A 57671-nucleotide genomic window follows, 5' to 3' on the forward strand; every position below is an offset into this window, starting at 1 on the left:
ACAATGCAACAACTCCACCTTAAATTTGGTGAGAGAATGAAAGCCTTCGGCGGCTCTAAATAGATATAGGTCCGAAGGGGACCTATATCTATTTAGAGCTCAATGACACAGTTTGCTTTACACTTCCCAACGCCTTCCACAATTGTTTTTCGAAGCAAATGCTATCTTCGATCTCGGCATATTGACCATAGTTAGGAATAATTTCAAAACCATTTCTTTTGTACAAAGCAATAGCCTCAGTCATTTGTTCGCCTGTTTCGAGTATACATTTTAGGTAGCCAAGTTCTTTAGCCCACGTTGTTAAAGCCATTAAAATAGCTTTTGATAAACCTTTACCTCGATGGTTTGGATGTACATACATTCGCTTTATTTCAATAATAGTTGTGTCGTATTCTTTTAGTGCGCCACATCCTACTGGGTCTTCATCGATATAAGCTACCAACATGATTTAATTCATCCGATTTGTTGTATTGCGCGAAGAATACGTTTTTCTCACCATTTTTTATGGCTAAATCCTGATCGAGTTCACATGCTAACTTTTGAAAATCCGCATCTGAAGATGATGTTTTTTTGACTGTGAACATATTGATAAAGTGTTTAAGGCTGATAAAATAATTACAATTCTAAATTTAATTATATTTTTGAAATATTATCATTGATATATCATTGGATATCAAAAGGATTTAAAGAGCTTTTCTAGCCAACACAATCCAATCTCTTTCATCTTTTCCTTCTTTAAAATTTTCCCATGTTTTAATTAATTCCATGCCTGCTTTATGTATCAATTGTAAAACCTTATTCTTTTCAAGGCTACTGTAATAAAAATTTTCTCCAAACATAGGATTGGTGTGTTCAATGTCGATTGTGCCGTGTGTAAACATAAAATAACCATTTGGTTTAAGAAGATCAGCTATTTTGTCGTACACATCCAATTGAGCCTCTTTTGGTAGATGAAAAAGCGAATCCCAAGCAATTATACCATCGAATTTTTTAGGTGTTTCAAAATGTTGAAAATCAATGTTTATGAATTCAGAGTTATCCAGATGAAATTCCAGAGCTTTTTCGATCATCTTTTCGGCAACATCAATTCCTGTAACATAGAATTCTTTTGAGGCTAAAAATGCGGCTATAGGTTTTCCCGTTCCGCATCCTATATCCAATACTTGAGAATGATGAGGTAATTTTTTTGCAAACTCAAGTATAGGTGTATTGATCTCGGCAGTATCTCTAACTTCCTGCCATTGCTCAACTATTTTATTATAGGAATTTTTATTCATTGTACACTTTGGATGGATTCACAAGATGGCTATTTTGTATTTCAGCATTAATTTTTATCCTATTTTCCACATCATTTTGAGCACCCGCTCAAATATCTGTTCTCCGAAAAAGCGTTTAAAAAATACTGATGAGGTTTGTGAAAGTTTACCGACTGTATATCTCACGTTTAATTTCTTCTTGTAAAGTAGTGAAGAAATCAAATCTGCTATTATTTGAGGGTCTGCACCATTATTTTCTTCAGTAGCGTAAATTTTTATAAAGTGTTCATATTGTTTTAGATAAGCAGGATCAATTTGAGAAGTTGTTTTTCTATTGGCTGTTATATTCGTTCTAAAATCTCCAGGATTAATATTGCAAACTTGAATATTAAAAGGGGCTAGTTCCAAACGTAGTGCTTCGGTAAAACCTTCTATGGCATATTTGCTCGCAGAATAATGTGCCTGGAAAGGCATACCTATTTGTCCTGCCAAAGAACAGATATTTATAATTTTACCAATGTTATTTGCTCTGAAGTGGGGTAGGAACTGTTGAGTCACACGAACAAGTCCGAAATAATTGGTGTCTAATTGCTGCTTCGCTTCTTCAATCGTAATATTCTCAATAGGTCCAGCGATCACGTAACCAGCATTGTTTATAAGGACATCTATTTGGGAGAGTCTCTCCAAAATTTGGTCACCAAATTTTTCAACAGAAGCATCATCTGTAACATCGAGTTTTAACAAATGAAAATTTTCAAATGCCCCTTCTTTGTAACGACTTGTTCCTACAACTTGATGGCCAAGATGAGCAAGATGTTTTGCTATGGTTAGTCCTATTCCAGATGATGCGCCTGTGATGACAATATTCATAATTGTTAGCGGTTGATTTACTTAAATTTAATCAAACAATGGTATAATATCGGATTAAATTTTGTTAGCTTTTAAAATATAATCCGCTAAATCTTTTTCAGTTTGCGAATCGCTATTTTCTAACTGATGTACTATTCTACCAATTTCCTCTTGAGATTTATTTTGACTAAGTTTTTGTTGACCTTGCACTTCTGTGACTTCCAGTTCAAATGCAACAATTCCTTTCAACATTCCTTGAATATATTTATCGGAGAGGTTTTTCCATTGTTTATAATATTCCTTTTCGTAAAAATGAATCATGTCTTCTAAAGCTTGCATCTTCTCTTCTGTCTTGTGTAAGATTCTAGCTTTCCCATAGGCATGTACCGCAATATAATCCCAAGTAGGGACACTTTCAGATTTATCGTAATGTGCGGGTGAAATATAGGCGTGTGGCTCAGAAAAGATAACTAAAGAAATGTTGTGTTCTATAATATTTACTTGCTCATTAGCTAATGCAAAATGTCCAGACAAAATAACTTTGTCCTCTTTTTGTTTAATAACGAAGGGCAATTGTGTAACAATAGGAATATTATCTTTTGTAGTGATAATGGTGGCAAAACTATATCTTTTCATAAATGACACAATTTCGTTGTTGTTTGTGAACTTAAATCTAGAAGGAATGTACATGTATTTAGTGAAATTTCAGGTTCTTAATTATGTGAGTATTTCTGTTTTCTAAATTTAAGATTTTTGTATGTTAATGTTGTACTTTAAAGAGTTGAGACTTTTGGTTATTCCGTATTTTAATTAAGCGTATACAAGCAATAAAAGTAGAACGGAAATATATTATACAAGGTTTCTTTATGGTTATATTTAATATTGCTAATAAATGCTACTTCATTATATAAAGCTCGCCACTTAGGACAAAGGATTTATTTGAAAATCTTTGTTCAAGTTCTTCAAGCCATTTTACACGTTTGTTATGACTTACTCTTTTCACGGATGTAAAACTTATCCAGCGTACATTTTTGTACCCCATTGATTTAAAGATGCTTTTAATCATTACTTTGCTAATTAAATTTCCTATGAGAAGGGAATACATTATTTTGGGTTTATTCATTGTAGTGATAACTGTAATTGTTTTTAGATTTTTTAATAACGGAATTAATCCATAAACCTCGTGGATGGTGGTCATATGCAAGAACAGGTGATAATACTCGGTCAACAAAACCTTTAGTTGCAGCAGGCATAATATCCCACCAAATGGGAAAAATGAATACCAGATGTTCGGCTTTTTTTAATCTTGCGTGATAGTCGAGGACTAATGGGTCAACCGCTTTATGTTCCACGAAAGCCTTTAAATCTTCAGATGTCATTCTTGGATTAAAATTGTTCTGGTCAAGATGTATTAGGTCTATTTCTTGACCGGATTTTTGAAGCTCTTTTGTTATGGATTCCAAAATAGCGTTGCAGTAGCTTTCTGGATAAGGGTGATTAAATACGATTACTGTTCTCATGTTTACTGTTTAAATTACAGTACAAAAATCAGAAGCGGTTCATCTATTACACGATAACAATTGTTAATAAATACACTTATTTTCTATTTCTTATGCGACTTAAAGACACAGAAGTCATTCCCAAATAAGAGGCAATGTAATGTTGGGGAACACGTTGTACAATATGAGGATAGGTGGTTATCAGTTCTTCGTAACGTTGTTGTGGAGAATTTTTAAGGTAAGAAAAAAACAATTGTTGAGATTGAAAAAGACGTTTAAATAAATGTTCTTCAAACTGCTTTTTAATTTCGGGCGATTGCTCAATAATGGTTTGAAATTCTTGTTGTGTTATCGTTTGTACAATAGCAGGTTCAATCGTTTCAATACTATACAAACTTGGTTGATTGGTTCTGAAGCTCTCAATAGACGATACGCTATCGTCTTCAAAGAAAAATTGTGTAGTGATTTCTTTGCCATCACTGTTTATCCAAGTACGTATGCAACCTTTCTCTATAAAGAACATTTTCCTTGAAATCTCTCCTTCACGCAAAAGAACTTGTCGAGCTGGAACTTCAATCTGTTTGAAGTAGGGCTTAAATATTTCCCAATTGTTTGTTTTTTGAGATTTCTGTTCCATTTGATGAAGTTTCAAGAATTAGCGATAAAGTTTTGGGGCTACAAGCAAGCAGGGATTTTACCACTGAACTACTTGCGAAAAACTGAATTTCAAATATAGCAATTTTTTGTCCTGCGAAGCACGAAACCTTTTGCTTGCCTGTAGGTTATGTTAACTGTTAGGCCTGCCTTCGGTCTTTTGTGTATTTCGATTTATTAATAAGTAAATGTTTGACAAAGCAACCACTAAAAAGAATAGCGGAATATACGGCGGTTTAATTTTAAGTGGCAATACATCAGCGGGTACGTTTGGATGTAGGTGTACAAAAACGCCTGTGAGCATCATTATGATGATTGTCAAGAAGGAAATAGTTGTCAAAAAAATATACAATTTCTTTGAAATTCTCTGTCCATTGATTAAGCAGAAAAATAGTGCTACACCTACCGCAATTTCTCCCATTATACCCATTGAATAAGATATTTGTCCTAAACCACTATTTACAATCTGAACAGTGTACCAACCTTTGAATGGATTTACAAATTTCAGAATGCCAAACATAAACATAGCTATAGCTAAAAACCAAGTTGTAATTTTTGTGTATTTCATATTTTAATTGTTTAGAATTTCTGTAATTGGCAAATGGTCTTCTATATTTGTTCCGTAATGCACGGCTTTTATTTTTCCATTTTCATCTATAATAAAATCGGCAGGCAATCTTGTTAAACTCCCATCTCGTTTGATTTTTCTTTGGAATAATTTATTCCCTTTTTTCATTGCTTCCTTTGGTTGTTTTTTTTAAGCAGATCTAAGTATTTTCCAAAAAGGTTTTTCGACTGCATACTTTTTATAAAGGGCAAATTTAGGATCGCCTATTACTAGAAATAGTATTGGAGTTTCAATGAGATAATCTTTTAAAACTTTGTTGTCCGATTCAAAAACAGCAATTATGTTGTATCCCTTGGATTGAATTTTATCATAATTTTCGATAAGCTCGTGAACCCTATAATTGCACACAGGACAACCTGCATACCTGAAATAAGCAATCAATACTTTTTTTCCTTTATAGTTGCTTAGATTTATGTATTCTCCATTTGTGTATCAATGGCTTCAAAATCGGCTGCTTTATCTGCAATATTTAGTCGCTGACCGTACGCCATATTATGGAATAATAACTGGGAAATGGCAAAGGCTAGGCATCTCATTGTGTACATATTTTGTCTTTTTAATCAAGGCAAAATTGCGGCTATTCGAGAAAGATGAATTGGTTAAAAAGTCCAAAAAATAGAAAAGAAGTTCCTTTGGTTATTTTAAAACTTGACACTTTCGGAAATTGGAAGGTGTTGAATTGTATCTCCATTTAAATAATTTGGTAAAATGAGAGGTATCGCTAAATCCGACTGCATAGCATATTTCCCTAACAGAAAAATCAGTCGATGCTAATAATTCATTTGCCTTTAAAAGTTTTTGGTTTTTCAGATAATTGGCAGGAGTGTCGTTAAAATAGCTTTCAAAATCTCTTTTAAAAGTAGATAAACTTCGGCCAGAAAGAATGGCCAATTCGGGTATCGTGATGTTTGAAAATAAATGGGCTTGAATGATTTCCTTAAAGTTTGCCTGTCGGGGTGTGAATAGGTGAGAAAACAAACTGATAATGTTGTCCGCATTGTTTGTTTGAAGTAGTAAAAGTAGGAGTTCTTTGATTTTAAGTTTCAATAATTCATCGTTCACCAAAACTGGATTTTGAAAGTAAAATTCCAGACTTGTAATAAAGTGATCGATTATGTTTTGTTTTTCAATTTTTTGAACGAAAGGATTGTTTCCATTAGATTTAATAAAACTTGGCACTTCGTCTTTGTATAACTCTTGTAGAATGTCCTTATGAAGATGTATTACGAAAATTTCACAATTTTTATGTTTAGATTTTTGCATAAGGTCTGCAAAATAGTTGCCACATTTCAGCAGCACACTTTCTGAAACATTTAAGTTTAAGTTTTCAATCGGCGAATTTAGTGTGCTTTCACCATCTTTAATATATAAAAAGCAGGCTTCATTTTGAAAAACCGCACCATATCGAAAAGGTGTTTTGATGTGTAATTTTTCAATGACACATTTGTTTTTTAAGTTAAAGTGTTTTCTGTCTATTATCATCAGTTAGATTCAAGTTTGGGTGGCGTAATAGGTTTACAGCTTACGTTTTTAGCTTGGCGAAGTGACGAATTAGAAAGTCGAAACATTCAATTTTGCACTAACCTAAGCAACAGCTTTTTATTATTTTTTAAATTTAAAAGAAAATATAAAAGGCATTTGCAAAATCGAGGATAGAGGTAGTTATCAGTTATATGATAATCACTGAAATTTACCTTTTTCATTCGGAATAATTGCCGACTAATTATTAAATATACGCAATTGACTCTAAAATTAAACTTATACCCTTATACGGTAAATTTTGGAATATTGTCTGTTAATTGGTTTTTTAAAGCGCATTTTGTATTGTAAATATCCTAATCATAGAAAATAATATTCAAAATGCGCAATAGTATTCTTATTTATTAAAGTACTTGTTTAGTACATGTTTAAGGTCATCGGGAGTATCGATTGCATCATTGGAGTGCGAAGATATAGCTGTTTGAATTTTATAGCCATTATCTATCCAGCGTAACTGCTCTAGTGCCTCCATTGTTTCTAAGTCGGATAGAGGAAGAGCGGTCAATTGTTGTAAGATATCGATTCGATACCCATAAATGCCGATATGATTGTAATACGGTCTGTGGGCTAACCATTCGTTCTGTTTTACACCGCGCAAAAATGGAACAGCTTGTCTCGAAAAGTAAACGGCTTCACCTTTTCTGTTTAATACCACTTTTGGCTTGTTCTCATTGAAAAGTTCATCCTCTGATTCTACACGGCGTATTAGAGTAGCAATTTCGGTGTCTGCTTTACCAAAGCAAGAAGCTAGAAGGTCAATCTGTTGTGGATCGATAAAAGGTTCATCTCCTTGAATATTAATAGCTACATCAAAACCAACTAGACTAGCTGCTACCTCCGCACAACGATCAGTACCCGATTGGTGATCTTTGTTGGTCATCATCACATTGCCTGCAAAACTCTTTACATGATCATATATACGTTGGTCATCTGTGGCTACAATCACTTCCGATAGGGAAGTAGCATGTTTAGCCTGTTGATACACGCGTTGTATCATGCTTTGTCCAGCAATATCTATAAGAGGTTTTCCAGGAAATCGACTCGAATCGTATCGAGCAGGAATAATACCGATAATTTTCATATCGGAAATTTAGGGATTAATATTGAAAACAAAAAAAGTAGCCTGCATTTTTGCGGGCTACTTCGATTTGAATTATATTAAGGTTGATTAGCTACTAGTGAATGAATAATAACTCACGTAATTTTGGTAAAGGCCATTTCGCATCGTCAATGATTTTTTCCAATTTGTTGACGTGGTAACGGATTTCATCAAAATAAGGTTTTACTACTTCATCATAAGCGATAGATTTCTCACGAACATCTTCGATGTTGTTAGCTTTTTTACGCTCTTGACGCATAGCTTCAGCTTTCTCTAGGATAATGTTTGTATGTTTAGAGATACGCTCTACTAAGTTCAATTGAGAAGAGTAAGCTTCTTTGCTCAAACCTAAATCTTGAAGACCTTTAACGTTTTGGATCAACTCATTTTGGTAAGTGAATGCAGCCGGAGCGATTTGGCTGTTTACTACTTCACCGATCACACGCGCTTCGATTTGAAGTTTTTTGTAGAAGTTTTCTAACAAGATCTCGTGACGAGCTTCTGATTCGCGTTTAGAGTAGATGCCTAATCTTTCGAATAACTCTAAAGACTCTTCTTTTACATATACGTCTAATGCTCTAGGTGTAGATTTGATGTTAGACAAGCCTCTAGCTTCAGCTTCAGCAGCCCACTCATCGCTATAACCATTACCTTCGAAACGGATAGCTTTAGAATCTTTGATGTATTTGCGAACTACGTTCAAGATAGCAAGATCTTTTTTCGTTCCTTTTTTGATTTGTTTGTCAACTTCAGCTTTGAATTCGATCAATTGAGCCGCTACGATAGCGTTCAAAATAGTCATTGGCAATGCTGAGTTAGCTGAAGAACCTACTGCACGGAATTCGAATTTGTTACCAGTGAATGCGAAAGGTGAAGTACGGTTACGGTCAGTAGTATCCAATCTCAATTCAGGGATTTTAGGGATACCATGCCACAAGTTAGTTTCCGCTTTTACTTTCTTCGCTACGCGTGCTGATTCCACTTCTTCTAAGATTTCGTCTAATTGAGAACCTAAGAAGATAGAGATGATAGCAGGAGGAGCTTCGTTAGCACCTAGACGGTGGTCATTTGAGTGGCTCGCGATAGAAGCACGTAATAAGTCTGCATACTCATAAACAGCTTTGATTGTGTTTACGAAGAATGTCAAGAACATCAAGTTGTTTTTAGGAGTTTTTCCTGGAGACAACAAGTTTACGCCTGTATTTGTGATTAATGACCAGTTGTTGTGTTTACCTGAACCATTAACACCTGAGTAAGGTTTTTCGTGTAATAACACTTTGAAGTTGTGACGGATAGCCACTTGCTCCATTAAGTTCATCAACAATTGGTTATGATCGATAGCCAAGTTGATTTCTTCGTACATAGGTGCACACTCAAATTGAGAAGGAGCAACCTCGTTGTGACGAGTTTTCAATGGAATACCTAATTTCAAAGCTTCGTTTTCTAAATCTACCATGAATGCTAATACGCGCTCAGGGATAGCTCCGAAATAGTGGTCTTCTAATTGTTGACCTTTAGCAGACATGTGACCGAATAACGTACGACCAGTCAATTGTAAGTCTGGACGTGCGTGGTACAATGCTAAGTCTACTAAGAAATATTCTTGTTCAATACCTAAAGAGGCATTTACTTTAGTTACTTGTTTGTCAAAATATTGCGCTACGTCAGTTGCTGCTTTATCTACTGCCGCTACAGCTTTCAATAAAGGCGCTTTGTAGTCTAATGATTCACCAGTATAAGAAACGAATACTGTAGGGATACATAATGTTTTACCTGCAGGAGTTTCGTAGATGAATGCTGGAGAAGTAGGATCCCAAGCTGTATAACCACGCGCTTCGAATGTGTTACGGATACCACCGTTAGGGAATGAAGAAGCATCCGGTTCTTGTTGTACTAATGCATCACCAGTGAATTTCTCGATAGCATTTCCATTGTCATCAGGTTCGAAGAAAGCATCGTGTTTCTCAGCAGTGCTACCAGTCAATGGCTGGAACCAGTGTGTATAGTGAGAAGCGCCATTTTCGATAGCCCAAGTTTTCATAGCTTGTGAGATCACATCAGCTAATTCACGTGAGATAGGAGAACCTTCTTCGATAGCTTTGCTTAATTCTTTGAAAGTAGTTTTTGGCAAGTAAGCTTGCATTTTAGCTGCAGTGAAAACATTCTTTCCATAAATGTTAATTGCTCTTTTAGTGCTTACTTTTTCTTCTGGTAACGCTGTTCTAGAGGCAGCAGCGTTTACGGTTTCGAATCTGAAGTTTGACATCTTATGTTTGTTTGGTTGTATTTTTATTATCTATTTCGATTAATGATGACCAAAAATACACTTTGGTTTTAGATTTTTATAATTTTTTTTGAAAAATTTTGAAAAAAATCATCAAAAAGTATGTTTTTGTAGATTTTTGTATTAAAAAATCATGATTTTTTGAGTAAAATTTGATTTTTGAATGCTAAATTTTGTGAAATATTGATTTTTGAGTGCTCACTTACTAAAAATGGTAATTAAAAAATTTATTATGTAAACATATTAATATTGGTGGATTGTGTAGGAGAAAATGTTGATTTCTAATTTCAAGGATAAAGTCTGAGGTAAGATAGGGTAGGTTTAGGGTAAAAAATAAAAAGGTTCAGAATAATCTGAACCTTTTTAAGCTGTAAAAAGTGATTTTTATTCCGTCACTTCGAGACCCCATTCTATTCCTTTATCAATGGCTTTAACACCATTTTTGATCCAGTCAGCTGCTGGTTTTCCCTTCAAGAAGTGATCAAAGAATTGAGCCTGACGTATTTGAATGTCTTTACGATTTTGACGTTGCATCAAATTATGCTCATCGCCATTATAGTTTAATAACCAAACAGGTTTTTGTAAACGACGTAATGCCGTAAACATTTCAATACCTTGATACCATGGCACAGCACCGTCATTGTCGTTGTGCATAATGGCAACTGGGGTTTTCACTCTATCCAAGAAGAATAATGGTGAATTCTCAATATATAAATCTCGGTTTTCCCACAATGTAGCGCCTAAGCGGCTTTGTGTTTTTTCGTATTGGAATTGTCTAGACATACCGGATTGCCAACGAATACCGCCATAAGCAGAAGTCATATTCACTACAGGGGCACCTGTCCATGCTGCAGCATACATATCTGTACGGGTAATGAGATGTGCTACTTGATAACCGCCCCAGCTTTGTCCTTGAATCGCCATTTTAGATTCATCTACCCAAGGATTCTGCGCTAAGAATTTCATGCCTGAGTTTACGTATTCTTCCGCATCTTTACCTGGCTGCCCCGTTTTATAGCGTATATCTGGAGAAAATACCAAATATCCATTACTTACAAAATAAGAAATCATTAAACGTGAAGGTGTAGGAGCAGGCTCGTGGTAGCTGTACAATCCTTCAGTATGTGTTTCGTAAAAATAAGCGATGATTGGATACTTCTTATTTGAATCGAAGTTTTCTGGTTTATACAAGATACCTTCCGCAGCATATCCATTTGGTGTAGTCCATTGGACCAATTCTGCTGTCCCCCAATTGTAGTTTTTCTGTTGTGGATTGATATCTGTAAGCTTGGTGAGGTTTACAAAGTCTTTTGTCAAATATAAATCTGGATATTCTGCATAATTTTCTTTAGATAGAGCATAAACTGTTTGGTCCTCGTTAGAAATTAATCTTTTGTAGACGTTTTTAGATTGAATAACTTCTTTTAACCCATTTTTCTTTGTTAAATCCAATTTAAAGAATCCATTTTCTTTTGATTTTTCATTGAAAGAAGTTAGCAATAGTTGTTTCTTAGGATTAATTACATTAGAAGGTTTGCGCGGATCATTATTTCTAAATATTTGAGCGCGTAAAACCACTTTATGTTGACGACCATAATTATTCGTAATATTTGTTTTTGTCTTACCATCAAAACTCAAATACCAAATGTCGTATCGGTCATTGATATAAATACCTTTGCCATCTTCAGACCAACCTGCATAGCCATAGGAACCTGCATATGCGGGCATATCGTTCGTTTCGTCGGCAAATGAAACGGTTAAACCTCCGGATAGGCTTGTTTCTTGCTGTGTAGCGATGTCGTATACAGACCAAGTGGATTTTTCCATATCATAGAAAACCACATGAGTAGCATTGGGTGACAAATAAGACTGACCTACATGGTTTTCTTTAATTACGCGTTTGCTTCCATTATTTGTGGAAACCAAAATAATATCTTGCGGCGTAGACATAGACCATTGCGTAGCAATTTTATTTTCTTTTGAAGTTCGAGAGGTAATCGCCCATTCTTCAGTGCCGTTGCTAGTGAAGAAGACTCTGCTGAAATTGTCATCTACTAACGGAATCAGTTTTTGAGTTTCTAAATTATAAATCGCGTCAAAGTTTTTGGTACGTTCACGCCCCACATTGACTAATTGTTGCGTCATGAGATAGTCGTCTTGCCAGTGCCAAATGTCTACTTTAGCGTGTTCAAAGTCTACTAATGTTGTGTCTTTAACTTTTGGAATAGGAGCGAGTCCTAACAAAAGCTTTTTGCCGTCAGCACTAAAAGACAGATTTCCGTCTCCTGATACATACCAATTTGCTGGAATTCCTGCACTTTGTTTGTCTATTAGAACGGTGGCGGTATCAGTCTGACCATTGTAATTGTAAACTTTAAAGTCTTTAATCAACGCTTTTTCATTAGACTTATCAGCTAAGAAAACCAAACGTTGGGAAAGGTCGTCGAAACTAATATTTTTGTAATTGCCTTTTCCATTGCTGATTTTCTTTTGCGATTTTTTCGCTAAATCATATAAGTATAATCCTGCTACGCCTGTAGTATCTTTATCCGCTCCCTTTTTAGAGAAGACTAAATATTTTTCATTATCATCGAAATAATAGCTATCCGCTTTCCAGATTTGCACCGTGTCTTTGGATTCCAGATTGTACAACACCAATACGGTTTCTTTTTTTGCGGGAGCTTTTTTCGCTGGGCTTTTCGTCGCTGAAGAATCTGTTTTTACTTGTTTTGAAACCGTATCTTGTTTAGATGGAACTTCTAATTCTTGCTGATAGGCGATGTAAGATTTGGTCAGCCGAGGAGATTTCCAGTTTTTTATAGCACCTAAGTTTAAGGATTCTTTCGTCAGTATATTAAATATTGCTAGCGAATCCTTCGGCATTTCATCCTGTTTTTTCTTTTTAATCTTGGCTTCGCGCGTTTCCTTATAATATGGTTTAATACTACTTATAAAGAACTTTTCATCTTCCGTGATTTTGGGAGAAGTACCTCTTTCCAAACGAAACAATAAGTTATTTTTTGTATCTTTTAGTTCGGTTACGGCGTCTCCTTCTTGAGGTGAAATAGTATAGTAAATGAATTTCCCTGATTTCGAAAAATTTTGTGCAGAAATATTTTTCCAAGAATCAAATACGGAATGATCAATAGGCGGCTTTTGTTGTGCAAATCCATATAAAGTTGTACTAACTAAAAGGGCACAAGTCAGTGTTGTTGTTTTCATTTGGGCTATTAAAGTTTGTAACAATAAAAATATGGATTATATACTTAGGATTTTGCAACAATTTTGGCACGTTAATTATATTTAATACGTTATATACTTAAAATGTTAAAATAATTATGAAATCTACAACCGTAATCGTCAGTATTATTGCTGCTATAGCGATAATTGGTGCAGCTTGTGTATTGGGAAGTGCCTATAAATACAAATACAAAGTCAATAATACGATCAATGTAACGGGAAATGCGAAGAAAGATTTTGAATCGGACATTGTTAAATGGTCGGCTTCATATAGTCGCAAATCCATGAATTTGAGCGAAGCTTCAGAACAGTTGAAACAGGATCGTGATTTGGTCAAAAACTTTTTGATTCAAAAAGGTATCAAAGAAAATGAAATTGTGTTTGATGCGGTGAGTATCATCCGTGATTTTAGTTATCACACCGACGAAAGAGGAAACAGCTACAATACATTCACGGGCTATAGCCTCAATCAAACTGTAAGTGTAGAATCTCGTGACTTGGATAAAGTGGATAATGCTTCACGTGAGATATCGGCTTTAATTTCTCAAGGTGTGGAATTGGCTTCTAATGCGCCGAACTATTATTATTCGAAATTGGAAGATTTGAAATTAGCATTAATAGCTGAAGCTTCCCAAAATGCAAAAGTTCGTGCAGAAAATATTGCCAAAGAATCAGGGAGTAGTTTAGGTTCTTTGTTGAAAGCAGATTTGGGCGTATTCCAAATTACAGGACAAAACAACAATGAAGACTTTTCTTACGGTGGTGTATTCAATACTACTTCACGTGCTAAAACAGCAAATATCACCGTTAAAGTGAGCTATGGTCAATAAAAATTAAATCTTTTATTAAAAAATTCATTTGATATTCAGTTTATTACTGTTTGAGTGCGGTTTTTACGGTGGAAATATTTGGAATATTGGAATCATCTTTAGATATTTGCACACGTTCTGAAACAGTAAGCCTCTTTAGCTCAGCTGGTAGAGCAACTGACTTGTAATCAGTAGGTCATTGGTTCGATTCCGATAAGAGGCTCAGAATAAAATACTAAGGTCGCCTCCTTAGCTCAGCTGGTAGAGCAACTGACTTGTAATCAGTAGGTCATTGGTTCGATTCCGATAGGAGGCTCTAAATGTGAGAAATCACAGGTCTGGAGGGGTTCCAGAGCGGTCAAATGGGACGGACTGTAAATCCGTTGCTTCGGCTTCGAAGGTTCGAATCCTTCTCCCTCCACTCCAAAAGGCCTCTTTAGCTCAGCTGGTAGAGCAACTGACTTGTAATCAGTAGGTCATTGGTTCGATCCCGATAAGAGGCTCTAATAAAGCTCAAATTCATTGAAGTTGAGCTTTTTGTTTTCTACTAACGTTGTAAGAATCTCGGGATCATACTAAGGTTTTGAGCGAAGATAATTAAGTATACAATTTTTTCCACTCTTCACCTCTAAAAAATAAAAAAGTCCAACTACTGTTGAACTTTTCTATAATAATTTGAAACTTATTATTACGCCTTTTGAAGAATTTCGGTGTTAACTTCAGTAGAAGACTCTTTAGATTCTACTTTGATGTAAAATATATACGTCAATATGGCACCTATACTTGCCATTACCACGCCTACAAGGGAAGGGTAGTTGTATGTAAAACCGTAAATAATTGGGATTGCTCCTAAATACGCACCTATGGAATTTCCGATATTAAATGCGGCTTGACCAGCGGATGCGGCAAAAGTTTCTGCGCCCTTAGCATTATTAATAAGCATCATCTGTAGCGAAGGGGCAATACTAAAAGCGATCATACCTGTGATAAATGCCATGGGATAAGCTAATACGGTGATGTGCGCAATGAAGAATAATACTAATAAACAAGTTGCCATTGCTAAGAAACAAGAAATGGCAGCTTTGGTCGGCGAAAGGGTGTCCGCTACTTTTCCGCCTAAAAGATTACCCACACACATACCTGCACCAATCAATATCATAATAATAGAAACGCTGTCTTCGGATAAACCCGAAACCGTAGTTACTAATTTGGAGATATAGCTAATCCAAGCGAATAAACCCCCCGTACCAATAGAGATTATCGCTATCATCAACCAGGCATCCCAACGTTTGAAATAACCTATTTGCTTCACTATATTGTTGCTTTTATCTGCAGGAAAAACAGGCATCCATAAGTAAATCGTTAAGAAGGTTAATAAACCCAATAAGCTAATAACGCCATAGGTAATTCTCCAATCAAAATGATGACCAATATAGGTACCTAAAGGTACACCTGCCAAATTTGCGATGGTCATACCTGTAAACATCAAGGATATGGCCTGTGCTTCTTTACCAGGCTTTGCTAATTTGGAAGCGACCACCGAACCAATTCCGAAGAATGCGCCGTGAGGAAGTCCCGAGATAAAACGCGATGTAAATAAGCTCCAAGGATTCGGAGCAAAAGTAAATACAGCGTTAAAAACGAAGAAAAGTAACATCAAAAACAGAAGTACTTTTTTCGCAGGATATTTGGATGTGGCTGCTACTAGTATGGGGGCACCTACAACAACGCCTAAGGCGTATAGTCCTATTAAATTACTTGCTGTAGGGATATCAATATTCACATCTTTAGCGATATCTGGTAGAATTCCCATCATCGTAAATTCAGTCATTCCAATTGCTAATCCTCCGAACGCTAGTGAGATCAGACCTTTTTTATTCGACATATAAACTATTTTAGACCTTGCAAAGGTAGCTAAATAAACTGAAAATACTGTGCCAGAATGCTTTACTTATTGTAAAAAGTACACTACTTGTTTTTATCGATTTATACTAATTCAAGAATGTTTATCTATAAGATTCCATGGCTATGTTCAAATTGATATATACTTTAACCATTCCTGATTTTAAACTGCAATTTACCCCAACAATTAAAAATAATTTTGAATTGTAAATAGAATTACTATTTTTGTTAAACCGCTTTAGTTCCTTTGCTAACTCGGTTTAATAGATAACCATATAACATTATAAACTCTATACTATGATACCAAAGTCATTTTTATTTATTTGTGCTTTGCCGTTACTCTTAGGTGAGATTCCAATTGTTAAGGCCGATTATTTTGGTTCACATACAATAAAATGGAAACAACAACCTGTTAGAGGTAAAGTGACAAATGAGCAAGGTCAACCCATATCAGGAGCCTCGGTCTCTGTGCAAGGTCAAAGCATGGTTACTTCTACTGATGCGGATGGGAATTTTACTATTAATGCATTAATCGGTCAAAAACTACTCATAAGGCATATAGGTTTTCAAGACCAGATAGTAGATGTAAGAGGAGCCAATCTTAAAGTGCAGTTATCTCCTGAAAATACTGAATTAGAAGAAGTAATTGTAGTAGGATATGGAACTACTAATAGACGTTCGGTCGTGGGAGCTGTAGATCAGATTAGCTCTAAAGCCATTGAGAATCGACCTGTCGCAAATGCAACTCAGGCATTGCAGGGGGCATCACCAAGTTTGAATATTCAACAGCGCAGTATGAATCCGAATGATAATACGATGAATATTAACATTCGTGGTATTTCGACGATGAATAGTAATGGGCCTTTGCTTGTAATTGATGGCCTAGTGTCTGAAATGGGGGCTTTAAATAAATTGAATCCTAGTGATATTGAGAGTGTATCTGTTTTAAAGGATGCTGGTACAGCAGCAATTTATGGATCACGGTCTGCCAATGGTGTGATTTTGGTTACCACTAAAGGAGGTAAGCGTAACCAAAGACCAAGTGCCAGTATTTCATCTTTGGTAGGTATTCAAGATGCACAGATACTTTATGCTCCGGTGAAAGGGTATCAAAATGCAACTTTGAAAAATATGGCATTAACCAATGTAAATCAAAGTCCAGAATTCACGCCAGATCAAATTATGGATTTGTACAACAATCAAGGGAAAGAAGTTTGGAATTATAATGAAATTATTCAATCTGCGTTACAACAAAATCACAATATCACAATAAATGGAGGAGGAGAAAATTCAACCTATTTATTCTCTGCAGGTCATCTCGATCAGAGAAGTAATTTTGTGGGTAACAAAGACTATGGGATAAAACGCTATAATCTTCGTTCAAATTTGAGTGTTGAATATGGTATCTTTAAATTATCATCTATATTATCCTATTCAAGAAATAATGGATTAAATACGACTGCTAGTAATGCCATTATTAACTCTTCTCGTATTCCGCCGTATTACTATTATGCTATGCAAGCTGAAAATGGTCGATATTTAGTTAATAATGCCTTGACAGATCAAAATCCTTTAGCAGAGTTGCGTGATGGTGGGGCTATAAAACATGCTAATGATTATATGAATGCAAATTTGGCGTTGGATGTGAAATTAGCAAAAGGCTTAAAATTGCGTGGGGTATTTGGGGCTGATATCAATGCTGATCATCGATTCATACGAAGAATACAAGTGCCATTGTATACGAGTCCGGATGCAGAAAAACCATTGGTGTATGTGAATTCTACGCGTACGACGGAAGATTTTAATGAAAAACTATCTCTACTCAATTATCAATTGTTATTAGATTATGATCGCACATTTGGGAATCACTCCATAAAAGGATTATTTGGGGCTACAAACGAGTCTTATACCAGGAGACAGAATGAGATAAAATTAAGATTTACAGATCCTATTTTAGGAACACCTACCACAGGAACAGAAATAGATCCTACGAGTCGGACTACTCCAAATGGTACTATGGAAACTAGTATTAACTCATTAATCGGAAGACTCAATTATTCGTATTTAGATCGTTATTTTATCGAAGGCACATTTCGGTATGATGGCTCTTCTAGATTTGCAAAGGAGAATCGTTGGGGATTTTTCCCTTCTATTTCGGCAGGTTGGCGCTTGTCTGAAGAGAATTTTATGGAAGGATATAAAGATAAAGTTGGTGACCTAAAGATTCGTTCATCATATGGAATTTTGGGGAATCAAGATATAGCTCCTTATCAATATTTGACGATATACTCTTCATATAATAATACTTACGGCTTTGATAATGCTGCAGTTGCTGGCGCAGGTTTCACTTATGGCAATAGTGATTTATTGTGGGAAAAAACTAGAAATTTTAACATAGGTGTAGATGCTACATTTTTTCAAAATAAATTGTCAGCTTCCTTCGATTATTTTCATAAGCATACCACAGATATCTTGTTGACACCAGAAATTCCAAGTGTATTTGGTACCACTTTGAGTAAAACCAATATTGGAAAGATGAATAACCAGGGGTGGGAAGTCGTATTAACTTACCGCGGTAATACGGGAAATTTGAGACACAATATTTCAGCGAATATGGGTGATTCATTTAACGAGGTAGTCTATTTCCAAGGCAAAGAACAATACGCTTCAGCAGATCGTATCACCAAATTAATAAGAGAAGGTGTGCCGTTGAACTCGTATTATGGATATAAAGTTAAAAATTATTTCCAAAACATCCAGGAGATTGAGACAGCAGCTTTACCTGTAGGAATTAGTCCTACCGATTTGCAACCTGGTGACGTACGTTATGAAGATAGAAATAATGACGGTATTATTGATTCAAAAGATCGTTATATTCTGGGGAATGGATTCCCTCGTTATACATTTGGTTTGACATATGATTTAAGTTACAAGAATTTTGATTTCAGTATGTTTTGGCAAGGTGTAGGGAAGAGGGATATGATGGTGAGGGGAGAATTGGTAGAACCATTTCACGAGAATTATTCCTACACAATCTATCAACATCAGCTAGATTTCTGGACTCCTACAAATATTGATGCAGTATGGCCAAGACTTACAGCGGCAGGAGCTACCTCAACGCGCAATAATTATCAAATGGAGTCGGATATATATATGTTTAATGGTAAATACGCCCGTCTTAAGAATATCCAAATTGGCTATTCTTTACCACAATCTTTGGTGAGTAAATTACGGATGGATAGAGCTAGATTATTCGTCAATGCTCAAAATCTATTGACATTAAGTTTGAATTCTTGGATAGATCCCGAATCATCAGAATTTGATTCGAATATGGGCGGAGCAGCAAACTCAGCGCGTAATTATCCGACGTTAAAGTATTATGGTTTTGGTTTGGATATTAAGTTTTAATGCATACTAAGATGAAAAAGAAATTTAGAATATCGGGATTGGTTTTGTGTATTGTACTTTTCATAAGTTCATGCAATACACTTGATCCTATTCCAACAGATAATTATACGGATGCTACATTTTGGCAAACGACAGAAAATGCTGAATTAGTGGTAAATATGGCGTATAATCAAATGTATTCTGCTGATAAAATGTGGAATGATGAAGCTTTGAGTGATAATATTTTTGAAGGACGTACCAATACGGATGCTAGAGCAATTCGTAATGGTATAGCTGATCCAACTTTAGGAAGATTTGCAAGTGAATGGAGTCAAGCATATGGCGGACTCAAAACATGTCATATTTTTATGGAGAATGTCGACAGAGTACCAAATGTAAGTGAAGCATGGAAGGAAAGGCGTATCGCTGAAATTCGTTTTATACGCGCTTACATTTATTTTCGATTGGTAAACTTTTATGGAGATGTTCCATTCTTTACAAAGGATATAACATTGGATGAATCAGCAACATTACCACGTACATCGAAGGCTACAGTCTTAGCGTTTATACATAATGAACTGGATGAAATTGCGGACGTATTACCAAGTAAAAATGAGTTGCCAAGTACCGATAATGGAAGAATAACAAAGGGTGCAGCTGTTGCATTACAAGCAAGAGCTTACCTATATGAAGGAAATTGGGTAAAAGTAGTCGATTATACAGATCGCCTCATCAATCAGCAGGGAACTTACGGTAATTATGGCTTATTTTCGAGTTATAAAGGCTTATTTGAAGCAGCGAATGAATACAATGAAGAAGTAATTCTGGACTATAGCTATGTGCCATCATTAAAGATGTGGGGTAAATTATATGATGCAGCACCTTTGTCCGCAGGAGCTCGTCTGAATGCCTATGCGCCTTTGCAAAGTCTAGTAGATAGTTATTGGACTAATACAGGTCAATCTATAAGTCAGAATCCAAATTATTCAGAAGATAATCCATATGTAAATAGAGATCCTAGATTAGATGCTACAGTAGTTTATCATGGATCACAATGGACGGATTTTGATGGTCAGACACGTACTATTTATACTAAGCCTGGCACAGGATCTAATAGTCAAGAGCGTATGGATGTGTATTCTGGGCCAAGTGCCAACGCATCTCCAACGGGATATTACATCAAAAAATATTACGATCGTACGGCAACTCAAACTTTCGATGCTGGATTGAATATCATTATGATACGTTATGCGGATATACTACTGATGCATGCAGAAGCTAAACACGAATTAGGACAATTTGATGCAACTCTTTGGAATCAAACAATTCGTCCTATTCGCGAAAGAGCTGGGCTGACAGCGTCATCTGCGCTTAATTATCCTTCTACTATAAATGGTACAGAGATGAAAGAACTTATCCGCAACGAACGTCGTATTGAATTGGCTTTGGAAGGATTAAGATATTATGATATTATTCGATGGAAAGCTGGTAAAACCTATTTAGATGGTACTATTTACGGGGCAAAATTTGCTGACGGTAATACATCATACATTCGATTGGATACACGCAGATTTGATGAAAATAGAGATTATTTATGGTCTTTACCACAATCACAAATGGATTTAAATAAAAATTTATTGCCTAACAATCCTGGGCATGCTAACTAATTAAAAACAAAATCATGAAAAGAATATTTGCTTTAATTTTATTTGTAGCTACGGTAGCACAATTCGTGGCATGCAAAACAGACAATATGGAGTACACAGATGTGGATGTCACTAAAGTCAACAATATATTTGAACCTTTAAATAACAAGTCGGTAAAGTTAGTAAGCTCTAATTCTGCTACCCTATTTTTTGAGTGGGAGGCTGCGTTAGCAGTTGATGGTGGCTCTCCCCAGTATGAAATTGCTTTTGATAAAGTGGATGGTGATTTTTCAAACCCTCTTTATAAAGTGGTGTCGAATAACAATGGATTTGCTACGAACGCTTATGTAACACATAAAGTCTTAAATTCAGTAGCTGCTTTAGCTGGCATAAGCCCAGGAGAATCAGGTGAAGTGAAATGGACAGTCATAGCTTCTCGTGGAATCAAAAGAGTACAGTCAGATGTGACACGTATTTTAAGTATTACAAGTTTAGAAGGATTTGCTGACATTCCTTTAGAATTGTATGTGACGGGAGAGGGAAGTGAAGGAGGTACGGATTTATCAAAATCACCTGTTTTTAAACAAATTGAACCTGGGGTTTTTGAAATATATTCTAAGCTTGAAAGTGGCAAAAGTTATAGTTTCGTAGACCGTAAGGATCCTAATGCAAGACATTTCTATACAGAGGACAATGCAAAATTGAAAGAATCTTTGGATGGCAGCCAAATGACTTCTCCTAAAACCGCAGTTTACCGTATTGTTATTGATTTTAATGTTGCAACTATTTCATATACTGAAATCGAATCAATAGGATTATGGTTTTCTCCTGAGAACAAAGTCTTATTCGATTTACCATACCAAGGAAATGGCGTCTGGTCAGGAACTGGTGTTGTAAGATTTAAACAAGAGAGTTGGGGTAGGGATGAGCGTTACAAATTTCAAATGGAAACCATTGTAAATAACAATACAGTATTAGAACATTTAGGTACTCAAAATAATACAGATAGCCGACCTACTCCGTCTTCAGACCCTTCTTACTATTTTATAAGAGTTGTACCACCTTCTCAATGGGATAACAAATGGAAATTCATGGAACAAGTGGATGGTAATTCAACAACTATTAAAGTGATTTTACAAGGAGATAAAAATTATACACACGAGGTTAAAGTCAATTAAAAGAACGTGCTATGAAAAAAATATTAATATTATCAATTATATCATGTGCGCTCTGGATGAATAGTTGTGGAAAGATAGAAGACGAATATCAATTTGATAATGAGATTACTACTCCATATGCAGAGATGGCAGATAAAGCAACGAATACGTTGATATCCGGTTTCTGGAACGATGAAGGCTATTTTAATTATGGAAACGACGGGTCAAACCGTGGTTTCCAATATTGGCCAAATGCGCATGCCATGGATGTCGTGATTGATGCATTCGAACGTACAAATGACACTAAATATTCAGTGTATTTTGATAAATGGTTTGATGGTGTAAAGGCAAAAAACGGCGGATCGTACTATAATATTTATTACGATGATATGCAATGGAATGCATTGACTATGCTAAGATTGTATGAAATCACTAAAGAACAAAAATACTTGGATGCTGTGTTGTTGTTGTGGAATGATATCATTAAAGGGTGGAATACTGAGTTTGCAGGTGGTGGATTGGCTTGGAAAAAAGATATGCTCTATTCAAAAAATGCTTGTTCAAATGGACCTGCAAGTGTTTTAGCAGCACGCTTATACAAATTAACAAAGGATGAAACTTATTTAGATTGGGCCATTAGCATTTATGAATGGCAAAAGGATTATTTATTTGATCGTTCAACAGGCGCCGTTTATGATAATATAAATGGTCAGACTGATGTCTTGAATAAGGTAGCTCTTACCTACAATCAAGGTACATTCTTAGGGACTGCTGTAGAGCTTTACACGATTACGAAAGACCCATTGTATCTTAATGATGGACAAAAAATAGCAAATTATACAATTACCAAATGCATTGATCCAGCAAATAACATATTAAGAAATGAGGGCTCTGGAGATGGAGGCTTATTTAAAGGTATTTTCATTCGCTATTTCGTTAAATATTTAAAACTTGAAGGTATTCAAGATGGCTATAGAACCAAGTTTGAAAATTTCCTTAAGCATAATGTAAAAACAGCGTGGCAATTAGGAAATCTAGAAGGTGTATACTTATTTGGGCCTTCATGGGCACAATCGCCTGTAGGTACGACCGAATTGACAAGTCAAAGTAGTGCAGCTATGTTATTTGAAGGCATTACATTATTAAATAAATAATTATTTTTATTTCGATTACCAATGAAAGCAACATTTAAAGTTATGATTCCCATGCTTATAGCGTTCTGTTCTTGTACAGCTATAGCGCAAGACCAATATTATAAGAAAGCCGAACAAACTCTACAAATAATAGATAAATTGTATGCAGTCAATGATGGTAAATTTCTATACAGAGAAAATTATCCTTATGATGAAAAATATAGTGCAAGTTATTTAGGTGGTGGTGTTAATGAAAATAAAACAAACCCATACTCTTATTTGTGGCCTTTTTCAGGTAGTTTGTCAGCATATACTGTATTACTAGAAAAGGAAAATGATTCGGCAGTAAAAAAACAAATAGATCAAAGGATATTACCAGGTCTGGAACAGTATTTTGACACACGCGATCCATATGCATATGCTTCGTATGTGAAATTTGCACCACAATCAGACCGTTTTTATGATGATAATATCTGGTTGGGAATTGATTTTTTGGATTTATATCTTCATACCGATCAGCAGAGTTATCTAAAAAAAGCGGAGGAAATTTGGCGATTTGTCGAAAGTGGCTGGGATGATAAGTTAGGTGGCGGTATCTATTGGATGGAACAGAAAAAAGAATCTAAGAATACATGCTCTAATGCACCTGCTGTGGTTTATCTGATGAAACTATATGAGGCTACCAAATCCAATCAATACTTGGATAAAGCGAAGCAACTTTATCAATGGACAAAATCAAATTTGCAAGACCCAGAAGATAAAACGTATTGGGATAATATCAAACTAGATGGTAAAATTGATAAAGCTAAATATCCATATAATACGGGACAAATGATCCAAGCAGCAACACTTCTGTATAAGCACACAGCAAATAAAAATTATTTGAAAGATGCGCAAGAAACAGCTGAAGGTGGATATAAATATTTTTTTGATGCTAGTAAAACTATACAATCAGAAGGTAAAAGTTATCCCACTCTAAAGAGAAGTGATAGTTGGTTTATCGCTGTTATGTTGCGTGGTTACGTCGAACTCTACGATGTGGATAAAAATTCAGTTTATTTAGACACATTTCGTGCAAACCTACAATATGCTTGGGTAAATATGAGGGACAAAGATGGACTATTTTCTAAAGATTGGTCTGGAAAGAAACAAGAGTCTGAGAATAAAAAGTGGTTACTCGATCAATTTGCAATAGCCGAAATGTTTGCGCGTATTTCTAAACTTTAAATACACGAAATGTCAATAAGTAAAATAGCTAAAGCTCTAAACGTTTCCAAATCCTCTGTTTCATTAGTTATTAATGGTAAAGCCAAACAGTCGAGGATTAGTGAAGAAATGGAGAAAAAAATCCTTGATTATGTCAAGGAAATAGGATTCAAGCCAAATTCAATTGCCCAAAGTTTGGCAACGGGAAAGACGAATACGATTGGTTTGATTGTTGAGAATATTGGCGATAGTTTTTTTGGGCCAATAGCTTTGAAAATTGAGTCTAGTCTTCGTGAAAAAGGTTATCACGTGCTTTATAGTAGTACGAATGGAGTGGATAAATTGGGTGAGGGCATTATAAATAGTATGATGGAGCGAAGAATTGCGGCACTCATTATCGCACCAACAATGGACATGAATAAGGCTATTAAAAAACTCATTCATTCTCAAATTCCTTTAGTGATATTTGATAGACGTGCACAAGAGATTTCGACCGCTTACGTTGGTACAAATAATTATGAGGCAAGTGCTGTTGCAGTCAAACATTTATTTGCACAAGGCTACAAAAATATAGGGATGATTACTAGTGATTCCTCACAATCCCAAATGCTAGAAAGAAAACAGGCTTATATCAATGAAGTAAATCAGCAAAATCTAAAGCCATTACTGCTAGAAATTCCTTATCGTTTAAATGTGCCTGAAAGAGAGGAACTGATTGGTCAATTCATAAATGAAAATGATCTTGACGCGATTTATTTTAGTACCAACTATTTATGTATATCTGGCTATAAAGTTTTAAGTAGATATGACATAGTTCATCAGTTTGGAATAGTTTCCTTTGATGATCATGAAGTTTTTGAGCTAGTCAAGCCAACTGTTACTTGTGTAAGACAACCCATTATAGAAATTGCAGAGCGTATTGTTGAAAGCGTTCTGAAACAAATTAATGGGGAATCAGATTGGCTACGTGATGATATTATACCATCAGTTTTGGTGGTGCGTAATAGTACACAGGGGCCTAACAAATAAAATATAAACTTATGAAAAATGTATGGAAATATGCCCTAATTGCGTCGCTGGGAGGATTCCTTTTTGGTTTTGAAACCGCTGTAATATCAGGTGCAGAACAAATTATCCAAAAACTCTGGCAATTAGATTCCTTCTGGCATGGGCTTACAGTATCCATCTCGTTGATAGGAACCATTATCGGAGCAGTAAGTGCTGGTAAATTTATGAACCAATATGGTCGTAAAAAGGTGCTTCTATTTATCGCTATATTATACTTATTATCCGCTGTAGGCTGTGCTTTAGCAAATTTCTGGTCTATGTTTTTATTCTTCCGCTTCCTTGGAGGTGTATCTGTAGGGATAAGTTCTGTCGTTGGACCAGTGTTTATCTCCGAAATATCGCCAGCAAAAGACAGAGGGAAATTAACGGGACTATTTCAGATAATGATTGTAAGTGGGATTTTTATCGCGTATTTGACCAATTTCCTATTTGCTGGTACTGGGGAAAATGCGTGGCGTTATATGTTAGGTATTATGGCAATTCCTTCTATTGTATTTTATATTCTACTGCGCAATATTCCCGAAAGTCCGCGTTGGTTATTATTGCATAACCGAAATGAAGAAGCACTGGCAGTATTTACAATTTTGGGAATAGAAAGCCACCTGACGGTGGATACCCCGAAGGCTACGACGTCTTTGTTTCAGTCTAAATATTTCAAGCCTATTACCTTTGCAGTGCTGTTAGCCTTTTTTAATCAGTTGACAGGTATTAATGCTATTTTATATTATGCGCCTCGAATATTTGATATGGCAGGTTTTGATGCAGATTTAAGTTATTTGCAACCTATTTTTATTGGCGGTACTAATGTATTATTCACTCTCGTGGGGATGAGTATTATTGATAAAGTAGGGCGGAAGAAGCTATTATTATCAGGCGCTGTTGGTATGTTTATATTTTTGATGCTTACGGCTTTTGGTCTGAAAGGTGAATCTTCTAGTTACCTGCTTTTTTACATCATCGGATTTATCGCTTCATTTGCTCTTTCTCAAGGTGCTGTAATTTGGGTGTTTTTAGCGGAAATTTTTCCGAATGAAGTTCGCGCACAAGGTTCTTCTTTAGGAAGTACAACGCATTGGGTATTTGCAGCATTGATTTCTTGGATATTTCCAGTTATCGTAGAGGGTAATCAACAAGGAGGATTTTATATATTCTTGTTGTATGCAGTAATGGTTGTTTTGTCTTTTGTTTTTATTTTATTCTTGCCAGAAACAAAGGGAAAATCGCTGGAAGATATCGGTCATACTCACTAATTAAGCAAAAAAGCGATGTCATTGACATCGCTTTTTTTTTATCGGCCAAACATCCCCGCCAAAGAATCTAAGATAAAGCCCTTCTTGCTATTATCATTTCCTTTATTGAAAAATTCACCTGCTAGATCTGCTAATCCACCTAAATCTCCTTGGGACGAGGATTGGTAACTTCCGCCTCCACCTAAGACAGACCCAAGAATAGAACCTAAAATTCCGCCTTCAGCGGATGAATTTGATTGTCCTCCGCCTAATACGCTTCCTAATATATCTCCTATTCCACCAGAAGAAGATTCTTGTTGTTTTTGTTTCCCTAAGTAGCCCATTACAATTGGAGCAAGAATGGCCAAAGCACCTCCGATTTTATCCGCAGAAAGACCTGTCTTAGCTGCTAGGTTATCTTTCACCACCTCAGTATTGCTACCAAACATGTGATTGACTATTTTATTGTCATCTTCAGAAGGGCCATTCCCAAATAAATTTCCAATTTGATCGAAAATTCCACCATTATGTTTTTCCAGGGCTTTGTTGATGCCTTCTTCTTTCTCTTTGCTCTTTTTGGAATTGTAATTTAATGCGGCAATCATTAAAGGGACTGCAGCGGCCACTACCCATTTAGCTTTACTTTCGTCAATATTTAGGGTTTTTGCAACAAGGGAAATAGCTTTCGAGCCTATTCCTCCAGTAATGAGATCAGTGATATTCATCTTTCTATTTTATAAAATTGTTTATACTTTTAAAGTAATTATTAACATATAAATTTAACAAATGAAGGCACAAGTTGTTTCCTTAGCTGCTCTTACTTGGGTATTATCTTTTTCGAGTTGTAGTGAAAAATCTGCAAATTCTAATTCTTCACTTCATACTTCGGATACCCTAAAAAAAATAGTGTTAAGTGAGGCTCAGGCAAAAGGGATTTTTGATTTGCCTGTTCATTGCCTAGAAGTAGAATACCCAAATAAATTGGGGCAGGTTTTGGGTTCGGATAACGATCTAAAATCTCCTAAACTACTTCGACCCATATTTTACGGTTGTTTTGACTGGCATTCTTCGGTTCATGGATACTGGTCTATTGTAGAATTGATGCAAAAATATCCATCCTTGGATGTTGACGGAAAAATAAGAGCCATTCTCAATAAACACATTACGGCAGAGAATGTGGCAATAGAATTGGCTTTTTTCAATGACGCAAATAACAAAAGTTTTGAGCGCACTTATGGTTGGGCTTGGCTATTTAAATTACAGGAAAGTTTGTCTAAATGGCAGGATGCGGATGCGCAGCGATGGAAAACATCTCTTCAGCCTTTAGTGGATCTGCTAGTGCAACGCTATGAGGAATATTTACCCAAGTTAGTTTATCCTATCCGTGCTGGTCAGCATGATAATTCGGCTTTTGGACTGTCACTTTCCTTGGATTACGCAAGGTCGGTAGGATATAAGGATTTTGAAAAAGCTATTATCGAACACGGAAAGCGATTGTTTGAAAAAGATATCAATTGTGATCTGGGATATGAGCCGAGTGGTTATGATTTCTTATCGCCATGTCTAGAAGAAGCTTATTTGATGTCAAAACTTTTAGGTCAAAATGAATACAAAACTTGGCTGGGGAAATTTATGCCCAAATTATTTAAGGCGGATTTCAAATTAGAACCAGCTATTGTTAAGGATAGATCAGATGGTAAGTTGGTGCATTTGGATGGTTTGAACTACAGTCGTGCAGCCTGTTTGTATGGTATTAGTAATACTTTAGCAGAACTTCATCATCTTCGTGTAATTGCGAATAACCATATAGAATTTTCTTTGCCAAATCTTTCGGCTCAGGATGATTATATGGGATCGCATTGGCTCGGAACTTTTGCGTTGTATGCTTTATCGCATGGGAATTAAAAAGTTAAATAAGTATTGAATAATGAGTATTGAGTAGCTGGATGTCAGGATTAAGAAATATCCAAACTCTAGCAGCGTCATTAAGTTTTGCTGAACTCCCTATGGTTGCAACGAGTATATATCTGTAAACAATTAAAAATTACAATCTATCATTAATGTTTTAGATTTCTCCTATTGTCGCAATGACTTAATTCTCAATTAACAATTAACAATTAACAATTCTCAATTAAAAAAAGAGACGCATTGCGTCTCTTTTTGCATAATCTTCTGGCAAAAGATTTAAAATTATTGTTGTAGAAATTTTAATAAGCTAGGGGAACAAGAGTATTATCTTCCAATCGAACAGGGACGGATTTCACGGTTGTGAATCCATCGTCTTTCGAAATTATCTGCGACAAGTCGATTCCTTTTCGCGAGAAAGCCGTAATAATTGCTGTTCTAAATGTTGCTTTTGCTGATCCCCAACCTTTTCCTTTTACAGTTTCATTGTTGAGTTGGATAAGTTCTTCAATCGAATAATTGCTGAATTTTTCGATTAAGTGTTGATACAAGTGTACAGTTGTGTTTGACATACAATTTAAAATTTAAAAGGTTAAACCATAAATTGTATCCAGAAACTTTTTAGGGAAAATAAGCGTTGTTTAGGACGTTTATTTTGGCACGAAACCCGTATTATCTTACCACCGCGGTGACTTCACTCGGTTGGTATTGCGTACTGCAATTCTGAATACTCTACAATTATAGTAGACTTTATTTTAAACTTCAAAATAAAATTAAAATATTTTCATTTTGACACTTACTCTGTCAAAATGTCTTAAAGAATTCTTTTGGAACGTACCTTGATAAATCTTATGCGTAAAATTTAAACTGAAAAATTAAAAATATATGAGCACAGAAAAAGGCACTATTTCGATTCATACCGAGAATATATTTCCGGTAATCAAAAAATTCCTTTACTCAGATAATGAGATATTCCTTCGTGAACTTGTTTCCAATGCGGTCGATGCTTCACAGAAAATCAAACGTCTTTCTTCTTTAGGTCAATTCAATGGTGAGGTGGGAGAGTTGGTTGTTGACGTAAAATTCGATGAAGAAGCAAAAACGATTACCATTTCGGATAACGGTATTGGTATGACTGCCGAAGAGATCAAAAAATACATCAACCAAATCGCATTCTCTGGTGCTACAGAATTTATGGAAAAATTCAAAGAGGCTAATGATGCAAATGAAATCATTGGTCGCTTTGGTTTAGGTTTCTACTCGGCATTTATGGTGGCTGATAAAGTAGAGATTGATTCATTATCTTACCAAGATGGAGCAGAGGCTGCACACTGGGTGTGTGATGGTAGTACTTCATACGAAATCTCAGTGGGTACACGTACTACTCGCGGTACGGATGTAATCTTGCATATTAACGAAGATTCTAAAGAGTTCTTAAGCAAATTTAGATTGCAAGAAATCTTAGACAAATACGCTAAATTCTTACCTGTACAAGTTCGTTTCGGAACTAAAACTTCTTCTGAACCAGATGGCGAAGACGAAGAAGGTAAACCAAAATACAAATCCGTAGAAGTTGATAATATCATCAACAATACGAATCCAGCTTGGACAAAAGCACCTTCTGAATTAAAAGACGAAGATTATTTGGCATTCTACCGTGAATTGTATCCAAATACATTTGACGAGCCGTTATTCTGGATTCACTTGAATGTAGATTATCCGTTCAATTTGACAGGTATTCTATATTTTCCTAAAATCAAAAATGAATTAGAAATCCAACGCAATAAAATCAAATTGTATTCGCGTCAAGTCTTTATCACGGACGAAGTGAAGGACATTGTGCCTGAATATTTGATGTTGTTGCACGGTGTGATTGACTCACCAGATATTCCGTTGAACGTATCACGTTCATTCTTGCAAGCGGATGGCAATGTAAAGAAAATTAGCAATTACATTACGAAGAAAGTAGCTGACAAATTGCAAGAAATCTTCAAATCAGATCGTAAAGGTTTTGAAGAAAAATGGAATGATATCGGATTATTCATTAAGTACGGTATGCTGAGCGAAGAGAAATTTGCGGAGAAAGCGAATGAATTCTGCTTGGTAAAAAATACTGAAGGGGAAAACTACACGATAAAAGAATACTACGAGAAAGTAAAAGATATCAACGCGGACAAAGACGGTAATATTGTTTACTTATATACGTCGGATGCTGCACAACAAGATGGTTTTATCGCTAATGCAAAAGCAAAAGGCTATGATGTATTAGTATTGGATGGTCCATTGGATACACACTTTGCTTCGTACTTAGAGCAAAAAGGTGGCGAGAAAGTACAATTGAAACGTGTGGATTCGGATGTAATCGATAAGTTGATCCAAAAAGATGAAAAAATCGAGTTGACTTTATCCGAAGAAGAAAGCAAAAAAGCTTCTGAATTGTTTACAAAAGCAATCAACCGTACAGATATGAATGTGCAGGTGGAAGCTTTAGCTGCGGACGAATTGCCGGTATCAGTAACTTTGGATGAGTTTATGCGTCGTATGAAAGATATGGCAAAAACAGGTGGTGGTATGGGCTTCTACGGAAACTTACCAGACAACTACAAAGTGACAGTAAACGGTAACCACCCTTTAGTAAAACGTATCGTTGAAAGTTCGGAAGAAGAAGCTGAGAAATTAGCAAAACAAGCGTTTGACTTGGCTTTATTGTCTCGTGGATTGTTGACAGGAGCGGATTTAACATCCTTTGTGAAGCGTAGTGTAGAGATGATTTAATGCAAATCAAAAAATAATTCCTTAATCCTCATTGTGTTATTACATAATGAGGATTTTTTGTGTATAAATATTTGCAAAGAATAGTGTTTTCTACTACTTTTGTAGCACAAACACGGTAGGTATAGCTCAGTTGGTTAGAGCACTAGATTGTGGTTCTAGGGGTCGTCGGTTCGAGCCCGATTACTTACCCGCTTCTAAAGGCTTCTCAGAAATGAGAGGCTTTTTTTGTTTACCTAAATTTTTTCCTTAAAGCATATTGTTAATTAATAAATTAAAATAGTGACTTCTACTATTTTTAATCTATGAAGTTTGATGTATATTAATTGTAAGAAATTAAAAGTCTAAATTAACCTAATATTAAGTCAAAAAAGAATATAGATCTGATATCACAAGATACTATACTAAATATTAAGAATAAGAAAATTAAATCTGAATTTGAGGATTTAGATTTCAAAGAGGTTTTTTCTATAAAAGATTCAAAATCCAAGTTAGAATTGGTGAAAGATATAGTAGCATTTGCAAATACTAAGGGGGGATATTTAATTTTTGGGGTGAGTAATAATTTTGAATGGATTGGATTGGACGATCGCAGTGATAATGATTGCGATAGTGCAGTCATAGCTGATTTATTAGATAGTTATTGTGAAGGAAATATTGATTTTATTTCTAATATCATACATTTAGATGCTAAACCTTTTTTTGTCATTTATGTACATTCTAGTAATGAAATTTTAAGTTTCAAAAAAGATGGACAATATCAAAAGAAGATATGGGGAAAGGATACTAAGTCTTTTCCTGAAAACATTTTTAAAAGGAATGATGTGTATTGTAGACGAAATAGCCGTTCGATTAAGGCGGATGCGGTATTTTTTAGGAAGAAAAATGTAAAATTCAAAATAATCGAGAATGTATTATCTCAGAGGAATCTTTATAATGAGTTTATAGGTAGAGAAGAACATTTGATAGACTTACATATTAAACTAAAGAATCCAAATAATAGGATAATTCAAATTGATGGTATTGGAGGTATTGGAAAAACGAGTTTTGTACACTACTTCTGCGAAAAGATAATAAAAAGTGAATTACAAGATATTGATTTTGAATTTATAATATGGACTAGTTCTAAAAGAGATAAATATACTCCTTTAGGAATAAAAAATATAGAAGAATATAATTCTAATTATAACGATTTAATTAAGGACATCTATTTATTTATACAGGAACAAGGATTAACAGAGGATGAGGAATCGTCAGATTTTGAAGAAACATGTTTAAAATTTTTGAATTCCTATAAGGTTTTATTAATTGTAGATAATTTAGAAACTTTAAACGATTTAGAATTATTAAGGTTATTAGAAAATTTTCCAAACTCAAGTAAAGCAATTCTAACAACAAGAGAGAATTTGGGTAGTTTCTTTATGGCAAGGATAAATCTTACTGGATTTAAAGAGGTGGAAGAATTTCCTAATTTCTTAGATTCACAATACAAATATTTTACCAATAAAAACAATTCATTCCTAGCTTTATATAGGAATAAGGTAAGGGAACTTTATAAATATACAAAGGGAATGCCTTTAGCTGGGCAATTAATCTGTTATCAATTAGCAAATAATATTCCTATAGAATTAATTATAAAAAATTTAAAAAGCGGAGATGCTTACCGTGAGATACTTACATTTTGCTTTGAAGGTTCCATTAGTAAATTGGATGTGAATCAAAAGAAAATACTTTATCTTTTATCGCTAACTAGTGATGAAGATTATTTAAGTGCGGATGACCTTCACTATATATCTGAAATTGATTCCGATGAAATAGGATTTGTGATTCTCCCCGTATTATCTTCTATTTCATTGGCGATGAGTCATGCAACTGAAGATGGAAATATTGGATACAATATTCCGCATTTAGCAAAAGTATATGCAAAAAGATTTATTGAACAAGATGGATATACTAATTTGAAAGAAAAATATGAGCAATTCCTATCTGAAAAGAAACACTTTAATGATGGTGACTTTAATAATACTCAATTATTAAAAAGATCTAAAGCTCGTAATCATAAAGAAACTATAGCAGCAGATAAAGCTTTGCGTACACTTCAATTATCAAATATTGATCCGGATTTTGCTATTGAACAGATTGATGAGTTAATTAAAATGAATTCTGAATTTCCCTTTTTATACCTTATGAAGGGGAAAATTCTAGACAATATAGACCACCCTAAATCCTTTGTTCTAGCTAAGAAAGAATTTTTATTTTCTATTGATTTGGATCCTAATTTTTTAGAGTCTTATATAGAATTAGGATATCTTGAAATGAAAAATAGATTTGGAAAAAATAAATATTCTAAAGATATGCTCAATAATGCTATTCATTTTTTTCAAAAGGCTATTGAGATTGACCCAGAAAATATTAGAGCAAACTCTGGAATTGCTCAGGCTTATACCTTACAATCTAATGATGTAAAATATAATCCCATTGATAAGGAAAAACATAGACTTGCAGATTTAGCAAACGAACATTATAAGTTTGCTTATCATAGAGGGGATATTTTGACAAATTGGCAAAAGCACACCAATGCAATTACATCATATAATCAAAGTAAAAATTATCTCAAAAATCTAAGATATTTTGATAAAGCTATGAAATGTGCTGAATATGGTCTTAGTTTTGAACCAACTAATAAACTGCTTATTAATATTAGAGAAGAAGCTAGTTTTAGATTAAATCCTAAGAAATTCGCTGAGTCTTCATTCCGAGAAAAGGGTTGGGTCAAGTAATTAATAAAACTTTTAAAGAAAACCAGTTTCTTATAACAGGCTTTCTTAAATCAATTTAGTTTGAATTATAATCTTAAATATTATTCTCAATAACTAGGTATTGTTAAAAAACTTCATTGTTCAAACTAATATATCCATCATCCTAAACTATTATGTTATAACACACTTTATACATCATCTTTCCAGTTTTAACTGCTTTATTTGTAATCGCTTTTTTTTTGTGTCCAAGATTCTAAATTACTGGCAAGATGGTTGGGTGCTATTTAATCTTTGAAAAGAGACTTTCTGAGTAATATAAATAAAGACTTTTATTTAGGTAAAAGTCTTTTAGATGCTAAATTAAAGTATTTCATTTCAAGGTTATTATTTGTTTAAGTAATGAATTTTAAGGGAAAAATTTATTCTGCTATTGCAGTAAATCTGTTTTTTACTATCTTTGCATCAACAAAACACGGTAGGTATAGCTCAGTTGGTTAGAGCACTAGATTGTGGTTCTAGGGGTCGTCGGTTCGAGCCCGATTACTTACCCTCCCCAAGAAGCGAAACAGCAATGTTTCGCTTTTTATTTTCTCAAAATTTACTACATATCTTATTTCATCCAAGCTTAGTAGGAGTAGACGCTTGGGGATAGATATCTTGCTAAATAAGGGAGCCAACTATGGTTGTGCTATCTCCAGTGGCATTAAGTTATCCTGCAAGGGGTTTTGATTATGGAAAGGCTTCACTAATCTCTAACTTATATATAATAGGATTTGTTGATTTGCTCTCAACTGATTTTAAAAATATAGGGCTTTTTCGTACTAGTTCTTAGAATCCCATTTTAATAAGTTATAATCCAGAACCCAATTATTAAATACTATCGAATTAGATATTAATTCAAATTTGGGCTCTTAGGAAAATTTGCGACATGAGCATATTTTGGTCCTAAGCTAATTAAAGCTTGTTTCCAAAGATCTTCGCCGTCGGTTATGAAGGTTAATTCAGTGCTGAATTTATTATGTACAGCCCATGAATTTTGATTTATCTCTTCCCCCAACTGTCCTGCTGTCCAACCCGAATACCCTAAAAAGAATTTGATTTCGTCCGTAGATAAATAGCCTTCATTAATCATCATTATGGCTAGATCAAAATCTCCACCCCAATATATATCTTCGTAAATATGGGTGCTATCTGGGATTTTATCTATGGCTCGGTGCAGAAAGAATACCGCATTATTCTGTACAGGACCACCAATATAAAGCGGGAAATCCACCACTTCTACATCCATCACATCAGAAAGTATAAGCTGGGAGCGATGATTTAAAATCATACCTACAGTACCATCTTCATTATGTTCACAAAGTAAAACTACAGAACGCTCGAAGTTTGGATCTAGCATGAAGGGCTCAGATAGTAACAAACTACCTTGTTTTGGCGTATGTGCATTGAACATAGTTAGTTTCCGTATTTGTTATAGCTAAATCTACAAAAAAAATGATAACCAAAAGATAAAATTCCATCTTTTAATCGACTTTGTAGGTAGATTTTTATAACGCTTTTAGTAAGTTTGTGATAAAGTTAACAAAGTATTCATGGCGATAGAACATAAAGATATAGCAGCGATACGTGAAGATTATTCAAAAGGATCTTTGTCGGAAAACGATACCTTACAGAATCCTTTCGAACAGTTTCAATTGTGGTTTAATCAAGCATTGGATTCTCATGTGTTAGAACCAAATGCAATGGTATTAGGGACTATAAATGAAGCTGGTTATCCATCGACACGTGTAGTCTTGCTAAAGGATCTGAAAGCGGATGGATTGAGTTTTTTTACAAATTATACGAGTCAAAAAGGACAAGATATAGCACGACAATCCAAAGTGAGCTTATTGTTTTTCTGGGGTGAGCTACAAAGACAGGTACGTATCGAAGGAGAAGTGAGTTTTTTGCCTGCCGAAGATTCGGATGAATATTTTGCATCGCGACCAAAAGGAAGTCAAATAGGTGCATGGTCTTCTCCACAATCTCAAATTATTGCAAATAGAGAAGTGTTAGAAAGTAATGTGCTGAACAAAGAGCAGGAGTATAAAGATTTGGAAAATATTCCACGACCTGAATTTTGGGGTGGGTATTTGGTAAAACCTGTTCGCTTTGAATTCTGGCAAGGAAGAAGTTCAAGACTGCATGATCGTATAGTTTATCGTAAAGAGCATAATGTTTGGACTAAAAATAGATTAGCGCCATGATAGAAAATTTAGTGAATGACCTCCAGCAAAAGTTTGGAGAGTCTAAGATAAGTTTAGTAGAAGGTGTTAAACAAGATACCATCATTGTTAGTGAAGATATCCTCACTGAGCTTTGTCTTTATTTACGTGATTCGCCATCATACTATTTTGATTTTCTGGCTAATATTTCCGCTGTGGATTATCATCCTGAAAATCGCTTTGCCCTAGTGTATAATTTGGCTTCATTACCTTATCAAACTCAGATGACTATTCGCGTAGAATTGACTGTTGAAAATCGTACTGCAGAAAATCTTCCAGAAATACCTTCAGTAGCTAGCGTATGGCGTACTGCGGATTGGCATGAACGAGAAGCCTTTGATTTGATGGGGATATATTTTACAGGACATCCTGACTTACGACGTATCTTGCTTCCTGATGATTGGGAAGGCTTTCCATTGCGCAAGGATTATGAAGATGCAGAGTCATACCACGGTATCCCAATAAAAGGAGAATAATATGCTGGAAAAATACAATCAAGGTTATCAAAAATATATAGACAAAATAGCCAGCGTAGGTTCTACCGAAATGGTTATTAATATGGGGCCACAACATCCATCTACGCATGGTGTGTTGCGTTTGGAGCTCATTACAGATGGTGAGATTGTTAAAGATGTGATTCCTCATTTAGGTTATTTACATCGTTGCTTTGACAAGCATGCAGAGTCAATGAGTTATGGTAAATCCATTCCATTTACGGACAGATTGGATTATTTGGCTTCTATGAATAATAGCCACAGCTTCGTAATGGGGGTGGAGCGAATGTTAGGAATCGATGATAAATTACCAAAGCGTGTGGAATATATTCGCGTACTGGTATGTGAATTGAATCGTATTGCTTCGCATTTAATTGCTGTCGGGACCTATGGGATTGATATAGGTGCATTCACACCTTTCTTGTGGTGTTTTAGAGATCGTGAGCATATTATGAATATGCTGGAGTGGGCATCGGGATCTCGTATGCTATACAACTATATTTGGGTAGGAGGCTTATTTTACGATTTACCTGTGGGTTTTGAAGAGCGATGCGTCGATTTTGTCAAATACTTTAGACCTAAATTGGACGAATTGGATGAGATTCTGACTAATAACGAAATATTTATTCAACGTACCGCTAATATTGGAGTTCTACCAGCGGACGTAGCTATAAATTATGGCTGTTCTGGTCCTATGTTAAGAGCAAGTGGTATTAAATGGGATTTAAGACGTGTTGATGGCTATTCTGTTTATCCAGAATTGGATTTCGAGATTCCAGTAGGTCAAGGTTTAGCAGGAACTGTAGGCGATTGTTGGGACCGTTATAAAGTCCGGGTAGATGAAATGCGTGAGTCATTAAAAATAATAGAGCAATGTCTAGATCGGTTAATGTCGGACTTTGCGCGTTTGCCTGATTTTGATCCCAGAGCTTTAGTGCCTAAAAAAGTAAACTTAAAGGCACAATCATATTATGTAAGATCAGAAAACCCAAAAGGAGAGTTAGGATTCTATTTCGAAACACAAGACAAATCTGATATTCCAAGACGTGTTAAAGCACGTGGTCCAAGTTTTAATAATTTATCCGTTCTTCCTGAATTAGGCAAAGGAGTATTAATTGCTGATCTAATAGCAATTTTAGGATCCATTGATATTGTATTAGGAGAAGTGGATCGATAAGGAATAAAAACGCAAAAAAACGCATAAAAAATTTGCATAGTAAACTAAATTTTGTACTTTTGTAGTCTCATAATTTAAGTTTATAATTGGTTAATAGGAGAGTCTGCAACAGCCCTGTTGTAGGCTCTTTCTTTTTTTAGATACTCTGCTTTATTTTTTTTATATTCAAATCAGATAACCAATACTTATTTCCATGAGACGTCTACTATTATTCTTTTTCGTAATAGTGAATTTTCAACTCGCCATTGGACAAGTTTGGTTGTTGCCTTCCGAAAAGACGCAATGTGTTATTCCTTTCGAAATTATTAACAATCTCATCGTCGTCTCCGTGAAACTGAATGCGGAACCGCTTACATTTATCTTAGATAATGGTGTTAAAGAGACCTTATTATTTGGTGAGGTGGATTCTCTACGCCTAAAAAATACATCAGCGTTTACTTTTCAAGGTTTTGGAATTGGCAAACCCATCAGTGGTCTGATGTCCAGACATAATAGATTGGAAATAGGTTCTGCTGTAGATACTTCGCATCACTTATATGTAATAACGGATACCGCATTTAATCTTTCTAAAAATATAGGTGTACACATTCATGGCATTTTGGGTAGTGCGTTTTTTCGAACCAATGGAGTGGCAATAGATTATATAAAGAAAAAGATCGTTATAGCGCGCAATGTGGATGATTTGGGCATTAATATCGCAAAATATACCGCTTATCCAATTTCTATTGAAAATGATCGTGCTTATAGTATTGTTGATTTTGTCACACCGAAAAATACGTATACACAACAGAAATTGCTTTTGGATTTAGGAAATTCAGATCCAATGATGCTGTTTGCTCCGGAATTAGAAAATTATACTGTTGCCAAGCCTTATATTCGTGACTATTTGGGTTTTGGTTTTAATGGAGCAGTGTTTGGGCTTAAAAATAGAATTTCAAAATTAATAATAGGAGACTATACTATTCCCTTGCCTATAGTATCCTATCCAGATACAAATAGTTATGATCGAGAAAGAATAGTAAAAGGAAGAGTTGGTTCGATTGGTAATCAAATATTGAGTCGATTTTATGTGATTTTGGATTATACCAACGGGACAGTCTATTTACGAACAAATCGAAATTTCAAGAAGCCTTATACCTTGGATATGAGTGGTCTGGAAATAGTACATTCGGGTTTTGAATTTGTACGACATCGGGTTACAAATTTTGTGGAAAGAGGGAATGAAGGGGGTACTACAATCAATTTTAGCACAGAAGTGAATTACCTTATAGAATTACATGCTAGCTATGTTATTGATCAGGTCCGGCCAAATTCTCCTGCAGAAAATGTGGGTATCAAAGTAGGGGATAAGCTAACTAAAATAAATGGACGTAAGGTAGGAAAAATGAAGTTGCAAGATATTAAAAACAAACTGCAAGCAGGTGAGGATAAGTTGGTCAAGATTGAGATTGAACGGGAAAACAAAAAGATGGTTGTGGAGTTTAGGTTAGAAGATCCTCTGTCCCTAGCTAAAGAATAACTAGCTGCAAGAGACTACGCTCTCACAACTAGTCCTTTATAAATAGTTAATCAAGTGGGCGCATAAAATTCATTAATGCTCGGTCATGGTTGTTGACTATTTTGGGTTCATTATCAAAATACATAGTCACGCCATTCTCTGCAGTATATGGATCCCATTTCGGTAAAACCCCATCTACATTTGGATTACCGTGCTTAGCAAAATTCAACCATGCTGAACTCATCTTATCTGAAAGTTTCCAAGCTTCTGCCGTATTACCTGTCCAGTCTGGTCTCAAGTCCACATTATAGAAAGCTAATGGAATATCAAGTCCGTGAAAAGAACCTTTTGTCGAATCTTCTACACCGCTTTTCCAAGCTAAGAAATAAGCATATACAGGTGTGGTAGTTTCTTTAGAACGTGCATCGGCTGTACGAATGGTAAAAGGTCTAAATACTACATCAACAGAAAGTAAATCCTGTGGCGTAAAGTCGGGATAAGCGGTTTTATATAAATTGATGAATTCCTCTGTTTTTTCGCCATATGTTTTTTCCAAACGCTTTTTAGCCTCTTCCAATGTTAAATTCTTTTCGGCATATGCTACTGGCATCATTTCATTTAAAGTAGAACCAATCATTACAGGAATATCTTTGGAGATATCTGCAAATCCAGGACTGAATGGTTGTTGTAACAAAACATCACCATCCGCCGAAGGCGCAAAGCCAAACATAGTTGGATTGCCAGGTTGGCGAGGACCACCGGAAAGTTGAGCTACAGCGTCATTACCAGCTTTTACAAGACGGAAGTAATCTACTGTGTCTAATTTATCCAATTCATTATTTGCGATGCCTAGTTTTTCTAACACAGCATTTCCTAATGCTTGAGATTTTTCTTTCGTCATGGTATTAATTAAAGTACCACTTTGAATAATAGCTTTGTGGAATAATCCTTTAGCCGAAGGCATACACATTAACGTACCGACTTTGCCGCCGCCACCAGATTCCCCTACAATGGTCACATCATCTGGATTGCCACCAAATTCAGTAATATTATTTTTAACCCATTCTAATGCTTTTACAATATCGAGCATGCCTGCATTGGCAGAATGTGCATATTTATTGTCAGCAGCAGACAAATCTAAAAATCCTAATATATTAAGACGGTGGTTTACAGAAACAAATACGATATCACCTTTTTTAGCCATCGCTTCTCCGTAAGTCATAGGGTCATTGCTGCTTCCCACAAAGAAACCACCCCCATGTAACCATACCATCACGGGTCTTTTTTTCTTGTCTTTAAGACCTTGTGTCCACACATTGACACTAAATAGTTTTTTTTCATCCATCGTAGAATCAGGAATCCATGCTACGATTTGTTTGGCTACAGGTCCAAATTTGTCGCACACTAAAGTGTCGCTCCAAGCATCAGGATCTTGTGGAGATTGAAAACGTTCTGCTTTACCATAAGGAATTCCTTTGAAGGCATAAACAGTGTCTTGATAGCTACCTTTTACTATACCATAAGTCGTTTTTGCTACAGGTTCGTGGGTCTTAGTGGATGAACTGCAGGCTGTTATTAAAGAAACAACGAGTAGCCCAGCCCAAGCTAATAAGCAATTCGATTTTTTCATAGAATTTAGTTTATATGTTTTTCAATTGGTTATTGAGTAATCCAAAAGTATATGGATTATGATTGCAAGAAATAGAAAATAAAGGAAACTTAATAGCTCTTTTTAACAAAATAAGGGTAAAAATGTAAAATGGGGTAGAAGGTTGTTTATTAAATAAAAATCCCCTCAAAGTCAAAACTTTGAGGGGATTTCAAACTAGAATCATGTGTATAGATTACTCGAAGTATTCTTTTATTCTTTCGAAGAATGATTTCTCACTTTTGCCTGGTTGCGGTTTGAAGTTAGCCGAACCTTTTAGTTTTTCTAAGATTTCTCTTTCTTCAGATGATACTGCTTTCGGAGTCCAGATATTCACATAGATCAATTGATCACCTTTGTGATAAGAATTTACTTCAGGAATACCTTTACCTTTTAAGCGTAAGATTTTACCACCTTGTGTTCCTGGATCGATTTTAATTTTAGCTTTACCATCGATAGTCGGGACTTCTACACTTGTACCCAAAGCTGCGTCAGCAAAATTGATATACAAATCGTAGATAACGTTGATACCATCACGTTTCAATGATTCGTGTGGTACTTCTTCTACTAAGATGATCAAGTCTCCAGGGATACCACCACGAGGCGCAGCATTACCTTTGCCACTCATAGACAATTGCATGCCTTCGCTTACACCAGCAGGGATATTGATAGAGATTGTTTCTTCACCTCTTTCTAATCCATCACCACGACAAGTCGTACATTTAGCTGTGATTTCTACACCTTCACCATTACAAGTAGGACAGGTGCTAGTAGTTTGCATTTGACCTAATATCGTGTTGGTAACGCGTCTTACAGAACCTTGACCACCACAAGTTTTACAAGTGTGGAATGAAGATTTGTCTTTGGCACCCGTACCATCACAAGTATGACAAACGACTTGTTTATTTACTTTTACTTTTTTCTCTACGCCTTTAGCAATTTCTTCCAAAGTCAATTTGACTTTGATGCGAAGATTCGTTCCTTTTTGTACACGACGTCCGCCACGTGACCCACCGCCACCACCAAAGAAACTTTCAAATGGATTACCGCCACCAAAAATGTCACCAAACTGGCTGAATATGTCATCCATATTCATGCCACCACCAGCACCACCGCCAAATCCAGCTGAATTACCTGCATGACCAAATTGATCATATCGTGCTTTTTTGTCTGGATTGCTTAATACTTCGTAAGCTTCAGCCGCCTCTTTAAATTTCTCCTCTGCTTCTGCATTACCCGGGTTTTTGTCTGGGTGATACTTAATGGCTAACTTACGATATGCCGATTTTATTTCTGCAGCGTCAGCTTGGCGTGATACGCCAAGTACGTCATAATAATCTCTCTTTGACATTTACTTTTATATTATTGTCCAATCACTACTTTAGCGAAACGGATTACTTTCTCATTTAATGTATAACCTTTTTCCACGACATCAATTACTTTGTTTTTCATGTCCTCATTAGGAGCAGGAATAGCTGTAATTGCTTCTTGGAAATCAGCGTCAAACGCTTCGCCTACAACATTCATTTCTTTCAAACCTTCGTTTTCTAAGATTTTACGGAATTTGTTGTTTACTAATTCAACACCTTGCTTCACAGATTCCACGTCTTGTGCTGTAGCCATAGCATTCAATGCTCTGTCAAAATCATCCAATACGGTCAATAATTTTGAAATTACACCTTGACCGGCAGTTTGGATAAGTTCTACGCGCTCTTTTGATGTACGTTTTTTATAATTGTCAAATTCAGCAACCAAACGTGCATATTTGTCATTTGCTTCTGCTAATTTGTTCGAAAGAATTTCTTCTTGCGATAGCTCTGCTGCTTGCTCTTGCGCTGTTTCTTGCTCTTGATTGTTCTCGTTTTGCTCTAAATTCTCGTCTTGGATATTCTCTTTTTCGTTCATCATCACACTATTTTTAAGATATTTGAATAGCTCAAATACTTTTACCAATAATTTTGCCATTATAAAAATATCCGACACCTTGTCAGTGTTTGCTGTAAGTACACTTCCAAAATGTCGGATTACATAAGTTTTGTCAGTTTCTTAGATGCTTACATTATCGTGTAATGCGCCATCAGCAGTTTGAAGGATACGTGATGGCATATTGCGAATAATTTGGTAATCATGTGTAGCCATCAATACCGCAGTGCCCGAAGCCGCAATGTCTCGTAATAACAAGATAATTTCTTCTGAAGTCGCAGGGTCTAAGTTACCTGTTGGCTCATCGGCAAGGATAATTTCTGGATCATTCAATAATGCACGTGCAATTACAATACGTTGTTGCTCACCACCCGAAAGTTCGTGTGGCATCTTGTGTAATTTGGAACGAAGACCCACTTTTTCCAAAACATCTATCATCTTGTTTTGGATCAACTTTTTGTCTGTCCAGCCTGTAGCTTTCAGTGCAAACTCCAGGTTTTTTTCTACCGTTCTATCGTTTAATAAATGGAAATCTTGAAATACTATACCTAGCTTACGGCGTAAAAAAGGAACATCATTTTCGCGTAGTTTCTTTAAATCAAATCCAGCGACTAAACCTTCGCCATCTGCAATGTGAAGTTCGCCATAAATGATTTTCAATAAAGAACTCTTACCCGAACCCGATTGACCAATAAGATAAATAAATTCGCCGTTTCCAATCTCTAGGTTGACATTCGAAAGAACTAAGTGTTTTTGTTGGTATATATCTACGTTTTTAAGACGTATAACTGTATTGTCTGCCATTTATATTAAAGTTCAATTTTTTTAATTTGACCAAAAGGTAACTCTTGAACAATCTTCATGATTTCTTCTGCTTTGTCCTCCAAACCAATCTTCACTAATGATTTATCGGGTCTATCTACTCTGAAATATGCCAATAAAGTAAATGAATCATCACGCAATTGCACATAATCAGGGATTTTAGCTACACCTTTTACTTTTATTACATACATAGATAACAAAGTTAGAATTTTTTACCAATTGCTTACCACCCAAACGCTATTATTTCAATTTTATTGGTTGGCTGTCAAAAATTTTAAAGTATTAATGCCATCCGCATAATCATCTAACGCTGGACATTGGCTTCCGCCTAATGAAAATAGGGGAGATTCTATATTTAAATGCGCTGAAGATGTAACACATTGGATGTTTTCTTTGCGAGCATTGATATAATCCTCGACTTCCTGTAAGCTTTCATATTCCTGATAGAATACTACAGCTAAAGGTGAAGCTATATTTTCATCTTTTTTCAACAACAAGAATCCATTGTCGTAGTGCTTATCACCATTCACCAAATAAATTGACTTGTTGTAGTCGTAATTATTATTGTATTTATAATGATCTTTAATAGGGCTATGTTGCTCTATGGCTTCAAAGAAAGTTGCAATAGGGTAGTCTTTTGGGATAAATAATTTAGATACCGAACGACATCCCAATCCAAAATAGTCAAAAATATCATTACCCAATTGCATCAATTGTTCTGTTGTTTCATTACCGGTTAATACCGCAATAGAATTTCTGTTTTTACGGATAATATTTGGTTTGCTACCAAAATAGTATTCGAAATAACGTGCGGTGTTATTGGATCCTGTAGCAATCACCAAGTCAAAACCAGCTAATTTTTCTACGACTTGAATTTGATAATGGAATTGAGGTTGAATATCCACAAGCTTATTCAATACAATAGTACTTAAGCCGGCATCATCAGAAGAAAGTTTAATTTGCGCTGTGAATCCTAAAATCAAAGTGGAAAGAACATCATGAAAGCCTACCAAAGGAATATTGCCCGCTAAAACTAATCCTACTACTTTGGAAGTTTTTGTTACTTCATAGGGCGAGGTCCAGGCTTCTAATTTTTCAACGGTAAGGTTTTGTCCTATTGCTTGAAACTGTTTTAGAATATTTTCTTTGGTATACCAAGGATTGCGATTTTGTATACTTTCGATGCGCCAAAGTGTGTCCTGATCGGGTTGGAGTAACCATTCTCCCAGCTGCGAAAATGCCTTAATTCTATCGTTCTTTGTCAAAATATGTTATTTAGAATAATTCTGATAATTATTTGCTTTATCTTTGTAATGTCAAATAAGTAAAAAGCCTACTGGTTTTGTATACTTTTATTATGAAAGTTAAAAACCGATTTTTACTTTTGACGTTACAAAATTAGTTTATTTATTATAATTGTGAGGTTATAAATGGCGATAAAAATTACTGACGAATGCATTAATTGTGGGGCTTGTGAACCAGAATGTCCAAATAATGCGATATATGATGCTGGTGTTCCTTGGAAATTCTCTGATGGTACATCTTTAGACGGTGTAATTGACTTTGGAGACGGCGTTACTATTGATGCTTCAGCATCTCAAGATGCTATCTCGGATGAAGTATACTATATTGTTTCTGACAAATGTACAGAGTGTGTAGGTTTCCACGATGAGCCTCAATGTGCTGCTGTATGCCCTGTAGACTGTTGTGTAGAAGACGAAGATGTAGTAGAATCTCAAGAAGAATTATTAGCTAAAAAAGCTTGGTTACACGCTGAGCAGTAAATATATTAACGATTTATAGGAAGGCACGATTATTTAATCGTGCCTTTTTTATTTGCGTTGCATTGGTATTTTTCTATTTTTGTTAAACATTAAAATTCTACTACATGTCAAAAAAGAATGTGGGTTATCTTATGCTAATAACGATAACCATTGCCATAATAATTACCTTTTTATACGAATTTAACATTGTAAATGTCGCCCCAGGAGTAATGCTAGCTGTTCGATGGATTACAGCAGCAGTGTTAATACTTAATGGTATAGTGCGCAAAAATCTGACTACCTGGATTTTGACTTGTTTGGTATTAGGGGTGTTCGTGGGGTTAGATTTTCCAGATTTAGCCAAATCTTTACAACCTTTAAGTCAGGCTTTCATCAAGTTGGTGAAGACAATTGTAGGTCCAATCTTATTTGCTACGCTTGTTTTTGGAATTGCAGGTCACTCTGATCTAAAATCTGTAGGCCGTATGGCATGGAAATCTATGCTCTATTTCTTCTGTGCCACGACTTGTGCTATCTTCATCGGTCTAGCAGTTATTAACCTTACTAAAGCTGGCGTGGGCGTAGATGTTGCAAATATGCCTCATGAAGAATTACCGACCACATCAGCCATTACGGATTCAGATAAAAAAGCCTTGTCTCACATTGATGAAAGTGTACATGGTGTTTTTAAATTCAACACTTTTATCCGTGACTCTTTTCCTGAAAATATTGTAAAGTCAGTATACGAGAATAAAGTATTGCAAATTGTAATATTTGGGGTGATTTTCGGTATCGGCTTGGCGATGGTAGAAGAGAAGAAACGGAAACCTTTAATTGATTTTACAGAAAGTCTCTCGGAAGCCATGTTTAAGTTTACTAATCTGGTCATGCTATTTGCTCCGATTGGCGTAGGGGCTGCGATGGCATATACTGTTGGTCACTTAGGTGTCGATATTCTTAAGAATTTATTTATGCTCTTAATGAGTTTATACATAGCACTTTTAGTTTTCTTGTTTGTAGTACTACTTCCAGTAGCTTTATATTTAAAAGTTCCTATTAAGAAATTTATAGCAGCTATTAAAGAACCTGTTTCTATTGCATTTGCAACGACGAGTTCGGATGCAGCTTTACCAAAAGCAATGGAAAATATGGAACGTTTTGGTGTACCGCGTAAGATTGTATCTTTTGTGATTCCTACGGGATATAGTTTCAATTTGGATGGTACGTCGTTGTATTTGTCATTAGCCTCAATTTTCGTTGCTCAGGCAGCCGGAATTGATTTAAGCATAGGACAACAATTATTGATCGCCTTTACATTGATGATTACTTCTAAAGGTGTGGCTGCCGTTCCTCGTGCTTCTTTAATTGTGCTAATTGCAACTGCAGATCAATTTGGATTACCAACATTCGTTATTGCCGCGATTTTGGGTATCGACGAATTAATGGATATGGCAAGAACTTCAGTAAATGTAATAGGAAACTGTCTAGCTACGGTGGTAGTTTCTAAATGGGAAGGTGAGTTTGATGAGACAGCTTCACAAGATCCAGAGTTTTTGACGAAGTCTATGGATTAGAAAATTATAAATAAAATGAAAATTTATGGAGCCTCGATTTATCGGGGCTCTTTTGTTTGTTAAGGTTTTTTAATCCTAAAATTGAAGAGTTTGAAAATATTTATTCCCCATATTCCATAAGAGGAGTTTTGAGCATGCGAATAAATAATTAAGATAAGATACTGTTTGCTTAGTAACAAACTTGTTTCATTGTGCCGTTTTGTGTATTGAAAATCTAAAAATGATTATTTTTCGACATGAAAACGCTATTCCTTTCCATTGCTAGTTTATTTATACATTTCATAACAAGCTTATCCTTTGCCCAAGACTTTAATATCTTAGAAGCTGAATTTGCAAAATCAACTATTCTGCCAAGGCACCATTATGGATTTTGCTTATATGATCTGGATAGTAATCGTGTGGTATTTGGCAAAAAGGAAAATCAACATTTCACGCCTGCATCTAATACGAAAGTATATACTTTATTTGCTTCGTTAAAACATCTTGGGGATTCCATTGCTGGGATACATTATGTAGAACGTGGAGATTCTTTGATTTTTTGGGGAACTGGCGATCCAACTTTTTTACATCCTCGATTAGATACGCGAAAAGTATACGAGTTTTTAAAGAATACGAATAAGAAACTATATTATGTTGTTCAAGAAACAAGTGAACCAGCGTATAGAAATGGCTGGTCAATAGAAGATTACGAAGAAGACTATCAGCCCGAAATAGTACCTTTTCCAATTTATGGCAATTTGGTGAAAATACGTGCAAATGGAAAAGGGTTGGTTGCTTTGCCGAGCTTTTTTGATAAGCACATTAGTATTCGAGAACGTATGCAACGAAATTTTTGGGTTTCACGTAAAATGAATTCCAATCAATTTGAGATGTCCAATCTGAATGTGCCAAAAAATTATAGTACTAACAAACCATTTATCTGGTCGGACAGCCTTGCTGTGCTATTGTTGCAGGATACGCTGAAAAAGGAAGTCGGTATGCTGACAAATTATGAAAGACCTGCTGATTTGAAAACGTTGTATTCTACTAGTAGAAATGTAGTGTTAAGAGAAATGATGCTTCCAAGCGATAATTTTCTTGCAGAACATTTAACTATGCTAATTTCGGATAAGTTGTTTAATGGATTTTATACGGATTCACTTCGTAATCATATGCAGAATGCATATTACAATAATTTTCAAGATACCATATTTCTTCGTGATGGTAGTGGATTGTCCACGTACAATAAGATTACACCTCGCAATATGATTGATGTATTATTAGCCATCAAAGAAATTATTCCAAATGATAGTCAACGTTATTTATTCTTCCCGACAGGAGGTGTTGATGGAACATTAAAATCAGCCTATTCATTGGATCAAGGTGTACCTTTTGTTTGGGCAAAGACTGGAACAATCAATTCTGTACATTGTCAGTCTGGATATATTGTAACAAGAACGGGAAGAAAATATGCTTTTTCATTCTTAAATAATAATTATGCTGTGCCAACATCGTATATTAGAAGAGAAATGGTACGAATAATGACTTTTATTCGTCAAAATTACTAGGCAGATTAGTTTAGCATAGCTTATATGGAAGAATATCAAAAGAATGATAAAAAATTAATTCGATCTTGGGCCATGTTCGATTGGGCTAATTCGGCTTACAATCTTGTCATTACCTCAACAATATTTCCAATATACTATATTACGATTACTTCATCAAAAGATGGAGGAGATGATGTAGTTAATTTCTTTGGATTCGAAGTCATTAATACCGTTCTTTCTAATTATGCCTTGGCTTTTGCTTATTTAGTAATGGTATTGGCTTTGCCTTTCTTGTCTTCTTTCGCAGACGCGAATGGAAAAAAATTACAGGTTATGAAACTTTTTACCTATATAGGTTCAATAGCTTGTATGGGTTTGTTTTTCTTTAAATTGGACACCTTAGAGTTGGGGATTATATGCTTTACACTAGCAGCCATGGGATACATTGGAGGAGTCGCTGTGAATAATTCGTATCTTCCGCTTATTGCTACTCCAGATAAGCAAGACGCCGTAAGTGCCAAAGGTTTTGCGTATGGTTATGTCGGATGTGTGACTATCCAGATTATCTGTTTTGTATTTGTATTGAAGCCAGAATGGTTTGGAATTACAGATGCTTCATTTCCTGCACGATTATCCTTTTTGTTGGTTGGATTATGGTGGTTGGGTTTTTCTTTGATTCCATTCAAAGCTTTACCCAATAATACACCTTCTATAGCGGCACAAGGTGTATCCTTGATACAACGTGTGAATTCCGAATTTAAAAGCGTGCTTTCTCAAGTTCGTGCTAATCAAGGTATCAAAAGATTTTTGCCGGCTTATTTTTTTAATTCCGTAGGGGTACAAACTATTATGGTGGTGGCGACGATGTTTGGACAGAAGGAGTTGGATTTGGAACAACAATCTCTAATTATAACTATAATTTTAATTCAATTAGTAGCCATAATTGGAGCTTACATTATGTCTCTTTTGGCTAAATATTGGGGTAATATCGTGGTGTTGCTTTTGGTTACTTTATTGTGGGCAAGTATTTGTATTTCTGCTTTCTATTTAAGTAATGCTACTCAATTTTATGCACTTGCGGTGATGGTGGGTTTGCTAATGGGGGGGATACAATCACTTTCGCGGTCTACTTATAGCAAAATGTTGCCAGAGGATTTAGAAGATACAACTGCTTTTTTCAGTTTTTATGATATTACGGAGAAGTTAGGAATAGTCGTTGGATTGGTTTGCTTTGGATTAATTGAGCAGATTACGCACAATATTCGTTATTCAGCGATATCCCTTTCTATTTTCTTTATATTAGGATTTTTGTTATTATTGAGGGTACTAAAATTTAATTCACACTTAAAATCAAGCGTCAATGAATAAAAAGGTGGAATTGTTTATTCCTTGTTTTATAGATCAACTATATCCTGATACGGCGTTCAATACCGTCAAATTATTAGAAAAGGCAGGATGTGAGGTGATTTATAATTCGGAACAGACATGTTGTGGGCAGCCTGCATATAATGCGGGGTTTTGGGATGAAGCAAAACTTGTTGGCGCAAAATTTTTAAAAGATTTTTCGGATATTAATTACATCGTATCTCCATCAGCATCCTGTGTTGGAATGGTGAAAGGAGGTTACGATGATTTATTCACCAATAGTATAGAACATAACACATGCAGATCTTTGCAAAGAAATATTTTTGAAATATCCGATTTTTTGGTGAATGTTTTGAAAAAAGAGTATTTCGGAGCGGAACTTGTGGGAACAGCTGTATATCATGATTCGTGTTCTGCTTTGCGCGAATGCAAAATTAAAGAAGAGCCGAGAAAACTTTTATCACATGTTGGTGGGCTAGAGATCGTAGAAATGCGAGATCAAGAAACATGCTGTGGATTTGGAGGCACGTTTGCCGTGAAATTTGAAGGAATTTCGAGTGCTATGGCCGAACAAAAAGTTAAGAATGCGCAGGCTGTAAATGCGGATTATATTATTTCGACCGATGCCTCTTGTTTGTTGCAGCTTCAAGGTTATATCGAAAAGCATAATATTCCAATCAAAACCATGCATTTGGTGGATGTCTTGACCTCTGGTTGGGCAAATATTTAAAAAGAAAAACTAATACTTATAAACATGAATACTAGAAGAGATTTTATTAAAAACTTGGGGTTGGTGACAGCGGGGGTTACACTTGCTCCATCATTAGATTTATTTGCTGCTAAGAAATCCTGGTTCGAAGTATCATTGGCTGAATGGTCATTGCATCGTACGATTAATAAAGGTGAATTAAAAAATATAGATTTCCCTCAGTTTGCTGCGGAAAAATTTGGTATCTACGGTGTAGAATACGTAAATCAGTTTTTCAAAGACAAAGCAAATGATATGACATATCTCAAAGACTTGAAGAACCGTGCTAAATCAAGTGGCGTGACCAATGTGTTGGTCATGATTGATGGTGAAGGTAATTTGGGCGATGAAGACAATGCTAGACGCGCTAAAGCTGTAGAAAATCACTATAAATGGATTGATGCCGCTAACTTCTTAGGCTGTACTTCGGTTCGCGTAAACGCTGCTGGTAAAGGTACTAAAGAAGAGGTAGGTAAGCGTGTTGTCGAAAGTTTGTCCACATTGGCAGATTACGGTAAAAAAGCAAAAATCAATGTGATAGTGGAAAACCACGGCGGTATTTCTTCTCACGGCGATTGGTTGTCAGGTGTTTTGAAAACTGTTGGGAAAAAGAATTGTGGAGCTTTACCAGATTTCGGGAATTTCTATGACTATGATCGCTACCAGGGAGTTATTGATTTAATGCCTTATGCTAAAGGTGTAAGTGCAAAATCTCATGTTTTTGATGCTAACGGTAATGAGCGCAATATTGATTACGATAAAATGATGAAAATCGTTAAAGATGCGAAATACAAAGGTTTTGTTGGTATCGAATACGAAGGTTCGGAATTAAGTGAAATTGACGGTATCATCGCGACAAAGAAATTGTTAGAAAGATATAAATAAGCATTTTATGCTGAAGAATTGCTTTCTTATTTTCTTCTTCCTGATATTTACAAATTTGACTTTTGGACAGAACCTTCAAAAGATGCAAATTTGGCAAGACAGTTTGTTCCAATTAGGACAAAAGGTATTTTCTAATACCTCGGAAGCAGAAAGGATAGAAAGCAATTTTTTATTTGTAAAAACATTAGTCTCTGCACTCAAAGAGCCTAATTCTTATTACTTCGATTTTGAAAAGTTGAATGTAATTTCCTGTCTCAGAAGTCCTGATAATAATTTTAGAATTTTCTCATGGAATGTTCCATTGCATGATGGTTCCTATTTATTTTACGGTAGTATGCAGCTCAAATCTGGAGATTTGAAATTAATTCCATTATTGGATAAGACTTTTGAAATTAAGGATGTAAATAAAGAATCACTTGAATCTTCAATGTGGTATGGTGCTCAATATTATGAGATTATACCGTTTACTAAAAATCAATACCTCTTATTAGGTTGGAAAGGCCACCAATCTGAGTATACACATAAAGTTATTGAGGTATTAAACATTCTGCCAAATAATATAATCCAATTCGGAGCTCCTGTTTTTTCAGAGGATAAAAGTATCTTCCGAAAGATTTTTTCTTATGATAGAAATGCTACGATGTTTGTAAAATATAATAAGACTAAAAATCGAATAGAGTTTGATAATTTAGTAGCTATTGATTCGAGTAAAGGTAAGAATTATAAAAAATTAGTGCCGGATTTATCCCATAATGGATATGAAATCCGAAATGGAAAGCTTTATTTCGTAGAAAATATTGAAGTTTTGAATCCAGATGGGTTTGAATTGCCCAATGCTGATTCTAAAACTAAGGTATCTGGGTTTTAAATCGATGAAAATTGTTTTTTCGGATTAAATCACTTTCTTTGTTGTGGATTGAAAAATAAATAACATATTAATCTATTATTATGATTGAACAAAAAGATGATGCATTAGTAAAACATTTAGCCAAGCAAGGTGTTGATGACAAAATGGTCAATGGGCATCCTGCAGGACTATTTGTTTTGTTTTTCACTGAAATGTGGGAACGTTTCAGTTATTATGGTATGCGTGCTTTATTGACACTATTTCTGATAAGTACCATAGCAGATGGAGGTTGGGAATGGTCGAACGAGCGAGCAATGAAATTATATGGTTTGTATACAGGTCTCGTGTATCTTACTCCCTTAATTGGTGGAATTATAGCTGATAAAGTTACAGGTTTTAAAAAAGCTATTTTGATTGGAGCTTTTATAATGACTTTAGGGCACGCTTCCATGGCATTAGAAGGTATTCACCAATATTTCTTCTATATAGGATTGATATTGATGATCTTGGGTAATGGTATGTTCAAACCAAATATTTCTTCGATGGTAGGAAATCTATATCCAGACAACAGTTCTAAAAAAGATGCGGGATACACTATTTTCTATATGGGGATCAATGCAGGTGCTTTCTTAGGCATGTTATTATGTGGATACATTGGAGAGAAAATTGGTTGGCATTATGGTTTTGGTTTAGCGGGTGTCTTCATGTTCTTTGGTATGTTGCAGTTTTATTTTGCACAAAGAATCTTTGGTATAAATGGGGACTCTCCACAACAAATCAAAGATTTTCATGATAATAAAATAAAAAATAATGAAGAAGAAAAAGAAGAGGAGTTACCTTCTAATGTAGTAAGAGACCGTTTAGTTGTAGTGGCAGTATTAATGATTGCTAGTATTGTATTTTTCTTAGCATTTGAACAGGCTGGTGGTTCTATGTCAATTTTTGCAAAAGATTATACGCAACGTGTACTTTCAGGTTCTGCAGCAACTACGTTCAAGTGGGTGGATGGTATTCTTACTATTGCACCGATTATCATAGTAACTTTAGTGTTGTCTGCGTTAGCAAAACGTATTTATAAGCAATATCCATTAACAATTATATTCACAGGAATTTCATTTGCTGTGATCTGGGGATTGGGTCTTTGGAAATTGGTACGTGAGTTTGGTGCTACCGAAACAGAAGTTGCGGCTTCTTGGTTCCAAATCTTAAATTCATTTTTCATTATTTCCTTAGCTTCTGGCTTTAGTAAATTTTGGGAAAAAATATGGAATCCTTCCGGACCTGTAAAATTTGCACTAGGATTGATTTTAGTAGGTATTGGCTTTGCAGCTTTAGCATATGGAGCTAGTGAAATTCCTCAAGGAGCAAAAACGGCCTCAGTACACATGATTTGGTTAGTGATTGCCTATTTCTTCCATACAACTGGTGAATTATGTTTATCGCCTGTAGGTTTATCTTATGTAAGTAAGCTTTCACCTAAAAAATTCTTGGGACTTCTTTTTGGATTCTGGTTCTGTGCTTCAGCAATTGCTAATTTTATCGGTGGATTCTTGGGTTCATATATTGATAAGATTACGGAAGAACATTCTATGGCGTATTTCTTTATGATATTCGCAATTATTCCAGGGGTAACGGCATTGTTACTTATATTATTTAACCCCGTGTTAAAGAAGATGATGCATGGTATCAATTAACTTGCTCGTTTAGAAAATAATAACGCTCATCCTTAACAGATGAGCGTTATTATTTTAAGAATACTATATGATTTCAAAGTCTAAATTGTATTTTTGGTTCTTAAAATTCAAAATTAGAATATGAGTCAGACTACGGACAATTCTTTTTCAGCGGAATTGGAGAAGCAGGGGATCGATGGGCACTTAGTATTGGGACATCCATCAGGACTTTTCGTTTTATTTTTTACTGAGATGTGGGAGCGTTTTTCCTTTTACGGAATGCGCGTATTATTAATTAACTTCTTGACCTCGGCTATTTTAGTTGGTAGTCCATTTTCAGGTTGGGGTTGGGATCCCGTGCAAGCAGGTGCTTTATATGGTACCTATGCTATGTTGTTGTATATTACACCTATTTTTGGAGGTATATTAGCCGATAAATATTTAGGTTATCGTTGGGCTGTTGTAATTGGTGCAGCGATAATGACTTTAGGCCATTTGTTTATGGCTTTTGATTCACCATTATTCCTTTATTTAGGTTTAGGCGCATTAGTAGTGGGAACAGGTTTCTTTAAACCAAATATGACATCTATTTTATCGGAAATGTACAAAAGCTTCCCACAAAAGAAAGATGGCGCATATACTATCTTTTATATGGGTGTAAACGCTGGTGCATTCTTCGGAATGATGTTGTGTGGTTATTTAGCAGAAAAAGTGGGATGGCACTGGGGCTTTGGTCTTGCAGGTATCTTTATGTTCTTAGGAACACTTCAATTCTGGTTTGCTAAACCAATATTTGGAAAAGTAGGGGATCCTCCAACAGCAGAACAAAAAGCTGCTGCAAAAGCACAACAATCAGCTTCATTAAATCCAGATGATAAACCGAATCCATTTACAGGATTGGATACTATCTTAATAGTTGTAATGACTTTATTAGGATTGGCCTATGCATTTAACGATCCATTGTCTAAGATTGCTGGCTTAGATATTTTGTCAGGTTTGCAAATGGGGGGCTTTGCGGGGCAAGATGTTGCTATTCTTACTGCATTGGTATTATTTATTTTTGTGGTAGTTTCTCGATTGACACGTTACACTAAAGTAGTTCGTGATCGTATGATCGCGGTGATTATCTTCGCATTCTTTGTTATATTCTTTTGGATGTCTTTCGAGCAAGGAGCCTCTTCTTTAGTAATATTTGCACGTGATAATGTAGATCGTACGTTATCTGGAAACTCATTAACTATTTTCAATATTGTGAATACATTGTTGACAGTAGTTCCTTTAGCCTTAATTACTTATGTAGTAGCTAAACTGACTAAGGCAACTTACGGTAAAGCACCATTATCAAATATTGTTCAATTTGTATGTTTTGCAGGTATTTGGGCTATTGCTGGATGGATGTTATATAAAGAATTCACGGCAGAGTCTTCAGAAATTACTGTTTCTTGGTTTTCTATTCTGAATTCATTCTTCATTATTGCTTTCGCAAACTATGTATCTAAAGTTTGGGACTCTAAATTCAATCCGCCAGCTGCTGTTAAGTATGGTTTAGGCTTAATCATTATGGCTATTGGTTTTGGATTGTTAGCATTTGGTGCTTATGGGGTTCAAGCAGGAATTAAAGTTTCTATGATTTGGTTGGTATTAGCTTACTTATTCCATACATTAGGAGAGTTGTGTTTATCACCAGTTGGTCTTTCTTATGTATCTAAATTAGTACCAGCGCGTATGATTGCCTTTATGTTTGGTATGTGGTATTTAGCTATCGCTATTGGTAATAAATTGGCTGCTATATTAGGTGGAGAGATTGAGAATATTACGAATCAATATTCGTTAAGTACATTCTTCTTGATTTTTACTATTGTTCCAATAGTCGCAGGCTTAATCGTAATGGCATTGAATCCGCTACTCAAAAAATTGATGCACGGTGTTAAATAAAAACATTCAAAAAGCTCCTAAGAATTTAGGAGCATTTTTTTTACAATAAATAAAAATGACAAATAATCAAAAACAGACGTTAGAGGAGGTTCAGACCTTTGAAGGGAAATATCCAAAACAGATTTGGAGTTTATTCTTCTCGGAGATGTGGGAGCGTTTTTGCTTTTACGGCATGCGCGGCATGTTGGTGTTTTTTATGATTTCTCAGCTTAATTTTCAGGAGAAAGAAGCTAATTTGCAGTATGGAGCTACGCAAGCTTTTGTGTATGCATTTACGTTTATAGGAGGTCTGTTTGCAGATAAGATTTTAGGTTTCCGCAAATCATTGTTTTGGGGCGGATTGCTGATGATAGTGGGATCTGTATTCTTATCCATAGATCCTCACGCCTTTTTCTTCTTTGGTTTATCTTTCATTATCGTTGGTACAGGTTTTTTCAAACCCAATATTTCTACGATGGTAGGAGAGTTGTACAAAGAAGGGGATAACCGCCGTGATGCTGGTTTCTCTTTATTTTATGCAGGGATTAACCTTGGGGCATTTTTAGGTGGTTATGTATGTGTGGCAATCGGTAAAGGTTACTTATTGAGTTCGGTTATTGATGAGGCACATCGTTGGAATGTAGCTTTCGGCCTTGCCGCGATAGGTATGTTGGTGAGTTTGATTAACTTCTGGTTTACTAAAAGACATTTAGGTCCTATTGGTTTGCAACCAGGACATCCCGATGCTATCGTAAAAACAAAAGCTTTACCTAAATGGGTAGAATATTTAGTTTATATCGGAACATTAGGATTGATTCCCGTAATTCAGTTGATGGTTTCAAAAACGGAATACACAGATTATTTTATGTATACCATTGGTCCATTAACGTTGATATACTTGTTTTTTGAAATGACCAAAGTAGAAAAAGCTGAACGTCATAAGTTAATTGCAGCGTTGGTGTTTATTCTATTCTCTATTATTTTCTGGGGTATTTACGAACAAAGTGGTGGTTCATTAAGCATTTTCGCTGCTAAAAATTTGAATGATTTTATCTTAGGTGGATTAGTACATTTGGATCCAAATGGTGTTAACAATTCAGGGGGGGCTTTATTTATTATTGCTTTAGCACCATTGTTTGGTATTCTATGGATTTGGATGGCTAGACGTCGTTTTGAACCCAACACGATTATCAAATTCGGATTAGGATTTATATTCTTAGGTTTGGGATATTATGTGCTTTTTGGAACAAGATTCTTTGCGATAGATGGTATTGCTTCATTGGATATCTTCTCTTTGGCACTTATTGTTATAACCGTAGGCGAACTATGTTTATCGCCCATTGGTTTATCTATTATGACTAAATTATCTCCAGCACGTTTGCAAGGAATTATGATGGGGATGTGGTTTTTGGCAAGTGCCTATGGTCAATATGTGGCAGGTTTGATTGGTGCGAATATGGCAGATGCCCGTGAAGGTTCTACTTTGGTGGAGCAATTGTTAGTTTATACAGACAGCTATAAAGAATTAG

The 57671-nt window shown here is 35.4% G+C and carries 50 protein-coding genes, 6 tRNA genes and 1 riboswitch (1 of these 57 running past the window's edge); of the genes, 31 read left to right on the plus strand and 25 right to left on the minus strand.

The genetic code is table 11. From position 1 onward, the window contains the following. Window positions 1-88 precede the first annotated feature (88 nt). The 15 genes from H8B04_RS10560 to H8B04_RS10620 form a co-directional block, all read right to left on the minus strand. A complete protein-coding gene (locus tag H8B04_RS10560; protein ID WP_223815371.1) occupies window positions 89-445 on the minus strand; it encodes a GNAT family N-acetyltransferase in 357 nt (118 codons plus the stop codon). Then, window positions 423-584 (minus strand): hypothetical protein, encoded by a 162-nt coding sequence (locus H8B04_RS17100; RefSeq protein WP_223815372.1) that lies wholly within the window; start codon window positions 582-584, stop codon window positions 423-425. The genes H8B04_RS10560 and H8B04_RS17100 overlap by 23 nt, the downstream gene beginning before the upstream one ends. Window positions 585-683: 99 nt before the next feature. After that, window positions 684-1277 carry a class I SAM-dependent DNA methyltransferase gene (locus H8B04_RS10565; protein ID WP_190302314.1) on the minus strand — a complete coding sequence of 198 codons (594 nt, stop codon included), beginning with the start codon at window positions 1275-1277 and terminating at the stop codon, window positions 684-686. Window positions 1278-1331: 54 nt separating this feature from the next. Next, window positions 1332-2126 carry an SDR family oxidoreductase gene (locus H8B04_RS10570; RefSeq protein WP_165292346.1) on the minus strand — a complete coding sequence of 265 codons (795 nt, stop codon included), beginning with the start codon at window positions 2124-2126 and terminating at the stop codon, window positions 1332-1334. A 54-nt stretch (window positions 2127-2180) separates the two neighbouring features. Continuing rightward, entirely contained in the window at window positions 2181-2795 is a 615-nt protein-coding gene (locus H8B04_RS10575) for an FMN-binding negative transcriptional regulator (protein WP_190302315.1), read from the minus strand. Window positions 2796-3220: 425 nt separating this feature from the next. Next, window positions 3221-3625, minus strand: coding sequence for an NAD(P)H-dependent oxidoreductase (locus H8B04_RS17105; RefSeq protein ID WP_223815373.1), 405 nt, complete (start codon window positions 3623-3625; stop codon window positions 3221-3223). A gap of 76 nt (window positions 3626-3701) precedes the next feature. Next, a complete protein-coding gene (locus H8B04_RS10585) occupies window positions 3702-4241 on the minus strand; it encodes a Crp/Fnr family transcriptional regulator (RefSeq protein ID WP_165292347.1) in 540 nt (179 codons plus the stop codon). Window positions 4242-4391: 150 nt separating this feature from the next. Beyond that, window positions 4392-4826 carry a hypothetical protein gene (locus tag H8B04_RS10590; protein WP_165292348.1) on the minus strand — a complete coding sequence of 145 codons (435 nt, stop codon included), beginning with the start codon at window positions 4824-4826 and terminating at the stop codon, window positions 4392-4394. 3 nt (window positions 4827-4829) lie between these two features. Beyond that, window positions 4830-4994, minus strand: coding sequence for a thioredoxin domain-containing protein (locus H8B04_RS10595; protein ID WP_190302316.1), 165 nt, complete (start codon window positions 4992-4994; stop codon window positions 4830-4832). Window positions 4995-5015: 21 nt separating this feature from the next. Then, a complete protein-coding gene (locus H8B04_RS17505; RefSeq protein ID WP_223815374.1) occupies window positions 5016-5267 on the minus strand; it encodes a redoxin domain-containing protein in 252 nt (83 codons plus the stop codon). A gap of 29 nt (window positions 5268-5296) precedes the next feature. Beyond that, on the minus strand, window positions 5297-5422 hold the full coding sequence (locus H8B04_RS17275) for a hypothetical protein (protein WP_262891413.1): 126 nt from the start codon (window positions 5420-5422) through the stop codon (window positions 5297-5299). A 100-nt stretch (window positions 5423-5522) separates the two neighbouring features. Next, window positions 5523-6368, minus strand: coding sequence for a helix-turn-helix domain-containing protein (locus tag H8B04_RS10605; RefSeq protein WP_190302317.1), 846 nt, complete (start codon window positions 6366-6368; stop codon window positions 5523-5525). A gap of 394 nt (window positions 6369-6762) precedes the next feature. After that, entirely contained in the window at window positions 6763-7506 is a 744-nt protein-coding gene (gene kdsB, locus H8B04_RS10610; RefSeq protein WP_165292351.1) for a 3-deoxy-manno-octulosonate cytidylyltransferase, read from the minus strand. A gap of 94 nt (window positions 7507-7600) precedes the next feature. Then, the gene (locus H8B04_RS10615; protein WP_165292352.1) at window positions 7601-9790 is read right to left on the minus strand and encodes a glutamine synthetase III family protein; all 2190 of its coding nucleotides are present in this window, start codon (window positions 9788-9790) and stop codon (window positions 7601-7603) included. Between the two features lie 402 nt (window positions 9791-10192). Then, window positions 10193-13030 (minus strand): S9 family peptidase, encoded by a 2838-nt coding sequence (locus H8B04_RS10620; RefSeq protein ID WP_190302318.1) that lies wholly within the window; start codon window positions 13028-13030, stop codon window positions 10193-10195. A gap of 116 nt (window positions 13031-13146) precedes the next feature. Here H8B04_RS10620 and H8B04_RS10625 point away from each other — a divergent pair, with 116 nt between their 5' ends. The 5 genes from H8B04_RS10625 to H8B04_RS10645 all read left to right on the plus strand — a co-directional run bounded on the left by H8B04_RS10625 (window position 13147) and on the right by H8B04_RS10645 (window position 14360). Further along, entirely contained in the window at window positions 13147-13878 is a 732-nt protein-coding gene (locus H8B04_RS10625; RefSeq protein ID WP_190302319.1) for an SIMPL domain-containing protein, read from the plus strand. Between the two features lie 129 nt (window positions 13879-14007). Further along, window positions 14008-14080, plus strand: a tRNA-Thr gene (locus H8B04_RS10630). 20 nt (window positions 14081-14100) lie between these two features. After that, a tRNA-Thr gene (locus tag H8B04_RS10635) sits at window positions 14101-14173 on the plus strand. A gap of 24 nt (window positions 14174-14197) precedes the next feature. After that, a tRNA-Tyr gene (locus H8B04_RS10640) sits at window positions 14198-14278 on the plus strand. A 9-nt stretch (window positions 14279-14287) separates the two neighbouring features. Further along, a tRNA-Thr gene (locus tag H8B04_RS10645) sits at window positions 14288-14360 on the plus strand. 185 nt (window positions 14361-14545) lie between these two features. Here the strand turns inward: H8B04_RS10645 and H8B04_RS10650 are convergent. Then, window positions 14546-15742: an MFS transporter gene (locus H8B04_RS10650; protein ID WP_190302320.1), complete on the minus strand. Its 1197-nt coding sequence runs from the start codon at window positions 15740-15742 to the stop codon at window positions 14546-14548. Between the two features lie 314 nt (window positions 15743-16056). Here H8B04_RS10650 and H8B04_RS10655 point away from each other — a divergent pair, with 314 nt between their 5' ends. The 7 genes from H8B04_RS10655 to H8B04_RS10685 are packed head-to-tail and all read left to right on the plus strand — an operon-like array spanning window position 16057 to window position 26606. After that, complete coding sequence (locus H8B04_RS10655; RefSeq protein ID WP_223815375.1) at window positions 16057-19167, plus strand: SusC/RagA family TonB-linked outer membrane protein; 3111 nt, start codon at window positions 16057-16059, stop codon at window positions 19165-19167. An 11-nt stretch (window positions 19168-19178) separates the two neighbouring features. Further along, window positions 19179-20813: a RagB/SusD family nutrient uptake outer membrane protein gene (locus H8B04_RS10660; protein ID WP_190302321.1), complete on the plus strand. Its 1635-nt coding sequence runs from the start codon at window positions 19179-19181 to the stop codon at window positions 20811-20813. Window positions 20814-20827: 14 nt separating this feature from the next. Further along, the gene (locus tag H8B04_RS10665; protein WP_190302322.1) at window positions 20828-21970 is read left to right on the plus strand and encodes a SusE domain-containing protein; all 1143 of its coding nucleotides are present in this window, start codon (window positions 20828-20830) and stop codon (window positions 21968-21970) included. 11 nt (window positions 21971-21981) lie between these two features. Beyond that, complete coding sequence (locus H8B04_RS10670) at window positions 21982-23103, plus strand: glycoside hydrolase family 76 protein (RefSeq protein WP_190302323.1); 1122 nt, start codon at window positions 21982-21984, stop codon at window positions 23101-23103. Window positions 23104-23124: 21 nt separating this feature from the next. Continuing rightward, on the plus strand, window positions 23125-24309 hold the full coding sequence (locus H8B04_RS10675) for a glycoside hydrolase family 76 protein (protein ID WP_190302324.1): 1185 nt from the start codon (window positions 23125-23127) through the stop codon (window positions 24307-24309). 9 nt (window positions 24310-24318) lie between these two features. Further along, window positions 24319-25317, plus strand: a complete 999-nt coding sequence (locus H8B04_RS10680) for a LacI family DNA-binding transcriptional regulator (RefSeq protein WP_165292441.1) — start codon at window positions 24319-24321, stop codon at window positions 25315-25317. A gap of 11 nt (window positions 25318-25328) precedes the next feature. Next, a complete protein-coding gene (locus tag H8B04_RS10685) occupies window positions 25329-26606 on the plus strand; it encodes a sugar porter family MFS transporter (protein ID WP_190302325.1) in 1278 nt (425 codons plus the stop codon). Window positions 26607-26644: 38 nt separating this feature from the next. On the opposite strand, the gene H8B04_RS10690 is transcribed toward H8B04_RS10685, so the two are convergent. Continuing rightward, window positions 26645-27310 carry a DUF937 domain-containing protein gene (locus tag H8B04_RS10690; RefSeq protein WP_165292443.1) on the minus strand — a complete coding sequence of 222 codons (666 nt, stop codon included), beginning with the start codon at window positions 27308-27310 and terminating at the stop codon, window positions 26645-26647. A gap of 61 nt (window positions 27311-27371) precedes the next feature. Between H8B04_RS10690 and H8B04_RS10695 the strand changes: the two genes are divergently transcribed. Continuing rightward, window positions 27372-28490 (plus strand): DUF2891 domain-containing protein, encoded by a 1119-nt coding sequence (locus tag H8B04_RS10695; RefSeq protein WP_190302326.1) that lies wholly within the window; start codon window positions 27372-27374, stop codon window positions 28488-28490. Between the two features lie 302 nt (window positions 28491-28792). On the opposite strand, the gene H8B04_RS10700 is transcribed toward H8B04_RS10695, so the two are convergent. After that, window positions 28793-29062: a 5-oxoprolinase gene (locus H8B04_RS10700; RefSeq protein ID WP_165292084.1), complete on the minus strand. Its 270-nt coding sequence runs from the start codon at window positions 29060-29062 to the stop codon at window positions 28793-28795. 69 nt (window positions 29063-29131) lie between these two features. After that, a riboswitch (SAM-I-IV-variant riboswitch) is annotated at window positions 29132-29226 on the minus strand. Window positions 29227-29375: 149 nt separating this feature from the next. Here H8B04_RS10700 and htpG point away from each other — a divergent pair. The 4 genes from htpG to H8B04_RS10720 all read left to right on the plus strand — a co-directional run bounded on the left by htpG (window position 29376) and on the right by H8B04_RS10720 (window position 34570). After that, window positions 29376-31265: a molecular chaperone HtpG gene (htpG, locus tag H8B04_RS10705; RefSeq protein ID WP_190302327.1), complete on the plus strand. Its 1890-nt coding sequence runs from the start codon at window positions 29376-29378 to the stop codon at window positions 31263-31265. A gap of 115 nt (window positions 31266-31380) precedes the next feature. Continuing rightward, a tRNA-His gene (locus tag H8B04_RS10710) sits at window positions 31381-31454 on the plus strand. A gap of 233 nt (window positions 31455-31687) precedes the next feature. Continuing rightward, window positions 31688-34042, plus strand: coding sequence for an RNA-binding domain-containing protein (locus H8B04_RS10715; RefSeq protein ID WP_317170657.1), 2355 nt, complete (start codon window positions 31688-31690; stop codon window positions 34040-34042). A 454-nt stretch (window positions 34043-34496) separates the two neighbouring features. Then, window positions 34497-34570 (plus strand) — tRNA-His (locus H8B04_RS10720). Window positions 34571-34913: 343 nt separating this feature from the next. On the opposite strand, the gene H8B04_RS10725 is transcribed toward H8B04_RS10720, so the two are convergent. Then, window positions 34914-35474 carry a YqgE/AlgH family protein gene (locus H8B04_RS10725; RefSeq protein ID WP_190302329.1) on the minus strand — a complete coding sequence of 187 codons (561 nt, stop codon included), beginning with the start codon at window positions 35472-35474 and terminating at the stop codon, window positions 34914-34916. Between the two features lie 139 nt (window positions 35475-35613). On the opposite strand from H8B04_RS10725, the gene pdxH reads away from it, so the two are divergent. The 4 genes from pdxH (at window position 35614) to H8B04_RS10745 (ending at window position 39475) form a co-directional block, all read left to right on the plus strand. After that, window positions 35614-36267: a pyridoxamine 5'-phosphate oxidase gene (gene pdxH / locus H8B04_RS10730; RefSeq protein WP_165292091.1), complete on the plus strand. Its 654-nt coding sequence runs from the start codon at window positions 35614-35616 to the stop codon at window positions 36265-36267. Beyond that, a complete protein-coding gene (locus H8B04_RS10735; protein ID WP_190302330.1) occupies window positions 36264-36761 on the plus strand; it encodes an NADH-quinone oxidoreductase subunit C in 498 nt (165 codons plus the stop codon). Before pdxH ends, H8B04_RS10735 begins: the two co-directional genes overlap by 4 nt. Before the next feature lies 1 nt (window position 36762). After that, window positions 36763-37956, plus strand: a complete 1194-nt coding sequence (locus H8B04_RS10740; protein ID WP_317170656.1) for an NADH-quinone oxidoreductase subunit D — start codon at window positions 36763-36765, stop codon at window positions 37954-37956. Window positions 37957-38149: 193 nt separating this feature from the next. Next, window positions 38150-39475, plus strand: a complete 1326-nt coding sequence (locus tag H8B04_RS10745) for a PDZ domain-containing protein (protein WP_190302331.1) — start codon at window positions 38150-38152, stop codon at window positions 39473-39475. A gap of 46 nt (window positions 39476-39521) precedes the next feature. Here the strand turns inward: H8B04_RS10745 and H8B04_RS10750 are convergent, their stop codons facing one another. The 6 genes from H8B04_RS10750 to H8B04_RS10775 form a co-directional block, all read right to left on the minus strand. Then, window positions 39522-41084 (minus strand): carboxylesterase/lipase family protein, encoded by a 1563-nt coding sequence (locus H8B04_RS10750; protein WP_190302332.1) that lies wholly within the window; start codon window positions 41082-41084, stop codon window positions 39522-39524. A 214-nt stretch (window positions 41085-41298) separates the two neighbouring features. Then, on the minus strand, window positions 41299-42453 hold the full coding sequence (dnaJ, locus tag H8B04_RS10755) for a molecular chaperone DnaJ (protein ID WP_165292096.1): 1155 nt from the start codon (window positions 42451-42453) through the stop codon (window positions 41299-41301). Between the two features lie 11 nt (window positions 42454-42464). Continuing rightward, window positions 42465-43007 carry a nucleotide exchange factor GrpE gene (locus H8B04_RS10760; RefSeq protein ID WP_165292108.1) on the minus strand — a complete coding sequence of 181 codons (543 nt, stop codon included), beginning with the start codon at window positions 43005-43007 and terminating at the stop codon, window positions 42465-42467. Between the two features lie 141 nt (window positions 43008-43148). Further along, the gene (locus H8B04_RS10765; RefSeq protein WP_165292097.1) at window positions 43149-43829 is read right to left on the minus strand and encodes a cell division ATP-binding protein FtsE; all 681 of its coding nucleotides are present in this window, start codon (window positions 43827-43829) and stop codon (window positions 43149-43151) included. 5 nt (window positions 43830-43834) lie between these two features. After that, window positions 43835-44038: a fructose-6-phosphate aldolase gene (locus tag H8B04_RS10770; protein WP_159638101.1), complete on the minus strand. Its 204-nt coding sequence runs from the start codon at window positions 44036-44038 to the stop codon at window positions 43835-43837. A 60-nt stretch (window positions 44039-44098) separates the two neighbouring features. Further along, complete coding sequence (locus H8B04_RS10775; RefSeq protein WP_190302333.1) at window positions 44099-45112, minus strand: acyl-CoA reductase; 1014 nt, start codon at window positions 45110-45112, stop codon at window positions 44099-44101. Between the two features lie 165 nt (window positions 45113-45277). Between H8B04_RS10775 and H8B04_RS10780 the strand changes: the two genes are divergently transcribed. The 10 genes from H8B04_RS10780 to H8B04_RS10825 form a co-directional block, all read left to right on the plus strand. Then, window positions 45278-45631 carry a 4Fe-4S dicluster domain-containing protein gene (locus H8B04_RS10780; RefSeq protein ID WP_190302334.1) on the plus strand — a complete coding sequence of 118 codons (354 nt, stop codon included), beginning with the start codon at window positions 45278-45280 and terminating at the stop codon, window positions 45629-45631. A 104-nt stretch (window positions 45632-45735) separates the two neighbouring features. Further along, on the plus strand, window positions 45736-47184 hold the full coding sequence (locus H8B04_RS10785) for a dicarboxylate/amino acid:cation symporter (protein ID WP_165292100.1): 1449 nt from the start codon (window positions 45736-45738) through the stop codon (window positions 47182-47184). A 236-nt stretch (window positions 47185-47420) separates the two neighbouring features. Next, entirely contained in the window at window positions 47421-48731 is a 1311-nt protein-coding gene (locus tag H8B04_RS10790) for a D-alanyl-D-alanine carboxypeptidase (protein WP_190302335.1), read from the plus strand. 24 nt (window positions 48732-48755) lie between these two features. After that, entirely contained in the window at window positions 48756-50078 is a 1323-nt protein-coding gene (locus H8B04_RS10795) for an MFS transporter (RefSeq protein ID WP_165292102.1), read from the plus strand. Then, window positions 50071-50805, plus strand: coding sequence for a (Fe-S)-binding protein (locus tag H8B04_RS10800; RefSeq protein WP_165292103.1), 735 nt, complete (start codon window positions 50071-50073; stop codon window positions 50803-50805). The genes H8B04_RS10795 and H8B04_RS10800 overlap by 8 nt, the downstream gene beginning before the upstream one ends. Before the next feature lie 24 nt (window positions 50806-50829). Then, window positions 50830-51708, plus strand: a complete 879-nt coding sequence (locus tag H8B04_RS10805; protein ID WP_190302336.1) for a sugar phosphate isomerase/epimerase family protein — start codon at window positions 50830-50832, stop codon at window positions 51706-51708. Between the two features lie 82 nt (window positions 51709-51790). Further along, entirely contained in the window at window positions 51791-52576 is a 786-nt protein-coding gene (locus H8B04_RS10810) for a hypothetical protein (protein WP_190302337.1), read from the plus strand. An 80-nt stretch (window positions 52577-52656) separates the two neighbouring features. Beyond that, the gene (locus H8B04_RS10815; RefSeq protein ID WP_165292106.1) at window positions 52657-54249 is read left to right on the plus strand and encodes a peptide MFS transporter; all 1593 of its coding nucleotides are present in this window, start codon (window positions 52657-52659) and stop codon (window positions 54247-54249) included. Window positions 54250-54369: 120 nt separating this feature from the next. Further along, on the plus strand, window positions 54370-56163 hold the full coding sequence (locus tag H8B04_RS10820) for a peptide MFS transporter (RefSeq protein ID WP_190302338.1): 1794 nt from the start codon (window positions 54370-54372) through the stop codon (window positions 56161-56163). A gap of 55 nt (window positions 56164-56218) precedes the next feature. Then, window positions 56219-57671, plus strand: the 5' portion of a protein-coding gene (locus H8B04_RS10825) for a peptide MFS transporter (RefSeq protein WP_190302339.1). The gene runs 80 nt beyond the window's last position; 1453 of the gene's 1533 nt are visible here — the first part of the coding sequence; it begins with the start codon at window positions 56219-56221; the stop codon falls past the right edge of the window.

It is taken from the genome of Sphingobacterium litopenaei, assembly GCF_014692495.1.
GTDB classification, from domain to species: Bacteria; Bacteroidota; Bacteroidia; order Sphingobacteriales; family Sphingobacteriaceae; genus Sphingobacterium; species Sphingobacterium litopenaei.

Bases quoted from the DNA above. Each gene is read 5' to 3' on its own strand.
- H8B04_RS10560 (WP_223815371.1), bottom strand. From the start codon at position 445: ATGTTGGTAGCTTATATCGATGAAGACCCAGTAGGATGTGGCGCACTA.
- H8B04_RS17100 (WP_223815372.1), bottom strand. From the start codon at position 584: ATGTTCACAGTCAAAAAAACATCATCTTCAGATGCGGATTTTCAAAAG.
- H8B04_RS10565 (WP_190302314.1), bottom strand. From the start codon at position 1,277: ATGAATAAAAATTCCTATAATAAAATAGTTGAGCAATGGCAGGAAGTT.
- H8B04_RS10570 (WP_165292346.1), bottom strand. From the start codon at position 2,126: ATGAATATTGTCATCACAGGCGCATCATCTGGAATAGGACTAACCATA.
- H8B04_RS10575 (WP_190302315.1), bottom strand. From the start codon at position 2,795: ATGTACATTCCTTCTAGATTTAAGTTCACAAACAACAACGAAATTGTG.
- H8B04_RS17105 (WP_223815373.1), bottom strand. From the start codon at position 3,625: ATGAGAACAGTAATCGTATTTAATCACCCTTATCCAGAAAGCTACTGC.
- H8B04_RS10585 (WP_165292347.1), bottom strand. From the start codon at position 4,241: ATGGAACAGAAATCTCAAAAAACAAACAATTGGGAAATATTTAAGCCC.
- H8B04_RS10590 (WP_165292348.1), bottom strand. From the start codon at position 4,826: ATGAAATACACAAAAATTACAACTTGGTTTTTAGCTATAGCTATGTTT.
- H8B04_RS10595 (WP_190302316.1), bottom strand. From the start codon at position 4,994: ATGAAAAAAGGGAATAAATTATTCCAAAGAAAAATCAAACGAGATGGG.
- H8B04_RS17275 (WP_262891413.1), bottom strand. From the start codon at position 5,422: ATGAGATGCCTAGCCTTTGCCATTTCCCAGTTATTATTCCATAATATG.
- H8B04_RS10605 (WP_190302317.1), bottom strand. From the start codon at position 6,368: ATGATAATAGACAGAAAACACTTTAACTTAAAAAACAAATGTGTCATT.
- kdsB (WP_165292351.1), bottom strand. From the start codon at position 7,506: ATGAAAATTATCGGTATTATTCCTGCTCGATACGATTCGAGTCGATTT.
- H8B04_RS10615 (WP_165292352.1), bottom strand. From the start codon at position 9,790: ATGTCAAACTTCAGATTCGAAACCGTAAACGCTGCTGCCTCTAGAACA.
- H8B04_RS10620 (WP_190302318.1), bottom strand. From the start codon at position 13,030: ATGAAAACAACAACACTGACTTGTGCCCTTTTAGTTAGTACAACTTTA.
- H8B04_RS10625 (WP_190302319.1), top strand. From the start codon at position 13,147: ATGAAATCTACAACCGTAATCGTCAGTATTATTGCTGCTATAGCGATA.
- H8B04_RS10650 (WP_190302320.1), bottom strand. From the start codon at position 15,742: ATGTCGAATAAAAAAGGTCTGATCTCACTAGCGTTCGGAGGATTAGCA.
- H8B04_RS10655 (WP_223815375.1), top strand. From the start codon at position 16,057: ATGATACCAAAGTCATTTTTATTTATTTGTGCTTTGCCGTTACTCTTA.
- H8B04_RS10660 (WP_190302321.1), top strand. From the start codon at position 19,179: ATGAAAAAGAAATTTAGAATATCGGGATTGGTTTTGTGTATTGTACTT.
- H8B04_RS10665 (WP_190302322.1), top strand. From the start codon at position 20,828: ATGAAAAGAATATTTGCTTTAATTTTATTTGTAGCTACGGTAGCACAA.
- H8B04_RS10670 (WP_190302323.1), top strand. From the start codon at position 21,982: ATGAAAAAAATATTAATATTATCAATTATATCATGTGCGCTCTGGATG.
- H8B04_RS10675 (WP_190302324.1), top strand. From the start codon at position 23,125: ATGAAAGCAACATTTAAAGTTATGATTCCCATGCTTATAGCGTTCTGT.
- H8B04_RS10680 (WP_165292441.1), top strand. From the start codon at position 24,319: ATGTCAATAAGTAAAATAGCTAAAGCTCTAAACGTTTCCAAATCCTCT.
- H8B04_RS10685 (WP_190302325.1), top strand. From the start codon at position 25,329: ATGAAAAATGTATGGAAATATGCCCTAATTGCGTCGCTGGGAGGATTC.
- H8B04_RS10690 (WP_165292443.1), bottom strand. From the start codon at position 27,310: ATGAATATCACTGATCTCATTACTGGAGGAATAGGCTCGAAAGCTATT.
- H8B04_RS10695 (WP_190302326.1), top strand. From the start codon at position 27,372: ATGAAGGCACAAGTTGTTTCCTTAGCTGCTCTTACTTGGGTATTATCT.
- H8B04_RS10700 (WP_165292084.1), bottom strand. From the start codon at position 29,062: ATGTCAAACACAACTGTACACTTGTATCAACACTTAATCGAAAAATTC.
- htpG (WP_190302327.1), top strand. From the start codon at position 29,376: ATGAGCACAGAAAAAGGCACTATTTCGATTCATACCGAGAATATATTT.
- H8B04_RS10725 (WP_190302329.1), bottom strand. From the start codon at position 35,474: ATGTTCAATGCACATACGCCAAAACAAGGTAGTTTGTTACTATCTGAG.
- pdxH (WP_165292091.1), top strand. From the start codon at position 35,614: ATGGCGATAGAACATAAAGATATAGCAGCGATACGTGAAGATTATTCA.
- H8B04_RS10735 (WP_190302330.1), top strand. From the start codon at position 36,264: ATGATAGAAAATTTAGTGAATGACCTCCAGCAAAAGTTTGGAGAGTCT.
- H8B04_RS10740 (WP_317170656.1), top strand. From the start codon at position 36,763: ATGCTGGAAAAATACAATCAAGGTTATCAAAAATATATAGACAAAATA.
- H8B04_RS10745 (WP_190302331.1), top strand. From the start codon at position 38,150: ATGAGACGTCTACTATTATTCTTTTTCGTAATAGTGAATTTTCAACTC.
- H8B04_RS10750 (WP_190302332.1), bottom strand. From the start codon at position 41,084: ATGAAAAAATCGAATTGCTTATTAGCTTGGGCTGGGCTACTCGTTGTT.
- dnaJ (WP_165292096.1), bottom strand. From the start codon at position 42,453: ATGTCAAAGAGAGATTATTATGACGTACTTGGCGTATCACGCCAAGCT.
- H8B04_RS10760 (WP_165292108.1), bottom strand. From the start codon at position 43,007: ATGAACGAAAAAGAGAATATCCAAGACGAGAATTTAGAGCAAAACGAG.
- H8B04_RS10765 (WP_165292097.1), bottom strand. From the start codon at position 43,829: ATGGCAGACAATACAGTTATACGTCTTAAAAACGTAGATATATACCAA.
- H8B04_RS10770 (WP_159638101.1), bottom strand. From the start codon at position 44,038: ATGTATGTAATAAAAGTAAAAGGTGTAGCTAAAATCCCTGATTATGTG.
- H8B04_RS10780 (WP_190302334.1), top strand. From the start codon at position 45,278: ATGGCGATAAAAATTACTGACGAATGCATTAATTGTGGGGCTTGTGAA.
- H8B04_RS10785 (WP_165292100.1), top strand. From the start codon at position 45,736: ATGTCAAAAAAGAATGTGGGTTATCTTATGCTAATAACGATAACCATT.
- H8B04_RS10790 (WP_190302335.1), top strand. From the start codon at position 47,421: ATGAAAACGCTATTCCTTTCCATTGCTAGTTTATTTATACATTTCATA.
- H8B04_RS10795 (WP_165292102.1), top strand. From the start codon at position 48,756: ATGGAAGAATATCAAAAGAATGATAAAAAATTAATTCGATCTTGGGCC.
- H8B04_RS10800 (WP_165292103.1), top strand. From the start codon at position 50,071: ATGAATAAAAAGGTGGAATTGTTTATTCCTTGTTTTATAGATCAACTA.
- H8B04_RS10805 (WP_190302336.1), top strand. From the start codon at position 50,830: ATGAATACTAGAAGAGATTTTATTAAAAACTTGGGGTTGGTGACAGCG.
- H8B04_RS10810 (WP_190302337.1), top strand. From the start codon at position 51,791: ATGCAAATTTGGCAAGACAGTTTGTTCCAATTAGGACAAAAGGTATTT.
- H8B04_RS10815 (WP_165292106.1), top strand. From the start codon at position 52,657: ATGATTGAACAAAAAGATGATGCATTAGTAAAACATTTAGCCAAGCAA.
- H8B04_RS10820 (WP_190302338.1), top strand. From the start codon at position 54,370: ATGAGTCAGACTACGGACAATTCTTTTTCAGCGGAATTGGAGAAGCAG.